Source organism: Clostridium beijerinckii HUN142, assembly GCF_000621745.1.
In the GTDB taxonomy this organism is placed as follows: Bacteria; Bacillota; Clostridia; order Clostridiales; family Clostridiaceae; genus Clostridium; species Clostridium beijerinckii_A.
On sequence record NZ_JHXK01000009.1, the window covers coordinates 115,344 to 173,014 of the forward strand.

At 29.3% G+C, this 57,671-nt stretch carries 62 protein-coding genes and 2 riboswitches (2 of these 64 cut by a window edge); of the genes, 14 read left to right on the forward strand and 48 right to left on the reverse strand.

Annotation, left to right across the window (positions count from 1 at the left end; translation table 11 throughout):
* From T483_RS0103775 to T483_RS0103820, 10 genes are all read right to left on the reverse strand, one after another.
* Nucleotides 1-581: the 5' portion of an ABC transporter substrate-binding protein gene (locus tag T483_RS0103775; protein ID WP_051560284.1), read on the reverse strand. Its footprint begins 418 nt before the window's first position; 581 of the gene's 999 nt are visible here — the first part of the coding sequence; its start codon is at nt 579-581; the stop codon falls past the left edge of the window.
* A 186-nt stretch (nt 582-767) separates the two neighbouring features.
* On the reverse strand, nt 768-1,748 hold the full coding sequence (locus T483_RS0103780) for an ABC transporter permease (protein WP_026885634.1): 981 nt from the start codon (nt 1,746-1,748) through the stop codon (nt 768-770).
* 18 nt (nt 1,749-1,766) lie between these two features.
* A complete protein-coding gene (locus tag T483_RS0103785) occupies nt 1,767-3,263 on the reverse strand; it encodes a sugar ABC transporter ATP-binding protein (RefSeq protein WP_026885635.1) in 1,497 nt (498 codons plus the stop codon).
* Between the two features lie 145 nt (nt 3,264-3,408).
* Nucleotides 3,409-4,341 carry a 2-keto-3-deoxygluconate permease gene (locus T483_RS0103790; protein ID WP_026885636.1) on the reverse strand — a complete coding sequence of 311 codons (933 nt, stop codon included), beginning with the start codon at nt 4,339-4,341 and terminating at the stop codon, nt 3,409-3,411.
* A gap of 167 nt (nt 4,342-4,508) precedes the next feature.
* Nucleotides 4,509-5,519, reverse strand: a complete 1,011-nt coding sequence (locus T483_RS0103795; protein WP_026885637.1) for an aldo/keto reductase family protein — start codon at nt 5,517-5,519, stop codon at nt 4,509-4,511.
* Nucleotides 5,520-5,645: 126 nt separating this feature from the next.
* The gene (locus T483_RS0103800) at nt 5,646-6,677 is read right to left on the reverse strand and encodes a galactitol-1-phosphate 5-dehydrogenase (RefSeq protein ID WP_026885638.1); all 1,032 of its coding nucleotides are present in this window, start codon (nt 6,675-6,677) and stop codon (nt 5,646-5,648) included.
* A gap of 2 nt (nt 6,678-6,679) precedes the next feature.
* Nucleotides 6,680-8,194 carry a xylulokinase gene (locus tag T483_RS0103805; RefSeq protein WP_026885639.1) on the reverse strand — a complete coding sequence of 505 codons (1,515 nt, stop codon included), beginning with the start codon at nt 8,192-8,194 and terminating at the stop codon, nt 6,680-6,682.
* Between the two features lie 43 nt (nt 8,195-8,237).
* A complete protein-coding gene (gene fucU / locus T483_RS0103810) occupies nt 8,238-8,669 on the reverse strand; it encodes an L-fucose mutarotase (protein WP_026885640.1) in 432 nt (143 codons plus the stop codon).
* A 99-nt stretch (nt 8,670-8,768) separates the two neighbouring features.
* On the reverse strand, nt 8,769-9,782 hold the full coding sequence (locus T483_RS0103815) for a LacI family DNA-binding transcriptional regulator (protein ID WP_026885641.1): 1,014 nt from the start codon (nt 9,780-9,782) through the stop codon (nt 8,769-8,771).
* A gap of 363 nt (nt 9,783-10,145) precedes the next feature.
* Entirely contained in the window at nt 10,146-12,611 is a 2,466-nt protein-coding gene (locus T483_RS0103820; protein ID WP_026885642.1) for a GxGYxYP domain-containing protein, read from the reverse strand.
* Between the two features lie 473 nt (nt 12,612-13,084).
* Here T483_RS0103820 and T483_RS0103825 point away from each other — a divergent pair, with 473 nt between their 5' ends.
* Complete coding sequence (locus T483_RS0103825) at nt 13,085-14,077, forward strand: linear amide C-N hydrolase (RefSeq protein ID WP_026885643.1); 993 nt, start codon at nt 13,085-13,087, stop codon at nt 14,075-14,077.
* A 187-nt stretch (nt 14,078-14,264) separates the two neighbouring features.
* Here the strand turns inward: T483_RS0103825 and T483_RS0103830 are convergent, their stop codons facing one another.
* A complete protein-coding gene (locus T483_RS0103830; protein ID WP_026885644.1) occupies nt 14,265-15,383 on the reverse strand; it encodes a DUF4179 domain-containing protein in 1,119 nt (372 codons plus the stop codon).
* Between the two features lies 1 nt (nt 15,384).
* Nucleotides 15,385-15,930 carry a sigma-70 family RNA polymerase sigma factor gene (locus T483_RS0103835; protein ID WP_026885645.1) on the reverse strand — a complete coding sequence of 182 codons (546 nt, stop codon included), beginning with the start codon at nt 15,928-15,930 and terminating at the stop codon, nt 15,385-15,387.
* 493 nt (nt 15,931-16,423) lie between these two features.
* On the opposite strand from T483_RS0103835, the gene T483_RS0103840 reads away from it, so the two are divergent.
* From T483_RS0103840 to T483_RS0103855, 4 genes are all read left to right on the forward strand, one after another.
* Nucleotides 16,424-16,648, forward strand: coding sequence for a DUF1659 domain-containing protein (locus tag T483_RS0103840; protein ID WP_026885646.1), 225 nt, complete (start codon nt 16,424-16,426; stop codon nt 16,646-16,648).
* 118 nt (nt 16,649-16,766) lie between these two features.
* Entirely contained in the window at nt 16,767-16,985 is a 219-nt protein-coding gene (locus tag T483_RS0103845) for a DUF2922 domain-containing protein (RefSeq protein ID WP_026885647.1), read from the forward strand.
* A gap of 347 nt (nt 16,986-17,332) precedes the next feature.
* Nucleotides 17,333-17,647 carry a hypothetical protein gene (locus T483_RS0103850; RefSeq protein ID WP_026885648.1) on the forward strand — a complete coding sequence of 105 codons (315 nt, stop codon included), beginning with the start codon at nt 17,333-17,335 and terminating at the stop codon, nt 17,645-17,647.
* 50 nt (nt 17,648-17,697) lie between these two features.
* Nucleotides 17,698-18,015: a hypothetical protein gene (locus tag T483_RS0103855; protein WP_026885649.1), complete on the forward strand. Its 318-nt coding sequence runs from the start codon at nt 17,698-17,700 to the stop codon at nt 18,013-18,015.
* Between the two features lie 208 nt (nt 18,016-18,223).
* On the opposite strand, the gene T483_RS0103860 is transcribed toward T483_RS0103855, so the two are convergent.
* The 4 genes from T483_RS0103860 to T483_RS0103875 are packed head-to-tail and all read right to left on the reverse strand — an operon-like array spanning nt 18,224 to nt 21,583.
* Nucleotides 18,224-18,565 carry a hypothetical protein gene (locus T483_RS0103860; RefSeq protein WP_026885650.1) on the reverse strand — a complete coding sequence of 114 codons (342 nt, stop codon included), beginning with the start codon at nt 18,563-18,565 and terminating at the stop codon, nt 18,224-18,226.
* A 14-nt stretch (nt 18,566-18,579) separates the two neighbouring features.
* The gene (locus T483_RS0103865) at nt 18,580-19,257 is read right to left on the reverse strand and encodes an ABC transporter ATP-binding protein (RefSeq protein ID WP_035789971.1); all 678 of its coding nucleotides are present in this window, start codon (nt 19,255-19,257) and stop codon (nt 18,580-18,582) included.
* A complete protein-coding gene (locus T483_RS0103870; protein WP_026885652.1) occupies nt 19,254-20,477 on the reverse strand; it encodes an FtsX-like permease family protein in 1,224 nt (407 codons plus the stop codon). Before T483_RS0103870 ends, T483_RS0103865 begins: the two co-directional genes overlap by 4 nt.
* Before the next feature lie 5 nt (nt 20,478-20,482).
* Complete coding sequence (locus T483_RS0103875) at nt 20,483-21,583, reverse strand: ABC transporter permease (protein ID WP_026885653.1); 1,101 nt, start codon at nt 21,581-21,583, stop codon at nt 20,483-20,485.
* A 454-nt stretch (nt 21,584-22,037) separates the two neighbouring features.
* Here T483_RS0103875 and T483_RS0103880 point away from each other — a divergent pair, with 454 nt between their 5' ends.
* Nucleotides 22,038-22,586 carry a MarR family winged helix-turn-helix transcriptional regulator gene (locus tag T483_RS0103880; RefSeq protein WP_026885654.1) on the forward strand — a complete coding sequence of 183 codons (549 nt, stop codon included), beginning with the start codon at nt 22,038-22,040 and terminating at the stop codon, nt 22,584-22,586.
* Nucleotides 22,587-22,612: 26 nt separating this feature from the next.
* Nucleotides 22,613-24,058: a serine hydrolase gene (locus tag T483_RS0103885; protein ID WP_026885655.1), complete on the forward strand. Its 1,446-nt coding sequence runs from the start codon at nt 22,613-22,615 to the stop codon at nt 24,056-24,058.
* A gap of 209 nt (nt 24,059-24,267) precedes the next feature.
* Here T483_RS0103885 and T483_RS0103890 read toward each other — a convergent pair whose 3' ends face one another.
* The 3 genes from T483_RS0103890 to T483_RS0103900 all read right to left on the reverse strand — a co-directional run bounded on the left by T483_RS0103890 (nt 24,268) and on the right by T483_RS0103900 (nt 27,136).
* The gene (locus T483_RS0103890) at nt 24,268-25,509 is read right to left on the reverse strand and encodes a DUF445 domain-containing protein (protein ID WP_242841794.1); all 1,242 of its coding nucleotides are present in this window, start codon (nt 25,507-25,509) and stop codon (nt 24,268-24,270) included.
* 73 nt (nt 25,510-25,582) lie between these two features.
* On the reverse strand, nt 25,583-26,629 hold the full coding sequence (locus T483_RS0103895) for an FAD:protein FMN transferase (protein WP_026885657.1): 1,047 nt from the start codon (nt 26,627-26,629) through the stop codon (nt 25,583-25,585).
* 216 nt (nt 26,630-26,845) lie between these two features.
* Complete coding sequence (locus T483_RS0103900; RefSeq protein WP_026885658.1) at nt 26,846-27,136, reverse strand: hypothetical protein; 291 nt, start codon at nt 27,134-27,136, stop codon at nt 26,846-26,848.
* 346 nt (nt 27,137-27,482) lie between these two features.
* Nucleotides 27,483-27,709: riboswitch (cobalamin riboswitch) on the forward strand.
* Between the two features lie 330 nt (nt 27,710-28,039).
* Here T483_RS0103900 and T483_RS0103905 point away from each other — a divergent pair.
* From T483_RS0103905 to T483_RS0103915, 3 genes are read left to right on the forward strand one after another with little or no spacing between them, the layout of a single operon-like run.
* Nucleotides 28,040-28,954 (forward strand): ABC transporter substrate-binding protein, encoded by a 915-nt coding sequence (locus T483_RS0103905; protein WP_026885659.1) that lies wholly within the window; start codon nt 28,040-28,042, stop codon nt 28,952-28,954.
* Nucleotides 28,947-29,969 (forward strand): FecCD family ABC transporter permease, encoded by a 1,023-nt coding sequence (locus T483_RS0103910; RefSeq protein WP_080696900.1) that lies wholly within the window; start codon nt 28,947-28,949, stop codon nt 29,967-29,969. The genes T483_RS0103905 and T483_RS0103910 overlap by 8 nt, the downstream gene beginning before the upstream one ends.
* 22 nt (nt 29,970-29,991) lie before the next feature.
* Nucleotides 29,992-30,747: an ABC transporter ATP-binding protein gene (locus T483_RS0103915; RefSeq protein ID WP_026885661.1), complete on the forward strand. Its 756-nt coding sequence runs from the start codon at nt 29,992-29,994 to the stop codon at nt 30,745-30,747.
* Between the two features lie 300 nt (nt 30,748-31,047).
* On the opposite strand, the gene T483_RS0103920 is transcribed toward T483_RS0103915, so the two are convergent.
* The 7 genes from T483_RS0103920 to cbiQ all read right to left on the reverse strand — a co-directional run bounded on the left by T483_RS0103920 (nt 31,048) and on the right by cbiQ (nt 37,770).
* Nucleotides 31,048-31,518 carry a GNAT family N-acetyltransferase gene (locus tag T483_RS0103920; protein WP_026885662.1) on the reverse strand — a complete coding sequence of 157 codons (471 nt, stop codon included), beginning with the start codon at nt 31,516-31,518 and terminating at the stop codon, nt 31,048-31,050.
* A gap of 415 nt (nt 31,519-31,933) precedes the next feature.
* Nucleotides 31,934-32,902 (reverse strand): DUF2087 domain-containing protein, encoded by a 969-nt coding sequence (locus tag T483_RS30355; RefSeq protein ID WP_026885663.1) that lies wholly within the window; start codon nt 32,900-32,902, stop codon nt 31,934-31,936.
* Nucleotides 32,903-33,263: 361 nt separating this feature from the next.
* The gene (locus T483_RS0103935; RefSeq protein ID WP_026885664.1) at nt 33,264-34,361 is read right to left on the reverse strand and encodes a diguanylate cyclase; all 1,098 of its coding nucleotides are present in this window, start codon (nt 34,359-34,361) and stop codon (nt 33,264-33,266) included.
* Between the two features lie 483 nt (nt 34,362-34,844).
* A complete protein-coding gene (locus T483_RS0103940) occupies nt 34,845-35,162 on the reverse strand; it encodes an energy-coupling factor ABC transporter substrate-binding protein (RefSeq protein WP_026885665.1) in 318 nt (105 codons plus the stop codon).
* On the reverse strand, nt 35,162-35,914 hold the full coding sequence (locus tag T483_RS0103945; protein WP_026885666.1) for an energy-coupling factor ABC transporter permease: 753 nt from the start codon (nt 35,912-35,914) through the stop codon (nt 35,162-35,164). Before T483_RS0103945 ends, T483_RS0103940 begins: the two co-directional genes overlap by 1 nt.
* A gap of 38 nt (nt 35,915-35,952) precedes the next feature.
* Nucleotides 35,953-36,780, reverse strand: coding sequence for an energy-coupling factor ABC transporter ATP-binding protein (locus T483_RS0103950; protein WP_026885667.1), 828 nt, complete (start codon nt 36,778-36,780; stop codon nt 35,953-35,955).
* Between the two features lie 81 nt (nt 36,781-36,861).
* Entirely contained in the window at nt 36,862-37,770 is a 909-nt protein-coding gene (gene cbiQ, locus T483_RS0103955) for a cobalt ECF transporter T component CbiQ (protein ID WP_026885668.1), read from the reverse strand.
* Between the two features lie 420 nt (nt 37,771-38,190).
* A riboswitch (cobalamin riboswitch) is annotated at nt 38,191-38,402 on the reverse strand.
* A gap of 395 nt (nt 38,403-38,797) precedes the next feature.
* Between cbiQ and T483_RS30360 the strand changes: the two genes are divergently transcribed.
* Nucleotides 38,798-38,956 carry a DUF1540 domain-containing protein gene (locus T483_RS30360; protein WP_080696902.1) on the forward strand — a complete coding sequence of 53 codons (159 nt, stop codon included), beginning with the start codon at nt 38,798-38,800 and terminating at the stop codon, nt 38,954-38,956.
* A 134-nt stretch (nt 38,957-39,090) separates the two neighbouring features.
* Here T483_RS30360 and T483_RS31495 read toward each other — a convergent pair whose 3' ends face one another.
* From T483_RS31495 to T483_RS0103975, 3 genes are all read right to left on the reverse strand, one after another.
* A complete protein-coding gene (locus T483_RS31495) occupies nt 39,091-39,237 on the reverse strand; it encodes a hypothetical protein (RefSeq protein WP_196244845.1) in 147 nt (48 codons plus the stop codon).
* A 365-nt stretch (nt 39,238-39,602) separates the two neighbouring features.
* Nucleotides 39,603-40,067, reverse strand: a complete 465-nt coding sequence (locus tag T483_RS0103970) for a GNAT family N-acetyltransferase (protein WP_035789974.1) — start codon at nt 40,065-40,067, stop codon at nt 39,603-39,605.
* A gap of 116 nt (nt 40,068-40,183) precedes the next feature.
* Entirely contained in the window at nt 40,184-41,209 is a 1,026-nt protein-coding gene (locus T483_RS0103975; RefSeq protein WP_026885670.1) for a DUF1835 domain-containing protein, read from the reverse strand.
* 848 nt (nt 41,210-42,057) lie between these two features.
* On the opposite strand from T483_RS0103975, the gene T483_RS32020 reads away from it, so the two are divergent.
* Nucleotides 42,058-42,219, forward strand: coding sequence for a hypothetical protein (locus T483_RS32020; protein WP_242841795.1), 162 nt, complete (start codon nt 42,058-42,060; stop codon nt 42,217-42,219).
* Nucleotides 42,220-42,537: 318 nt separating this feature from the next.
* Here the strand turns inward: T483_RS32020 and T483_RS0103985 are convergent, their stop codons facing one another.
* The 12 genes from T483_RS0103985 to T483_RS0104050 form a co-directional block, all read right to left on the reverse strand.
* Nucleotides 42,538-42,951, reverse strand: a complete 414-nt coding sequence (locus tag T483_RS0103985; RefSeq protein ID WP_026885671.1) for a YmaF family protein — start codon at nt 42,949-42,951, stop codon at nt 42,538-42,540.
* 468 nt (nt 42,952-43,419) lie between these two features.
* The gene (locus tag T483_RS0103990) at nt 43,420-43,857 is read right to left on the reverse strand and encodes a hypothetical protein (RefSeq protein WP_026885672.1); all 438 of its coding nucleotides are present in this window, start codon (nt 43,855-43,857) and stop codon (nt 43,420-43,422) included.
* Nucleotides 43,858-43,963: 106 nt separating this feature from the next.
* Nucleotides 43,964-44,173 (reverse strand): hypothetical protein, encoded by a 210-nt coding sequence (locus T483_RS0103995; RefSeq protein ID WP_026885673.1) that lies wholly within the window; start codon nt 44,171-44,173, stop codon nt 43,964-43,966.
* Between the two features lie 242 nt (nt 44,174-44,415).
* Nucleotides 44,416-45,006: a sugar O-acetyltransferase gene (locus tag T483_RS0104000; RefSeq protein WP_026885674.1), complete on the reverse strand. Its 591-nt coding sequence runs from the start codon at nt 45,004-45,006 to the stop codon at nt 44,416-44,418.
* A 362-nt stretch (nt 45,007-45,368) separates the two neighbouring features.
* Nucleotides 45,369-45,656 carry a hypothetical protein gene (locus T483_RS0104005; protein ID WP_026885675.1) on the reverse strand — a complete coding sequence of 96 codons (288 nt, stop codon included), beginning with the start codon at nt 45,654-45,656 and terminating at the stop codon, nt 45,369-45,371.
* A 429-nt stretch (nt 45,657-46,085) separates the two neighbouring features.
* A complete protein-coding gene (locus tag T483_RS0104015) occupies nt 46,086-46,928 on the reverse strand; it encodes an aldo/keto reductase (protein WP_026885676.1) in 843 nt (280 codons plus the stop codon).
* Between the two features lie 196 nt (nt 46,929-47,124).
* Entirely contained in the window at nt 47,125-47,319 is a 195-nt protein-coding gene (locus tag T483_RS0104020) for a hypothetical protein (RefSeq protein ID WP_026885677.1), read from the reverse strand.
* Nucleotides 47,320-47,558: 239 nt separating this feature from the next.
* The gene (locus T483_RS0104030; RefSeq protein ID WP_026885678.1) at nt 47,559-48,176 is read right to left on the reverse strand and encodes an HAD family hydrolase; all 618 of its coding nucleotides are present in this window, start codon (nt 48,174-48,176) and stop codon (nt 47,559-47,561) included.
* Between the two features lie 105 nt (nt 48,177-48,281).
* A complete protein-coding gene (locus T483_RS0104035) occupies nt 48,282-48,755 on the reverse strand; it encodes a hypothetical protein (RefSeq protein WP_026885679.1) in 474 nt (157 codons plus the stop codon).
* Between the two features lie 45 nt (nt 48,756-48,800).
* Nucleotides 48,801-49,334: a YcxB family protein gene (locus T483_RS0104040; protein WP_026885680.1), complete on the reverse strand. Its 534-nt coding sequence runs from the start codon at nt 49,332-49,334 to the stop codon at nt 48,801-48,803.
* A 246-nt stretch (nt 49,335-49,580) separates the two neighbouring features.
* Nucleotides 49,581-50,174 carry a GrpB family protein gene (locus T483_RS0104045; protein WP_026885681.1) on the reverse strand — a complete coding sequence of 198 codons (594 nt, stop codon included), beginning with the start codon at nt 50,172-50,174 and terminating at the stop codon, nt 49,581-49,583.
* Between the two features lie 218 nt (nt 50,175-50,392).
* A complete protein-coding gene (locus T483_RS0104050; RefSeq protein WP_026885682.1) occupies nt 50,393-51,178 on the reverse strand; it encodes a GH25 family lysozyme in 786 nt (261 codons plus the stop codon).
* Between the two features lie 441 nt (nt 51,179-51,619).
* Here T483_RS0104050 and T483_RS0104055 point away from each other — a divergent pair, with 441 nt between their 5' ends.
* A complete protein-coding gene (locus T483_RS0104055; protein WP_026885683.1) occupies nt 51,620-52,120 on the forward strand; it encodes an RNA polymerase sigma factor in 501 nt (166 codons plus the stop codon).
* A complete protein-coding gene (locus T483_RS0104060; protein ID WP_026885684.1) occupies nt 52,117-53,052 on the forward strand; it encodes a zf-HC2 domain-containing protein in 936 nt (311 codons plus the stop codon). Before T483_RS0104055 ends, T483_RS0104060 begins: the two co-directional genes overlap by 4 nt.
* Nucleotides 53,053-53,168: 116 nt before the next feature.
* Here the strand turns inward: T483_RS0104060 and T483_RS31500 are convergent, their stop codons facing one another.
* The 7 genes from T483_RS31500 to T483_RS0104095 form a co-directional block, all read right to left on the reverse strand.
* Nucleotides 53,169-53,417 carry a hypothetical protein gene (locus tag T483_RS31500; protein ID WP_196244847.1) on the reverse strand — a complete coding sequence of 83 codons (249 nt, stop codon included), beginning with the start codon at nt 53,415-53,417 and terminating at the stop codon, nt 53,169-53,171.
* Nucleotides 53,418-53,793: 376 nt separating this feature from the next.
* Nucleotides 53,794-54,450 carry a hypothetical protein gene (locus T483_RS30365; RefSeq protein WP_080696904.1) on the reverse strand — a complete coding sequence of 219 codons (657 nt, stop codon included), beginning with the start codon at nt 54,448-54,450 and terminating at the stop codon, nt 53,794-53,796.
* A 4-nt stretch (nt 54,451-54,454) separates the two neighbouring features.
* The gene (locus T483_RS0104075) at nt 54,455-55,237 is read right to left on the reverse strand and encodes an ATP-binding protein (protein ID WP_080696906.1); all 783 of its coding nucleotides are present in this window, start codon (nt 55,235-55,237) and stop codon (nt 54,455-54,457) included.
* The gene (locus tag T483_RS0104080) at nt 55,128-55,916 is read right to left on the reverse strand and encodes a hypothetical protein (RefSeq protein WP_026885687.1); all 789 of its coding nucleotides are present in this window, start codon (nt 55,914-55,916) and stop codon (nt 55,128-55,130) included. Before T483_RS0104080 ends, T483_RS0104075 begins: the two co-directional genes overlap by 110 nt.
* 46 nt (nt 55,917-55,962) lie before the next feature.
* Nucleotides 55,963-56,151: a DUF1540 domain-containing protein gene (locus tag T483_RS0104085; protein ID WP_017213046.1), complete on the reverse strand. Its 189-nt coding sequence runs from the start codon at nt 56,149-56,151 to the stop codon at nt 55,963-55,965.
* A gap of 95 nt (nt 56,152-56,246) precedes the next feature.
* A complete protein-coding gene (locus tag T483_RS0104090) occupies nt 56,247-56,453 on the reverse strand; it encodes a helix-turn-helix domain-containing protein (protein WP_026885688.1) in 207 nt (68 codons plus the stop codon).
* Between the two features lie 505 nt (nt 56,454-56,958).
* Nucleotides 56,959-57,671 carry the 3' portion of an MFS transporter gene (locus T483_RS0104095; RefSeq protein ID WP_026885689.1) on the reverse strand. It continues 523 nt past the right edge of the window, so only the last 713 of its 1,236 coding nucleotides appear in the window; the start codon falls outside the window, past its right edge; the stop codon is at nt 56,959-56,961.

The window sequence follows — 57,671 nt, forward strand, 5'->3', positions numbered from 1 at the left end:
GCTTTTTTAAATCCCTTTTCTCTTGCTATTGCTGATCCAGCTCCTGGACTAAAACTTACTATTGCAACTTTTCCTTTTCCACCAGTTAGCTCACCAAGCTTTTTACCAACTTGATAAGAGGCTTGTTCATTATCTGTTGTTGCATATGATAAATAATCTTTAACATCACAAGCTGAATCTATTAAAGCTAATGGAATCTTAGCATCTATTAATTTTTGCGCTGCCGGCGCTACTGCCTTTGAATCTGAAGCTGCCAATACAACTCCATCTGGTTTTTGACTTACTGCATTTTCAACAAGAGTAACTTGTCCATTAATATCAGATTCTCCACCTGGTGCTCCCACAAAATCTATGCTAGCTCCATATTTTTTAGCTGCCTCTTCTGCTCCTTTTTTAACTGTTTGCCAATATGGTGATTCTACAGTCTTAACCACAACTGTTATTTTCTTATTTCCCCCATTACTACTTCCACCATTACTTGCTTGATTTGATGATGTACCTCTTCCACACCCCATTACAGCAACACTTGAAACCATTGCTAATGCAAGAATTAAAGCTAATTTTTTAGTTCTTAATTTCATAATAATTCTCCCTTCATCCTTCTTAATTTGTTCAATTACTTAAAATATAGTGTTCAGTATTTTTATATTTATAAAATTTTATTTATCTTGATGTAATAATGCTTTATTAAATATTTATTCACATTATTTCCTGTTTCATTATTGCATCAACTAATAATAAAACCTTAATAATATCGTTTACTTATCTTACATTATTTTAGCTGTTTTCTTTCTTCTATAAGTATCTAATGCAACTGCAAATATAATTACAAGACCGATTGCTACTTGTTGCCAGAATGCACTAACGCTTAATAGATTTAGGCCATTTCTTAAAACTCCTATTACAAAAGCTCCAATTATTGTTTCTCTTATTTTACCTACACCACCTAAAGGACTACATCCACCAACTATTGCTGCTGATATTCCATCCATTTCATAGCTAAGTCCAGCAGTAGCTTGAGCTGATACTAATCTAGATGCTAATATTATTCCTGCGGCAGCTGCTAATAATCCTGAAATCATATAAACGCCGATTTTAGTTCTATCAACATTAATTCCTGAAAGTTGTGCTGCATCTTCGTTACTTCCTAAACAATATACATATCTTCCAAAAGTAGTTTTTCTTAAAATAAATCCGAATATAAATGCAAGAGCAAACATAATAAGTACTGCTACTGGTATTTCAAACACTTTGCCTCCACCAATTACATAAAAGCTTTCTGGTAATCCTGATACAGGTAGAGCACCTGTGATAATATACGCTGCACCTCTTGCAATACTCATCATTCCTAAAGTTGCTATAAACGGTGCAATTTCAAGCTTTGTTATTGCTAATCCTGTCAATAACCCACATAGAGTTCCTACAGCAAGGCCCGCTAGTATAGAAATCGGTACTGGAACTCCATAAACCATAAGTTTACCTGAAACAACACCTGAAACCGCTAGTACTGATCCAACAGATAAATCTATTCCTGAAGTTATAATCGCATATGTTTCTGCTATTGCCAAAACCCCTATTACAGATGTCTGCAATGCTATTGTAAGTAAATTATTAACAGTTAAAAAATTTTCACTTAATATTGTGAATACTATTCCCATTAATAAGAGTCCGATAAGAATCCCTGAATTTTTTATCAAATATTTTAAATCTATAGTTTTTTCTTTTGAATTTACAACTACTTTTTCCATCTCCATACCTCCAAAACTTTAACTTATTGCATAAGAAAGTATATTTTCTTCTGAATAATCTTTTTTCTCTAACTCTCCTGCAACACTTCCTTCTCTGAAAATAATAACTCTATCACTAACCCCAATAATTTCTGGTAGTTCTGATGATATCATTATTACACCTATTCCTCCCTCTACGAGCCTTTGCATTAATTCATAAACTTCATATTTTGCACCAACGTCTATTCCTCTAGTTGGCTCATCAAATATTAATATTTTAGGGTTTCTACTTAGCCATTTTCCTATTATTATTTTTTGTTGATTACCTCCACTTAAATTTTTAGCTAATTGATTCATACTTGGTGTTTTTATTCTAAGACCTTTTATATAAGATTCAGCATTTTCTCTAGCCTTCTTATCGTTTACAACTTTAAATTTGCTGATTTTCTCTAGATTAGATAAATTGATATTATATTCTACCGATTGACCTAAAGCTAGTCCTTCTTTTTTTCTATCTTCTGTTAAGTATGCTATTCCTTGACTCATAGCATCATGTGTTGATCTTACCTTTATATCTTTTCCTTCTATTTTAAATTCTACAATCTCAGCTTTATCTGCTCCAAATAAAATTCTGGCTAACTCTGTTCTTCCAGAACCCATTAAACCATAGAAACCTAAAATTTCATTTTTGTATAAGTTTATATTTTCAATATCAAGCTTCTTTCCTTGTTTAACTTTTTTAATTTCTAAGATGACTTCTTTTTTATCAGATGCCTCATATTTAGCTGTAGGAAATTTGTTGCTCATATCCCGTCCAACCATTGATGCTATCATGTCTTTCATCGTTATGTCTTTGTAAGCACATGTCTTTATAAAATTTCCATCTCTCAATATCGTTACAGTATCACATATTCTTTCTAGTTCCTCTAATCTATGTGATATATATATAATTCCTACACCTTTTTCTTTAAGTTCTTCTATTACTCTAAATAAGTTTTCTGTCTCGCTTTCTGTTAAGGCAGCTGTTGGCTCATCCATAACTAGAATCTTACAGTTTACTAGTAGCGATTTTGCTATTTCCACCATTTGTTGCTCAGCCACACTTAAATTTGAAACCTTTTCATCAGGGTTGATTTTAAGATTTAAACTATCTAGTAATTCTATAGCTCTTTCTTTTTGACTTTTATCATCAATTATAAATTTAAAACTTTTATTCATTTTCTCACGTTTAATAAATAAATTTTCCGCGACAGTTAAATCCTTAAATAGATTAAATTCTTGATATACTATACTTACACCCAGTTTTAAGGATATATCAGGATTTAGTTCTTGTATTTCTTGGCCTTCTATAAATACCTTTCCAGCATCTTTTTGATGAACCCCTGCTAATATTTTCATTAATGTTGACTTTCCTGCTCCATTTTCTCCAACTAAAGCATTAAGTTCTCCTTTTTTTAATAACAAATTAACTCCTGATAAAGCTTTAACTCCTGGAAATGATTTTTCTATATTTTCCATTCTTAATAATTCATCCATTTTATACTTCACCACTTCCTATTAATTTTTTCTCGCTAAACGTTTAGCTTTTTTTATTTAATTAACATCTAACCGTTATTTTATATAATGATATCATATTATGGTATCATTTACAATATGTAATTACACAATATTATAGAAATTTTCACCTCCAGTTTCTATTTACATACATTGTAAATAGTGGAGTTAATATTATAGTAATTATTACTGCAGCAGCGATTTGAGTAGTTGCAGATTCAACATAAATCTGAAATCTATTATCTAGTAATGCTAATGCCGAAGGCGTTGCTATAGCATTACCTGCAACACTAGATAGCGCAGCCCCTGCATATCCTGGTCTTTTATTTATGACCTTATCTATCACCACCAAAGGAATTCCCGTTCCTATAAGAACAATTAGTCCAAGTAAAACTCCACCTAGTCCAGCTTTTACAACGTTTTGTAAGTTTATAGAAGCGCCTATACAAAAGCCCATTAAAGGAATTATCATAGTTATTCCTGGTTTAAAAAACGCTCCTATCTCTTCATCTATATTTCCAATTAACATTCCAACTAAAAATGGTCCCATTACACTAATAAAACTAATTATCGATATATTAGCCTTGCCACCTATACCTAAAATTATAAGGGTAAAAAAAGCACCTGTATTAAAATTTAGTATATTCTGAGCGGCTAAATCTTTTTCATCACCATACTCACTTACTAGAGTTAAATACAAATTATTATTGCTATTAGTAGCAGCTCCAACAATTGCAATTGTTGATATACCTAGAATACCATCAAATCCGAAATATGCATTTAATATAATTCCAATAATAGCTCCAGATAAAACTTTGGCAGCTAACAATACGGATCCTCTTTTAAAACATTCTTTGATATCTCTAATTTTAAAATTTGTTCCTAAGCAAAATAAACATATTCCTATTATCGTAGCAGATCCTTGTGCTGAAAATAAAGCGGTTGTAAACGATCCTATTTTCATTATATCCGGTGTAAAAGTGTTTATTACAGCAGCTAATATTAATGGAACCATCATTAATCCACCAGGCACTCTTTTTATAGTTTTTAAAATTCGCAAAGTATTCACCTCTGTTTACTATATACTTTTTTCAACTATGTTTTGTTGGGCATTCTAGTTTTACTTTATATAACTTCTATAGATTTAATGAAAGCTTTATAGTATATATTCATAGGTAAATTCTATTTACTTAAAAACATAAGTGCCTGATATATTCTTATAAATCCTTAAAGAGTTGTTATTGTTCCATCAAGATCCCATAAGTCTTCCCAATCTTTAGCACCTTCCCATAAGAATACTTGTCCTTTAATTAGACGACAATTCTTATCTGCTTCTTCAAGCTCTTTCATTTCTTCATCAGTTAAAGGATCTTCAACTGCACTTAAAAGATTACTATAGTATTCATTTTCGTGAATTGAGAATGGAATTGGTGTATGTCCATGTTGAACTCCCCATTTAACACAAATTACTGCTGGATGAACTTTATGTGCTTTTGCAATCTTAACTACTGTAGGTTCCTCGATATCTGCAATATCACTATCAGTTTTATCTCTATCTGGGCGAGTTGGTGATCCGATTGGACAGAATCCAATTACTTCTATACCATTATCTTTACAGAATTTATATAATTCTGGTTGTTGGAAACATGGGTGCAATTCCATTTCATTAACAGCTGGCTTAATCTTAGCATCTCTTAATATTAATTTTAATTTAGGAATTGTTACACTAGATGTTCCTATATGTTTTACTAGTCCCATTTCAACTAATTGTTCCATTTGTCTCCATGTCTTCATGAAATCTTCATGTATATATGGTTTTGCATTTAGATCACGAGAATCTACTGATACTCCTTTAGCATGGAAGTTAGGGAATGGCCAATGTACAAAATAACAATCTAAGTAATCTAATTGAAGATCTTTTAATGTTTGCTTGCAAGATTCTATAACATTATCATGTTGATCATTCCAAACTTTTGATGTTATAAATAATTCTTCTCTTTTGACTCCACTTGCTAATATTTCCTTATAAACTTCGCCAATCAAATCTTCATTTCCATAAACACTAGCTCCATCAAAAAGCCTAAATCCTAATTTAGCTGCTCCTTTTACTGCATTTGCAATATCTTCAGCTGAAAAACGATCTGAACCGAAAGTTCCCATTCCTATTCCAGGCATTTTAGCCCCTGTATATAATGTTCTTTGTGGCACTTTATTTGGGTCTATAGGTGTAAAATTCATATTTATCTCTCCTCTTTAATTTATTTCTTATAGTTTATTTTTTATAAATTCCTTTAATATAATTTATCTTAAAATAGCTATTAATCAGCTATTAATTAAGCTTGTTTATTTTTATATAATTAACTTTTAAATCTCAAACAATACTTTTGTAGCGCAAGCTTCTCTGTCTCTCATTACTTCAAATGGTGCTAAACCATCTTCTAATTTATATACATTTGTAATCATTGATTTTAAATCTATCTTCTTTTCTTTTATATATTCAACTGCTGTAGTCCATTCATATCCTGGATAAGGTGCACTATAAGACATCCATGAACCTGTTATATTTAATTCTCCTCTTAATATCTTTTCAAAAGTCTCTGGTTTAAGAGTTAAATCTCTAGTTGCAGTTCCTATATATACAACTGAACCACATTTTTTTACTATCTCTAAACATTGGGCTTGAGCTATAGGTGATCCTGAATTTTCAACTACTACTTCTGGCTTACCATGTTCAGATAAATACTCATTTAAATCTACCTTCATTGAATTTATTACATCATCAGCACCTAATTTTTTTGCCAATTCTAATTTTTTGTCAACAACATCTACCATATAAACTTTGCCTGCACCTACTGCCTTCAAACACTGAAGTGCTAAAAGACCTATAGTTCCTGCACCGAAGACTAAAGCTGTTGCTCCTGCTTTAATATTAATTCTTTGAATACCATGTAATGCTACTGTTAATGGCTCAATCATAGCTCCTTCTTTATAATCAACTTCATCTGGTAATTTAACTACATTTTGAGATTTAACTGCTACATACTCTGCCATAGCTCCATTTTGCCTAGAGCCTATAAATCCATAATCACTACACATTGCAGGTCTACCCTGCTGACAAGCTTCACATTTTCCACATGGTAGTAATGCTCCTGCTGTAACCCTATCGCCAACCTTAACGTTCTTTACTTTCTCTCCTACTTCAACTATCTGTCCAGAGAATTCGTGCCCTACCACTATAGGAAATGAATGTACGCCTCCATCTAAAGCTCTTGGAAGATCAGATCCGCAAATTCCACAGTATTTAACTTTTATCAATACTTCGTCATCCTTATATTTAGGCATTTCTAAATCTTGCAATTCTACCTTTGAAATACCAGTTATAACTAATGCTTTCATTTCTACACCTCGCTTTTTATAAATGTTTTTTTCAAGTTTTCATATATTTCTAAATATATAGGAAAATATTTTTTATATATTTCATGAGCCTCCATATTAGGTTCATGTACTCTGGTAATTTTTATAGTTCTTTGAACTGCTTCCCTATAGTCCTTATAAAGGCCCGTACCAACTCCAGCTAATAGTGCTGCTCCTAAGGTAGTCGCTGTATCTGATGTTGGAACTTTAATTCGTTTTCCTGTTACATCACTTTTTATTTGAGTCCAAGTTAAACTATTAGCAGCTCCACCGATAGCAATCAGTTCCTCAACATCAACATCTACCTCTTTTGCAGTTTGTAAATTATGCTCTAATGAATAAGCTGTTCCTTCTAATATAGATCGTACTATATGTCCTTTTGTCTTATCGTACCCTAGACCATAGAACACTCCTTTAGCATGTTTATCCCATATAGGTGATCTCTCACCTGCCATGTACGGTAAATATATCACTCCATCTGCTCCAATATTTACACCCTTTGCTTTATTTACTAATGCATCAAATGAATTTTCGCCAGTTTGTTCTTCCATATATTTTTCGTATTCTCCAAATTCATTTCTGAACCACTTAAGACTTCCCCCACCAACTGTTCCGCCTTGAAGCAGCCATGCATTTGGTATCACATGAAATCCTAATATTAATTTTTTATGGCCAATGGGCTTATCTAAACAAATACTCATGCCACCAGCTTGTCCACCTTGCTCCTGCGTTTGTCCAAACTCAATAACTCCAGCTCCTAATGTTCCGCAAGCTGCATCTAATCCACCAGCTACTACCGGTGTTCCAATTGCTAACCCAGTTTGCTTTGCTGCAATATCGTTTACAGTTCCGACAACTTGATCACAAGGAACTATGTCTGGTAACTTTTCCATAGGTATTCCTAATTCTTCGCATAGTTTAGCATCATATTTTCCCGTTTTCATATCAAAGCAATGAAGTCCATATCCTTGGGATAAATCTTGTGTCATAGCACCTGTTAATTTGAATGCTATGTAACTATTGCTTTGAAGGAATTTATAAGTTTTAATGAACACATCAGGTTTGTTTTCTTTAAGCCATAAAATCTTAGGAGTTGTGTATGTGGCATCAAATGAATTACCACTCACTTCGAATATTTTGTCTTCTCCTATTTTTTTTATAACTTCCTCACATTGTTTTGTAGATCTTCTATCCATCCAGATCATTGCATTATGAAGAGGTTTACCTTCAACATCCACAGGTAGTGCAGCCCAGCCTTGTCCATCTATTCCAATACCTTTTATTTGTTCTGGATTAATATGACTCTGTTCAATGCATTCTTTTGTTGCTTCACAAACAGCATTCCACCATTCTTCAGCATCCTGTTCTACAAAGTCCTTTTCTGGATAATACACTGAGTATGCCTTATTAGATTGTGATACTACATGTCCATCTAAATCAAATATTGCAACTTTACATGCTGATGTTCCAATATCTATTCCTAATAACAACTTTTCCATCGTTTCACCTCTTTATAGATTAATATTTCTAATTCTATTAACTTTACTCAGTTACAACGCCTTTTTTAATTAAAATATTTGCATATAATGCTGATTCGCCAGTAACTACAACAGCATATGCTTTTTTAGATCTTTCATAAAAATCCCATTTATCCATATATTCAAAATCATTAAACTTATCATGACTACTTTTAACTATTTTTCTATATTCCTCCCAAATTGTAGGAACTATAGGATCACCTTTTACAACTTCCATCAGTGCCACTGGTTTTTCAACATAAGTATCAAGAGGGAATAATTTTAATATAGCCTCCAGAACTTCTGGAACATTGTGTCCATCTAATCTAACTAACCTTTGAGAATATGTTCCTGCTGGAAAATTTCCGTCAGAAATCACAATTTCATCTGTATGCCCCATTTCCATTAAAATTTTCAAAAGTTCTGGTGATAATATTTTCGAAATTCCTTTTAACATATTAGCTCCTCCTAATTGTTTCACTTATTAACTTTATATTATAGCGAAACGTTTTGTTTTTTATTTAAAAATCATGTGTAATTTCTTACACACGTATTTTCACTTAACTTTTCCAATAGATTTAGTAACAATTAAATCTGATTTCAATCTATTTATTGATGGGAAATTGCTATTATCCCCACTCATTCTTTTAAGTAATAATTTTGCTGTCGTTTCACCTATCTTTTCCATAGGTTGAACTACTACTGATAGCGGCGGATTCAATACCCTTATTAATTCCATATTATCGAAACCTATTATCGATAAATCATCCGGTATATTAATCCCCATCTCATTTATTGCCATTACTGCACCTAATGTCATTTCATAATTAGTTACATAAACGGCAGTTGGCGGATCATCCATGCTCAACAATTCCTTGAAAAGAGCATATCCACTATCCATCCTGTAATCTCCATATTTTATTAAATTCGAATCGATTTTAAATGAATAATCTTCATGTACTCTATAATAACCTTTTAATCTTTGCTCAGCGGTATACATTTCTTGAGGTCCTACAATTACACCTACTCTTTTATGTCCCTTGGTAAATAGAGTTTCTACTGCATTATATGATGAATTTAAATTATCCCCAAGTACCACATCACATTCTATATCTTTTAAAAGTCTATCAATAAGTATTACAGGTATTCCACTTTCTAATATATCACGTAACTCGTTTACTTCTTTCCCTGATGGTACTAAAACTATTGCATCTACTGACTTATTAACTAAGAATTCTAATTTCTTCTTTTCTAAGTCATAATCTTGCTTATAGTCACATATTATAGTTCCGTAACCGTCTTTCAAAAGAACATCTTCTATTTTTGAAACAATTGATGTAAAAAACAGATTATTTAAATCTGGTAGAGCGATCCCTACTGTTCTAGTTTTATTAGTCTTTAATCCTCTTGCCATTTCATTAACTGTAAAATTTAATTCTTCAATGGCAGCTTGAATTATTTCTCTATTTTTATCTAAAACATTTCCACCATTTATGTATTTAGATATAGTTGCTATTGATAAGCCTGTTTTTCGAGCTACATCTTTAATTGTCGCACTTATTATAACCACCTCCCTAAGTGAAACGTTTAGCTTAATTCAATATTATATCTTTCTATTTTATTTGTCAATAGATAATGTCTAATTTTACTAAACAAATTAGTAATAATTTGTTTTCTTATATTATTAATTAATTAAAAATATCTAAGCCAGTGCTCAAATTGAGGAATGCACTAAAAACCTATATCACTTTAGAGTTTTCATATTTCATTTTATTATCACTAAAATTACTGCCTAGTCTTGCCCTTTTTAGCATTCCTCTTTTGGGTTTATCCTATCTTTTTATTGTATACTTCTATTTTCTTAACTCCTCATTAAGTAATTAAAATATTAATTACCAAAGTTGGATAATACGTTTAGCTTTGTACACTAACACTAATGTTTAATGTTCTTACTTATAATCTCCATAAAAGTTTCTGGGGGTACTACTCTTACGCTTTTGTTTTCTTTTAGCATGTTTGTAACTTTCTCTACATTACTTGTCTCTTTTGTCCATACATGAACATAAACAAATGTGTATGCTTCTGGATTATGGACATCTGTTTGTCCTAAACTAACTCTATCATTTATCTTTTTTACTAACTCTTCTTCGTCTTCAAGTGAATTCCAAAGTAGATCTCTGCAAGACACTAATGGTTTATTATTAGACCATAAAATTTCTCCTTTATAATTATCGTGTCTATGATAATCAAGATAAAATAAACCTTTGATATTTGATTTTTTAGTAAACTCATTCCATAGCTCAACATCATGAAAGGCGGAATCATCTATTATTGATACGTAATTTTCATTTACTCTTTTCATATAACTATTTAATGATTCAACATATGAACTTAATTTATTACGTGGGAATTTGCTTGGATATATGTATCCATTTCCTGATGGAGCCACGATAAAATTATTCCTTGGATTTTCATTGCTTACGCTTTTATAATATAAATCAAACACAGTAGGGCTTAAATAATATAACGCTGGAGTCATAGACCAACCTAAAGAAAGTTTGTCTCTATTTTCATAACCAAACCACTTAGGCGAACCATAATTAGTTCCAAGATTCCACTGCTGATTATCTCCATCTGACATTATAAAAGTAACATAGTGAACATTTTCTTCTTTAGGAACTGTTAATGAAGTTTTTTTAGTAATGCCAGGTTTAGGAAAAGCACTCAATGTAGTTAAATTATAGGACCAATCTGCTGCAACCATGCTCACACCATGTTTTGACGCTGTACTCACGTTAATAAACTCATCTGGACCCCAGCCTAAACATGTTGGGTTACTATCCATAGACGAAAATACCTTATCTCTAAGAGCTGTTTTATCTACACTTCCTTCGTAAAATATTAAAGATTTAGTCATTATGGCATAGTCCCTTAATGCATCAATTCTATCAGGAGAAAGCTCCATTACCATGGAATGATTTAGCCCTTTATTCCACAAATTATCATAGGCCCAATTTTCATCTGTACTTCTGCAATCTCCTTTACTTTCTATACCAAGTTCCTTTATTTTAGGTTCTAGCTTTTCATCAATAACTATAGCGTTTTTAAGGCCTGCTAAGGAACAAGCATTATTTATTGAAGGATCTTTAGCTTCACCATTATAAAGCACGTACCCTTTTATATAGTCTTTATATATTTTTATTAGCTCCCAAGGATCTGATATCATTTCATAAGGTACATTATGATTACTTTTTAAATCTTCCAACCATATTTTATAATCAGGCTGAGAAGAATTAAGTGTATATATTTGAAAAGAACAATGATTATTAACTAGCCCCTGAAGGCTAGTTATCATTGTTCTTTCACCAGGTGTCATCGAATCTAAAGAAATCGCATATAAAGATTTAGGAATTATATTATTTTTCATATAAACAGAATTTACATTTGATACCTTGATAGCATTAGATTTATCTGTTTCATCTATACTCGAAGCTTTACTATTCCACTCACTCCATTTAGTATCAAATGAGTCTCCGTTAGCTTTGCAATAATCATAGAATTTATTTAAGAATCCCATTCTTTCATTATTATAAAAAGACTTCAATGTAGTATCCTCAAAATTTGCTAATACCAATTGTCTTTTAATTATGCCATCAGCATTGACATCTTTATAATTATTAATCATGTCGTACATTATCATGAAAGTAGATGTTCTTCCTATACCCTCTTTGCAATGAAAGTGAAGCCAAGAATCTTTTGGTTTATTTTTTATGAATTCCATAAAATAATCAACCATATCATCGGTAGGTATTCCACCATCTCTAACTGTTACTCTTTCATATCCTAAATTTTTTGATTTAGTAAGTTCTTCTTCGCTTTGAACTGTTTTAACATCCATAGTTTGTTTAGAATTATTATAAAAAGTTATAGGTTCATTTAATTTGATACTTTTTAAATCCTCTTTTTCCTTAGCTATAACTTGATCTCTTGTAAGTCCCACATTAGCATTATTCTTTGCATCTGCCCAGCTAACTGAGAACCCATTTATGAATCCGTGACACTCTTGTCTTAAATCTATTACTGTGGTAGGGAGAGAAGTATCAATTGCCTTTATTAAAAGATCTATATTATTCCCTGAAAATTGTTGACTGCCAGAAATATTCAGCTTATCTAGCCCCTTAAGATCTAAATCTTTATTGTCCTTTATAACTGCTAAATCAGTAGTTTTTCGGAAATGCTTTGGTAAAACACTATTATAATTAACTGAGTCCAGAATTAGATGTACGCCATTATCCTTATCCGATGACACTTCAGCTATTGCATTGTTATTCACTGCAAATGAAAAAATACTGACTATCAGCAGCATTAAAATTGTAATCTTTTTAAAATTTTTCTTCATGTTGTTCCTCCTATTTTTAGATAATCATTAGTTATAATGATAGTATCCGATAAGAGAATAACTTTTATTCAAAATAATAATTTAAAGTTATATAAATAAAGAATTTCATATATTTCATCTTGTATTCCAAACCATATGACAATGCTATATTTACTTTACCTTTATTTATCAAAAATCAATACATTATAAAGTTTATTGTCTTTTTACATATTTTTCATCCTTCCTACAGTATAAGATATTAAATCTACAATATTCATATTTTATATAACAAATGGAATTTTATGCCACACCCAAGTATATCTATAAATTATAGCCATTTTATTTATAGAATTTATTTTTTTCAAAGCATAAATCTATCCGAAGTCTAGTTGCTGTAAAACTATAACTTCTTTAAACAATATCTAGCAGTAGCACATCCTAGATTATTTAATTAAACCAAAATTCCATAAAGTATAAGGAGGATGAGAACTAATATGTGCACAGCAATAACGCTACAATCTAAAAAGATGGAGAATTTTTTTGGAAGAACTATGGATTTTTCTTATGATATTGAGCCAGAACTTTATGTCGTACCCAAATATTATCTCTGGAATAATGCTCTTAGTATGAATAAAATTTGCGATCACTATAGCTTTATAGGCATTGGACAAGAAGCAGGTGGAATGCTTGGTTTCTTTGATGGGGTAAACGAAAAAGGATTTGCGGCTGCAGCATTATATTTTGCAGGTTATGCTAAATACAAAACTCATAAGGATTCTATTAGCAGAGAAGCTGTTTCTTCCTTAGATTTTCTTCATTATATTTTAGGAAGATGTGAATCAGTAAAAGATCTTAAAGAAATATTAATGGAGATAGATATTGTAGGTCTTGAAGATCCTGTAACGCAAACAGTCGCGCCTTTACATTGGATTGCTACAGATAAATGCGGAGAATGTGTCGTCATTGAACAAACAGAAAGAGGTCTAACTTTATACAAAAATTCAATTGGAGTTATGGCCAATAGTCCTGATCTTCAGTGGAACATGACTAATTTACGAAATTACATGAATGTGTCTCCAACTCAGACTAGTGATGCATGCTGGGGTAACATTCATTTAAGGCCATTTGGTCAGGCTGGAGGAACTATGCAGTTACCTGGTGGCTACACATCTCCAGAACGATTTGTAAGAACAGCATATCAAAAAACACATATTAAAACACCTAGTGACAGTTTAGAAGCAATAAACACATGCTTTCATATTATGGAAAGTGTTACTATTCCAAAAGGAATAGTAATAACAAATAGAGATACTTATGATTATACAAAATACACTGCCTTTGTTAATACAAATACTTGTGAATATTTCTTTAAAACTTACGATAATCCTAATATTGCAAGGGCAAGCCTTTGTGATAACTATAAAGAGAGTACTGAGCTAATCTCTCTAGGAAAGTTAAGTAAACCAATTAAATTTGAGAAAATATAAAACTATTTTCATTATACTTTGTGAAGTCTTTGCCTTCATTGGCAGTTTCTAAAGAATAAAAAAGTTCACCATAAAACAATGATGAACTTTTTTTGAGTGCCTATTATACTCTACTATTAATTTATTTTTACTATCTTTAAATCTAATTATATCTCAGTCAAACTATTTTTTATAAGAAAAAGTATATCTATTTTTTTAGTTCAATTACTATATCATCTAATACAAATTCATTATTTTTAGGATGATTTTCATCTATAGTAGGGCTTGTATCAACTGCTTTTCCCGCTCCATTACCTGATTCTTGATGTACATTATTTGATAAATGTACTTTAGGTGTTATTATTATTTTTGTTGCATTTGGATCTAGCTTGCCAAAGTTTGACATAGATATCCCATCATATCTTCCTTTAATACCTTCATTAGTTGAAACGCTTGTTGCTGTATAGACATTTCCCAAATCATCTTTTACTTCTTCTATCGGAATGTCAGCAACAAAATATTTATCTTGTAACTCTTTTGAAATTTTTTGAGAATAGTTTAAGGTAAATGATACTGGTGTCTTTGAAATACTCTCTATATTCAATTGAGCTCCATTTTTTTCAGTTGTCTTATTTACCATTTGTTTAATATTATCTAATGCCTGCAAATTAATTTTAAACTTCCAATTTCCCTTTATTTCTTTAGAATTTTCAAAGCTCATATCGCCTATATCTGTGAAATTTAATTCAAAGTTTATTGCTTTCCTTTCTTCATTTATAGTAATAGTTTCTTCACCTACATAAGTATTCTCAGCAACCCTTTTTACTCCAGAACTTCCTCCTGTCCCGCCATTATAATCTTTTATAGTAATCCTTGGTCCATTCATATTAAAAAATGGATTATCGCCTAAATCTTTATCACTTGTTATTTCATAGGTATAAGTTAAAGTTTTTCCATCAAATATTGCGTCTTTTATTGTGACTTTAATACCATTACTTTCTTGTGTAGCCCCTACCACATCTGCATATTCTCTATATTTATCATATGCACCAGTTCTACCATTATCTATAAACCTAAATATATCTCCAACTATAGGAATTTCTGCTGAATAAGATGGATAAGCTACTCCCAAAGTTCCTACACCTCCAATTAACAAACAACATAAAACTGCTACAGCTATTCCCTTATTTTTATAGGATTTATTTTTATTTATAGAATTCTTTAAATACTTTTTTACCTTTGCTTTTTCAATATCAGTTGCTTCTATTATCTCCATTTCATCTTCATCTATTTCTATATCATTTAGAATTTCATAAATATCTTTCATATTATACTACCTCCAAATTTAACCTAAGTTTTTTCTTACCTCTATAAACTCTATTGTCTAATGCAGCTCTGGTAAGTCCAAATTTTCTAGCAATATCCTCAGACTTTTCCCCTAGAAAGAACTTCATAATAAATATGTCCCTATCCATAGGCTCAAGAGTGTTAATTAAATTTATCAATTCATTTCTTTCTTCTAGCTTAATAATTTCTTCTTCCACTAATTCATTTGTGCTTATTTCCTTATCCTCTATGCTTACATTCAGATTCTTAACTTCTTTCCTGTAATAATCAATAGCCTTAAATCTTGCTATCTTAAATATCCATTTCTTGAAATCAACTTCTTCACCTGTAAATTTATCTGAATTATTCCATACTGAAAGAAACACATCATTTATACACTCCTCAATAATTCCATCCTTATTAAGTGGCGAAAGTATTTTGTATACTGCTGACTTAACTAATACTAAATATTTATCTACTATAAATTCTAGTGCATCTTCTTTCCTCTTTTTCAGCCTACTGATATAATTTTTTTCGGTACACCTCATTGAAATTTCTCCAATCCATTTTTTTCGTAAAAGCTCTTACACTTTATATAACGTAAATAAAAATGTTTTCTCTCATTTTATTTTTATTTGTTCTACATATTTCTATTTTATTACTATATAAAGATTTTCACATTCATTAAATTTATTAAACCTCTTCGTGTTAAATCAAATTAAGGACTCATAGTAAAATGGGGCTGCCTTCTCTGAATCTAAGAAATACTTTTTACCTAATTGACTTTCCTTTAATATATAAATTTTAAATAAGGCAATTCATTTTTTATAAAATCATTTAGTTTATAGTTCTTGCTTATCCGCTAAGACCTAATGAATTAAACCTTTTAGAATTCATATAGATGAACCATAAAATTTTCTTTGTGTCTTTACTTCAACTGTTTTGATTATTTACTACTTAAAAAATTTTAGGATACTTATGTAATCTATGGAATTAATGCGTATATCATATACGAAAATAAAATGAAGGAGGTAAAAATATATGGCTGTAACTAAAACTATTGACTCTGTTTCTCTTAGTATTGAAGTTCAAAAAGGAGTAGATAAAGCTGGAGATCCAATTTATACTAAGAAAACTTTCTCAAGCATGAAAACAGATGCAACACCTGAAAATATCTATGCTGTTGCTGATGCAATTAAAGCTGTTATGGAAGCTAATACTAGGGACTACTTTATAAATGAATCTTCTAGTTTAGCAAATGCTTAAGCAGATAAGCGAGATAAGTGAGAGTCCAAATCTATGATTTGGTTTCTCGAACTTAGTTAAATCATGTATATGATTTAACTTCCTTAACTCTAATCTAAACAGAAAGGTGGTGAATTAAATGGAATATTCTTTATCTATGACTTTTTTAACTGCGGCTGGTGAAAAAAGTACTTTAAGTGTTTCTGGTGCTAAACCTACTCTTACAAAAGACGAGATTAATGCACTTATGGATACTGTAATTGCTAAAAATGTTTTCAAAACTAATTCTGGTGATTTAGTTAAGAAATCTGGTGCTCAAGTTACTCAAAGACAAGTTACTAAATTTGATGTAGCTTAAGTTTTAAGTAACCTAAAAAAGGAAGCTTGTCTCACTGTGGATAAGCTTCCTTTTTTATTATCTTCATTATCTAATGATTCGATTATTCAAGTTAATACCTTATAAAATTCTATGCTTAAGGTTTCTAGGCTCCTGATGATTCAAATTTTCCCAAGATTCTATAAATGCATCTTTCTCTGGTAACACTCATTTTTACATTTTAAATAGTAAACTACCAATCTTGTCTTATCCCCTCTTCAGGTTTAATTTTTATTTTTAATATTTCAGAATATATTCTCATCACTTTCACATAATAAAATTAAGTTTTTAATTACATAATATTTTAATTTAGAAAGGTGATTAATCTAATGAAAAAATATATGCTTGCATTTTTAATTTTTTTACTACTAATCTTTCATATGCTTACAATCCCTGTTGGAGCTGAACCCAAAACCTTAAATCAAGGATTCTATAAAGTTGAAGATTTAAACTTATCTAAAGGTGTTCACACTGTACAAAATGCTTCACCTACTGATTATGCCTTTATTGCTATTTTTGATTCCAATCAACTCACTAGACAATATATGAGGTTAGACCCACAATCAGCCAAATATACTTTAATACCTTTAGAAACGGGATTTGACATAATTGTCTCTAGTAAAAGCGGCATTATTATAAATTAGAAAAAATACCAATTTCATTTGTTATATAAAAATAAAAGGTGGTCATATTCATGAAAAAATTTATTTATGTATTAGTATTTTTCTTCCTTGTTTCTTCTAATATTATAATTCCACCTTGTGCGGCTGAAACTAAAATTCTCAAGCGTGGTTTCTATAAAATTGAAGATTTAAATTTATCTATAGATAATCCATATACAGTTCAAAATAATTCTTTTAATGAGCGGATTTATATAGTTGTTGTAGATGCTACGGAAACGCCTATACAATCTATTCGCCTATGGCCCCAATCACAAAAATTCAATTTATTTCCTCTCAAAGCTGGATATAAAATTATAATAACTGGTGATGGTGAATTAGTTATTTCATAAGAGATGCTTTTATAGTGTCTCTTATGATACGGTTCGCTTAAATTATTCTTCACTTCATTCCTCCAATAAGACTTTAGAACTTCCCACAAATAAGTATATTTCTCCCCCAAAAATTTCTTCATAACTTATATAGAATTTGAATTTTTTAATACGCTTCATACCAGTTCACTAATTATCACTCTTAGTTATTTCTACAAAGACACCCTCGTTAATTTCTAGTTCTTTTCTTATTTTTTTTAATAATATCTATAACTACTATCAGTAAATATGTTATTAAAGACAATATTAAATAAACTATTATGGCTGGAATTATGCTGCCCATTCTATACCATTGATTAATAGGCAGTATGATTGATAGTGATAATAACAAAAATCCAATCAACATATTTTTTATTGATTTGAAGGAAATAATAGTCTGAATTATAAACATTATCGGAAATAAAATATAAATTCCAATTAAAATCCACTTACTATACGGAAAATGAGAATCTATGAATATAAATAAGAATGTTAATATACTCGGTAATATAGTTAAAAGTATTTTTTTCATAAATTATGACTCCTTTATTTAATACTATCCCATTTTCCATCTTTCATTTTCAAGGTTTTATTGCAAAAGCTTGCAACAAGATTATCATGTGTCACAACTAATATTGTCTTATTATGTTTTTGGTTTAATTCTTGCAATATTTTCATGATTTTAATGCTATTTTCTTGATCCAATGCTCCTGTTGGCTCATCAGCTAATATAATTTCGCTTTCTTGAGTAAGTGCTCTAGCAATGGCAACTCTTTGCTGCTGCCCTCCTGATAATTGCCTAATACTTTTATTTTTTAAATTCAATATATCTAATTCTTTTAAATACTTTATTGCCTTATTTATTCGTTCTTTTCGTGAAATACCTCTAAATTTAAGAGGAAGCATTACATTTTCTAACACGCTAAGATCTTTTATTAATGCAAAGTTTTGAAATATAAAAGAAATCTTTTCATTTCTGATTTTAGATAAATGATTAAGCTTATTAAAGTCTACTTGAAAATCGTCAATATAATATTCACCTTGGCTTGGAGTATCTATACATCCCAATATATTAAGCAATGTGCTTTTACCACAACCAGAAGGCCCCATAATAGCTATAGTATCACCTTTATCCACCTTTATGCTTATTCCATCTACTGCTATAACTTCGTTATCACCTTTTCCATAGGTTTTATATATATTTCTTAAATCTAATATACTCATTCTGTAAATCCTCCCATCATCTCTTTTGGAGTCAACTTATTTATTTCTTTAAAACTCATTAGCACAATTAAAATAATTGTTAATAACAATATCCCAATGGAAATATATAAATTAAATAATAAGTTTTCATTAATAAAAAATGCATAAACGCTTCCGCAGTTCTTTAAATAAAATAAACTTCCTCCTATGATTCCAATTAGTATATTTATAAAAAACTCAGAAGAAAATGTTTTAAATATATCTTTTTTACTAATTCCAAAAGAATAAAGAATTCCAATCCTATCTACATCTTCGGTTATTTTATAACTAATTGTAGTAATTATTGATGCAGATGCAATAATAGTAATTATAATTATTCTAAATATTTCATAGTACTTTTTTGATTTTATTTCTTCCAAAAATTTATCTAAATCATCACCAAAATCTGAAACAACTATATCATCAGAAATTTTTCTTATATTTGATTCTAATTCAGTTGAATTATTTTCTTTGTCACCATTGAAAAATATCGTTATAGGTTGATATCCAAAATTTTGAAAGAATGTTTCGTCACTAAGTGGAATAACAAATGACTTATTTAATAAAAATGAGCTATCTACACTATTTGTATAATCAAATGCTAATACATCCTTCTTAAATTGCCCTACAATTTTATAAGTTATATTATTAGCTACATAGCTAGTGCCAACCTTAACTTTTTTAGCCAAATCATTTCCGACAATCACAGGTATATATTCATCATTTCTAATCCATTCCTCTTTTGAAATTTCTTGAGTTATATTATTTTGATAATGTTCTATCATTCCATAATTGAATCCAATTGGATGTATCAACTCATCATTTGTATCTTTTTCTGTAAAATTAGACTCTAAGTCTTTAGAATTTAACCCTAAAACATCAATTGGAATATCCGTATACAGATCCCTTTGAATAAAACCGTAAGTATAATTATTTTTTGATATTAACTCAAGACTTTCCTTTATATCATTTTTATAATCTTCAATATCTTTGTTTTCCTTAAGGATCATCTTATAAAACGTCATGAACTTAGAATTATCTATGGAAATTGATCTGTTGTACCTATTTCTATATGACCTATCAAAGTTAATTAAAGAAACCAAAGACGCAGCATAAAATATCCATAAAGCTACTTCCAATATAATTAATACATTAACTATCAAGTTTCTTTTTATATCAAAAAAGATAAATTTGCTTTTCATACTACTTACCTTATTTCTTTCATTATTTTAAATCTAATTACATTAAACAACACTAGTATAGATACAATTATAGATATTATAAATATTAGCATTGAACTTAATATGATATTTGGAATGTTAACAGCTGAATATTGAGATGAGAAAGACTTCATCATAAAATCTATTGTAATTTTTGATAAAGCTAGTCCAGCAATAATTCCAATCGAAGATATTCTTATGAATTTTGCAAAAACCTCTTTAAATACATCAGAGTTTTTAGCCCCCAAGACTTTCATAATAGCAACTTTTTCACGTATATTTTTAGCAAAGAAATATGAAAATAAAAGTAAATTTGCTATACCAAGTATTATTTGATATAAGCTATTTTTAAGTTCGTAAACATTTTTGAATAAATAATCGATAACCGAAGTCCTAGAAATCTCTTTTTCAGAAACATTAATATTTTTCAGGTTAATTTCTTTAATGTCTATATTACTTATATTATTCTCATAAAAAATAACATTAGGAACCTTAGTGTTTATAAAATATAGAGATCTTATCGGAATTATACTGCTATATTTAAATACTTCAGTATTTCCAAGAACCCCAACAACTTTATAATCTTCATTAAATATTTTTATATAACGTTCTCCATTTTTCTCTTCAACTAATCTTTCTAAACCAAAACCTATAATAGCAACTTTTTCATTGCTCATTAACTCTTCTTCAGTTAAGTATCTTCCTTTAATTAAATTTCTACTTTCTATGTCAATCCCATTAGAGCAAGGCCATATATCATTAATATAAAACTTATTATCAACTTGTATTTGATCTTCAAATGGCTTTAAAATAATTTTCTTATATCCTGCCTCTTGAACAGCATCTACTATTTCTGATAAGCTTGGATTTTCTTTATCCTCATCTTTATTTACAACTTCAGCTCCATCAACATATTTAGTATCATGTACTGTATCTATTTTTAGATACTTATAATCTTTATTAAATCGGTTTTGTTCTGTAACTCTATTATAATTTGAATATACAATACTTATTGTTAAACTAAATGCAAAAGTTGACACTAAAAAACCAATTATTAAAAATAGCTCTATCTTAGTATATTTATTCATATATTACTCCACATGAATATTAGTAAAGCGCTGATCTTTACTAATATTATTATCTGAATTTTTATTTTAAGTTAACCTACATTCAAGTAAATGCGCTTTTTTCTAAACCTATGAGTTTGAGAATAAACTGAGATTTCTCTTTCACTTTTATATTCTATCAAAAATACCCTAAATGTACAAAAATATACTTTTATGCTAATAACATTAAAATTTACTCAAGATAGAATATAGCTAACTATTTCTTTATTTCTTAATATCAAGGCAGTATACAACTGAGATTTTCTCCTATTCCATTACAAATTTTCTGCAATTGCCTATGCGTTTTTCTTAAATTCAGCTAATAATAAATCTTAGCACTCAATAAAAAAACAATAGACAACATATTGACTACATTGGAATAATATGCTATTGTAATTTTAGACAGTATATTGTCCAACTAAGGAGGAGATATTTTATGGATAACTATAAAGCGCTTTTTTTAATACAACAAATATACGCAACTCTGTTTTCTCTTACTAATAAAATTCAAATTAAGGGTGATGAATATTGTGAACCTTTAACTAGCAGACAGCTTATGGCAATGGTTGCCATTATTCATTTACCTGAAAATGAAACAACTCTAAATAATATCGCTAAAAAACTAGGTACAACAAAACAGAGTGTAAAACAATTGATTACTAATTTAGAGAACAAAGGATATGTCCTTACTGTGCCAAGCCAATATGATAAACGTGCAGTTAATGTGAAAATAACTGAAGCTGGAACGGATGCCATGATGATAGGTGCCGAAAAATCGATGGAGTTTTTTGGGATGCTTTCTAAAGGCTTTTCCATTGAAGAAATGGAAATCTTATGGACGTTATTAAAGAAATTATATAGATTTGATGGCGAAGAACAAGACGGTTTTGAAGAAGAAGCTGAATTTGACATGGGTGATGATGCACTGGAAATACAAAAGAGAGCATTAAATGAATTTGATAGAGCAAGAAATGAAGGAAAATAAAAAATAAATAAAGGTGGTACAATATTATGAATGATATTCTATCTAATAACTCTCAAGATCTTAATGACTTTTTATCTAAGTATATGAATAAGTGGAAAATTCCCGGAATGGCTGTAGGTATTATTAAAGATGATGAAATAATATACTGCAATGAGTTAGGACTGCGCGATGTTAACAAAAATTTGAATGTTACAAAAGATACTTTATTTGCTATAGGTTCTGCAAGTAAATCTTTTACCTCACTATCAATAGGCATATTAGTGGATGAAGGTAAGCTTGATCTTGATACTCCTATAAAAAAATACATGCCTAGTTTTGAAATGCAAAATAAATATGCTGAAGAACATCTTACATTAAGGGACATGCTTTGTCATCGTTCTGGATTACCTAGACATGATATTTTATGGTATACAAATCCTTCTTTAAGCAGAAAAGAACTGGTAGATAAAATTAAATACTTGGAATTTAGTAAAGATTTCAGAGAAACATGGCAATATAATAATTTGATGTATGCCACAGCTGGCTACCTTGTTGAACTAGTTACAGGAATGACATGGGAAGAATTTGTGAAATCAAGAATTCTTGAGCCTCTTGGTATGAACAGCACAAATTTCTCAGTAGATGCTTTAAAAGAGTCTTCTGATTACAGTAAGCCCTATGCGCAAAAAGGTGAAGAAATTAATCAAATAGACTTTAGAAAACTAGATGCTGTTGCTCCTGCTGGTTCTATGAATTCAAGTTTAAATGATATGTTAAAATGGCTTAGCCTTCATTTGAATAAAGGTAAAGTAAATGGAAAACAGATTATATCAGAAAAAACTATAAGTGAGTTACATTCACCTCAACTCCCTTGTGAGCTAATCCCTTTAAAGTTTGATGAATTGCAATTTTCATCTTATGCTTTAGGCTGGTTTGTTGAAGCATATAGAGGAAGAAAACATGTTAACCATGGTGGAAATATAGATGGATTTTGCTCCTATACGAGCTTTCTTCCAGACGAGAATATTGGCGTAGTTATTCTTACTAATTTAAATAATCCTGTCTGTGCAATGCCTATAGCATACCATATATATGACAAGCTTTTAGGCTATGACCATAGTGATTTTTGTGAAAAACTAGAGGATGAAGCTGCAAAGATGATGAAAGCAATGGAAGCTGCTACTAAGCCTACAATAGACTCAAAAAAAGATAACTCAACTCCATCTCACTCCCTTGAAGAATATACTGGCATATATGAAAATCCAGCATATGGTTCTTTAAAAATCGAAGTAAAAGATAATAGATTAAAATTAATTTATAATAATATAGACTATACACTTAATCATAAATGCTATGACATTTTTACCATGACAATAATGGAATATTACTTGGTTGATGTGACCTTTAATTATGATAGTAATGGAAATATTAAAAGTGTTTCAATACCTTTTGAGGAGACTGTAAAAGAAATTTTGTTCATGAAATGTAAATAATAATAATAATAATAATACTACAGAATTGCATTTATAGATCTTCTTTATTTGCAATTCTCTTTATAGGGTCAGAACCTTCTCCTACAGCAATAATATCTGCTCTAAAATCTACTAAAAAACATTGTGAAACTCTATTTTTTAGCAGTGCAATTTTTCAACCTACATATGCTCTTATTGATTAATAAACACTGATCATGTGTTTTTAATATTTACAAAACTCTAATTATTCCTAATACCAAACCAACGCAAAAACCACAAATAGCACCATTTATCCTTATCCACTGCAAGTCATCACCTACACGCTCTTCAATCAATTTTATAAGGGTTTCAGTATCTAATCTTTCAATATTATCTCTAACTAATCTGCCTATATTTTCATGATTGGAATTTATGTAACCTGATACACGTTCCTGTATCTGCTGCTCTAATTTATTTATTAAATCAATATCCTCTGATATATTGTCTATTAAATTGCTTAGCATTGGCAGTATATTATTTCTTATGTAGTCTTCTTTAACATAACCTAATATTATATTTTTTAATTCATATAATATTTTTATTGTAAAGTTATTTAGTTCAACATTACTGCCTAATCTCATTTTATACTCATCTATTTTTTGTATAACTTCTTCATTGTTACTTATGTTTCTTATATTGCTCTGCATTAATTCAAGCAGTGTAATTCTACTGGTATTATCATGTTTTTTTAAATCCTTTAATATTACAACGACTAAATCTTGAGCTATTTTTCCTACTTTATCTTTTCCTAAAACATTTAAGACTGTATTTAATGAATATTGCATTATTCCACTTATCTTTAGTTTATTTATAGAATTGAATACTATATTTCCAAGTTCATTCTTTACTTTATCTTGCTTTACTATCTCTTCAAGCTTAATAAGTAAATTATCTAAAATTTTCTCTTCATAATTATTTCTTAAGAATATGCCAATTAATTTTTCAAGAAAGTTTTTAGAATCTAATGTATTCAAATATTTTTGAATTAGTTTAAGCAAAGATGAAGAAACTTTTTCTATAGGAATATGCTCTATGACACGTTTAATAACATACATTCCTGCTTCTATTCCTTGCTTAGAACATATAATTTTTTTGCATATATTTAATATTTTTTTCACTACTTCTAATTCATGTACTTTATTTATAATACTTGATTTATTGAGCAAGTTGTTTTCAACTATTGATACTAAACCTTCTGTTATTCTTTTACGATTCCTAGGCAGAAGTGCAGTATGTGGAATTGGAATTCCTAAGGGATACCGAAAAAGTGCTACTACTGCAAACCAATCTGAAAATCCACCTACCACTCCAGCTTCAAATCCACTTTGCAATATAGTTATTATAGGTGTATTTTGTGGAAACAAAGTAATTATAAAACCTATAAACATAATGACTAATAAAATTAAGGCTCTTTGATTAGTTTTCATTTTCATATTATAGCCTCCTATATTGTCAGTATGTAAACATATTGTAAAATTTATACTAGACTGAGGCATAATAAAAAAATTAATTGGCAAATTTAAAGTCTGGATCTAATTTATCTAATTTTATATTCCAATTTGAAGATTTATAAATATTGTAATCAGAAGTTATTGCCATGCAAGAAACACCTTGCAAACTGTCTATAAATTTCAAACCATTATCCACACCTGCTATGAAAACAGTTTTGGTTAAAATATCAGCAAGCATATTGCTATCAGGAATACTGCTGTCTACAACTATGGTGACACTCATTACACCATTATCTGTTGGATATCCTGTGCTTGGGTTTAATATATGATGATACCTCTTACCATCCTTTATAAAATATCTTTCATAATCCCCAGAAGTAGAAAGTGCTTGTTCTGATAAATTAATTATACCCACATAATCTTGATCGCTGTCTTTTCTAGGATGCTTAACTCCAACATTCCATGGTGTTCCATCTGGCTTTTTACCAACTGTATATATAGAACTACCTCCAAGGCTTATAATCCCGCCTTTAATATCGTACTCTTTATAAATTTTTAACACTTCATCTGCGGCAAATCCTTTAGCTATTCCACCTAAATCTATTGCCATACCTTCTTTTAGTAACTTAATACTATTATTCTCTTCATTTATACTGATATCATTATATCCAACTAGCGGTAGTTTTGATTTAATCTCTTCATCTGTAGGTATTCTTTCGTTATCAGTTCCTATTCCCCAAAGATTTACAAGTGGGCCTACAGTTATGTCAAATACCCCATTACTTAACTTAGAATACTTAACTGCGGTTTCAACCATTTTTATAATCTCAGGATGTACTTGTACATATTCTTTACCTGCAGCTTGATTAATTTTACTTATGTCACTGCTATCTATAGTCACACTTGCCATTTGCTCAATCTCATCTAATCTTGAAAGAGATGCTTCTATAGCTTCATTAGCTTTTGGACCATATGCTTTTAGCTGAAAAACAGTATCCATTTTCAATGCCGTTTTAGTAATAATCTCCTGATTCTTTGAACACCCTGAAAAAATAAGAATACATAGTATGCATGTCATTAACATAGATATTTTTTTAATCACTTTAATCGCCCTCATAATTCAATTTAATAAATTTATTAACCTATCAAACATTTTACATCATTTTAGAGTCATTTTATAGAATTTTTTCCAATAAAGTAATACTTTTATTTACATTTTATTTTGCGGCTATGTTCTAATGTAGTGTTGATATTAAGACATAAAAATATAGATGGGATTGTCCATCTATGTTTTTACATATATTACATTTATCAATTTCTATAATCCAAAAACGGAAGCTGGTAAACTCCAAAGAATTACTGGCCAAAATAATAATATAAAATTAATTACTATTAACAGCAGCCCTAATTTTGTTTTATGTTTAATCACTCCAAATATTGAAAGTATTCCACCTATAATTGCAAATATAAATGGTCCGTAATACAATAAAAATCCTTCTAAGCGTGTAGAATGAGTCGGCATTAGTTGAATATACTCATTTACTAATACTAAAAAGGATACTATTAAAATACCTATAGAACATTTTGTAAATATGCTTTCTTCTTTCATATACTACCTCCTTAAATTATAATATAAAGTTATTGTTTATTAGATTATAATTCTACTTCATACTTATAATAACATAACTTACAAAATACATATTTTACTATACATAGACAAGTTCTCTATTTTTTAAATCTTTTGCTTTTATGTATGAATGCGTTACATTGTTTTGAACAATAAAGTTCTTAGCCTTTATTGTTTCTTTTACGAGAGCGTCTCGGCATATTAGAATGTTTTGTATCTTAAAACTTTCAGCAAAGAATACTCTATCTGGACTTAGTCCTCCTTAGTCACTTAAGTACTTTATTGCTAAAACTTACTATGAATAGTATAATCTTTTTATGTCAAATACTTTAATTATATGAATGCAAACTGTAGTCTGCATTTAAGTAATAAGGGAATGGAGTGAAATTCTTCAACTACCCCAGTAACCGTGAAACTGACGAAATCAAAGGCACAATCAAAAATAACAAGTCCAATCTGTTATTTTTTGATTGTTTCTAACATGCCACTGAGAAATTGGGAAGGCTTGAAATTAGGATGAAGTTAAGTCGGGATACCTTGTTTTTATACACCGATAATATCCTCTGAGGGTGGGATATTAGGCACATGGCAATAAATTTTAAGTACAACGCTACCATGAATATTTTTCATCAGTCAAGAAGGTAAATTGATCTCATCATATCAAGTCTATTAGGTCAGTCTACTTCCGAAGGATAGTTGAAAATAAGCTGGTAAATGAACTTGTTATTTTTTGAATGTGACTTAAGTAATCATGCGTTTTATTAAAATAAGACTTATAAGTTTTATTCTGATTTTTATAAGCATGTTTATTATGCGTCTATGCATACTCTCGATGGGTATGCTTTTTTTGTTACCCTTAAATACAATATATTTTAGGAGGGCATCATGAAACTAAAAAATAAATTTTTATCACTTTTTCTAATAGTTATATTAGCTATGAGTACACTTTTCGGTTGTGGTAATAAGACTGCAACAATGACAGATAGAGAAGGTACCAGCTTTAAGCTTCCTGAAAAAGTAAACACTATAATATCTACAGCGCCATCAAATACCGAAATATTAGTTGGGCTGGGACTTTCAGATAAGCTAGTAGCTATAGATAAATATTCGTCAGATGTGGATGGTATTAATAAAGATTTACCTAAGATTGACTTTAAGAATCCAGATGCTGAAACTCTTGTGAGTTTAAAGCCTGACATAATAATAGCTTCAGGACATAATAAAACTGGGAGTGAAGACCCCTTTGCAGCTGTTAAAGAAGCTGGAATCCCTGTTGTATACATACCTACTAGTTCAAGCATAGAAGACCTTTATAAAGATATTGACTTTATATCAAAAATCACTGGTACTGAGAAAAAAGGTGATGAGATGACAGCTAATCTAAAAGATGAAATAAATTCAATAAAGAAAATTGGAGATACTATTACTGATAAGAAAAATGTATATTTTGAAATAGGGTCAACTTCAGGTTTATATAGTTTTGGTAATAATACATTTTTAAATGAAATAATTGAAATTGTAGGCGCCAAAAATATCTTTGCTAATGAAAATTCGTGGATATCTCCAAGTCCTGAAGCTGTAGTAAAAGCTAATCCTGATGTAATACTTACAAATGAACCTACAAGTAATGCTGTCGATAATATAAAGACTCGTGAGGGTTTTCAAGAAGTTACTGCAATTAAAAATAATAAAGTCTTTGCTATTGATAATAATTCCTCTTCGAGGCCATCACAAAATCTACTGAAAGCACTTAAACAAATAGCAAAAGCTATTTATCCTGAGGAATATGCAAATGTATAAAAAAATTATTATACTATTAATACCCTTAACATTTTTAATTTTATGTATCGGAACTTCTATTGGAAGTTCCGATACCAGCTTAATACATATTGCATCGATAATTGGATATAAAGTTTTAGGAATTCCATTACTTAAAGAGATTAACCCTAATGATGTGGCGATAATTTGGAGTTTAAGGTTGCCTAGAGTTTTTTTAGCCTTTCTTGTAGGTAGTTCCTTATCAGTTAGTGGTGCTGTTGTTCAATCATTACTTAGAAATCCACTTGCTTCACCCTATACCTTAGGAGTATCTTCTGGGGCTTCTCTTGGAGTTGGATTTCTTATAATATCTGGTTTTTCAATACCTATGCTTGGCAGGCTTACTCTTCCTTTAACAGGCTTTTTATGTGGGCTTTTGACTGTATTTATTATCATAAAATTTGCCTACAATGTTGATAAAAGCATGTCAACTTCAACTATAATTTTATCTGGTATGGTTTTTTCTTTATTTTGCAGCGCAATACTTACAACAGTAACAGCCTTATATAGTGAAGATATAAAAAGCATAGCTCTTTGGGAAATGGGTTCCTTTTCTATGAAGGGATGGTCATATGTACAAATGGGAGTTCCCTTCTTTATAGTTGGAATAATAGGTGTTATGCGCTACTGCACTGAAATGGATATATTATCTTTTGGTGAAGATCAAGCAAAATCAGTTGGAGTAGATGTTAATGCCATAAAGACTCGACTTCTTATTTTCTCTGCTATATTAACAGGTTCTGCTGTAGCCTTAAGTGGAATCATTGGTTTTGTTGATTTAATAATTCCTCACTTAGTAAGAAGAATCATTGGAGCAAAGCATAAATATGTAATTCCAGTCTGTATAATTTTAGGCGGCTGTTTTATGGTGATTACTGATCTAGTAGCAAGAATAATTATAATACCATCAGAATTGCCAGTTGGCGCTATTACTGCTCTGATTGGAGCTCCATTTTTTGCATACATATATTTTAATAAGGCACATGAAAGAAAATAATAAATCAAAGTAGGTGATGATTTTGTTAGAACTTAAGAATTTTTCTTGTGGATATGACAAAATAGATATCATAAAGAATATTGCCTTTAAAGCTAAAAGAGGAGAAATTCTTTGCATAGTTGGTCCAAATGGATGTGGAAAAAGTACACTTTTAAAAGCTATAGGCAGACTCATTGAATATAAAGGAACACTAACATTTGATTCAAAGGATATAAAAAATTTACCTGTGAAGGAATTTGCAAAACACATTGCACTTATGACTCAAAGTAACAATGTTTACTTTCCTTACACAGTTTATGAAACTGTTGCTTTAGGCAGATATGCTTATTTAAAAGGAGCTTTATCATCTTTAAGTAAGGAAGATGATTTAATCATAATGGAGGCTATAAAAAGTGTTGGCCTTATAGATTCAAAAGATAAACTTATAAGTGAATTATCTGGCGGCCAGCTTCAACGTGTCTTCATAGCAAAAGCCTTTGCCCAAGATCCAGAAATTATTTTATTAGATGAACCAACAAATCATCTTGATTTAAAGTATCAAATTGAGATTCTAGAATATTTAAGCCTTTGGGCAAAAGAAAATAATAAAATTGTAATAGCTGTATTACATGATTTAAATTTATCTAATTTATTTGGTAAGAAAATTATATTACTAAGCGATGGCCAAATAGTCAGCCAAGGTACACCTAAAGAGGTATTTCTGGAAGATAACTTAAAAAATGTATATAATATAGACGTGAAAAATTTCATGATTAGCGCTTTAAAGCAGTGGCAATAAGATATATCGGTAAAAGAAGCGACTTAATTGAATACTTATTTTCTAATTAGATAGTATAGATATCTAATAAATATTAATTGACACATATACGCGCCCCTTTATTGGGGCATTTTTACGCTAAATATTAGCATTGGGGATTTAAAGCTACTTCAAGTGTTCCGTATAATGTTTGAAATGTTTCTTCTGGTGGTATGGCTTTTATCTCCATACTTAACGAATACCTTATAATGGAACAATCTATCCGCTTTCAATCAAACTCATTACAATATGTTTTAAATCCAATGCAATATGTTTATAAATTTATAATTCTATAAATCCAATCTTTTTATAAAGATTTACAGCACCTGCATTATCAGGGTGTACATATAAAATCAAATCATTATATCCTAAATTCATTAATACATTTATGCTCTTTTTCAAAAGATTACTTGCCATCCCCAGTTTCAAATATTTCTTAACTGTAAATAATTCTGAAACAAATGGTTTCTCTTTAAATAAACTGATAAGAATTACAGCAGCAATTTCCCCATTTTGTTTAATTTGAAATGAAGCATCGGGGATAAATGTGCCAAAAGTACTTTCAACAACACTACAAATCTCTTTATTTAACTCTTCTATTGTTTCACCATTGAAGTCTACTGTATCTTTAAATGCATCTAACATAGAAACTGATAATCCATCTATATCATTAGAATCTATCTTATCAAATGTATAAATTCCTTCTAGTTCTTGTGGTGCGAGCTTGCAAATCATACCTATTCTTTCACTCATATATTATTCTCCTAATTTTTTTCTTATTTTGTCCTATATGAAACTTATATTGTAAATTATAATGTATTTTCTAATATCACATTATTCAATTTACAAAGAAGCTTTTTATAATTACTTAGTTAAATCTACATATTGTAATTTAAATTTGCCACCATCCTGACACATTGGACTATTATAATAATATTATAAAGATAATAAAAACTTTTTTTCATAAATTTTTCCCCCTATAAATATAAATCAAAGAGTAACATTCATATTCCCGTTATGACATGTTACTCTTTATTTCAAGTAATTATTAAACTCATACATGATTTAGTGATATTAAATATCTAAGAATCACAAATTCACTTTTCCCATAAAGTGCAATTTCATTTTCTATCATCTATTATCTTAATTTATAACGTCAGAAATCAGCTTATTTATATAATTTTAAATTTTCTCCTTGGTTTTCAATCCACAAGTTTAAAAGTTCTTTTAGATCTTCAACCCTTTCCTTATCTGTAGCACCTTCATTAGATTCTAGTTTTTCAACAACTTTAAACTCGAAGGCACTTTCCCCATAAGCTGCCCAATCTTCCTTTAATTTTTTAGATTTAGCTCTCCCCAAATTTAGCTGAAATTTGATTGATTCAAAGGGCTTATATAAATTTGTACATATATCCACGAAAGAATATCCATTAACTGTATTATATATTTGAACTATTCCCATTTCTATTTCTTGTTGTTTATAATTATTTATTATCTCTTTTTTACTCATTTTATCCATAATAACTTCCTCACATTTCTTATAATATTTACTTCCATCATCATTTCTTCCCAAGTATCCATAGTCCACTAAGTATCTTCGTATTATTGCATCATCTTCGTAAATAGGCTTAATAATTCTTTTTACTTCAGCTTCCGTATACTCTTTATTTGGTTCAAACAAGTTAGCAAACCTTGGTAATAATGCTTTTCTTTTCTCTTCTTTAGCTGGAAAGTTTCTAAGTTTTGGATTGGCTATTTTACTATTCCCATCGTCAGCTAACTCTATAGCTGCCAAGAAAGCTCTTGCTTGTCTCGCCCTTTCTCTTAGCGCAAATCTCATATTTCTTACTGTTGATTCTGCACATCCAAGCTTAATTCCGATTTCTTTATTACTATACTTATTTGACACCATTTCCAAAAGCTCTTTCTGAATTTCAGTAAGTCCAGTATATTTCTTATCAAGCATAAGTACTCTATCGATGGGGCTCCCATGCTCTGCTGTATGAATGCTTATGTCACTACTATTTTTGCCTGTATATTTTCCGCATATTAAACAAATAAATTCTGCTTTTTTGCTATCCCATATGTAACCCCTTTTAAAGTCATCAATAGTTGCATCACGAATAACCTCTTTCATTTTCTTCTCCTTGTCTATTAATTTAATAGACATTTTATCATTTTAATATATATATGTCAATTTTACTGTTTAAAATTGGTTAATAAAATATCTTATAAATATCTCATTAACCAACTTTCAAAGAATATTCTATAGGGTACTAAATCAAGCTAATTCATAGTCATCACTATTATATTAAAAACTATATATTTAAAGGATTTATTGTTATCATTAAATTTCAAATGCATAGAAGTCCGTAAAGAGAGATATGATGAATTTTACATAAAGAAGTTTTTAGAGTTAGCGTTGTAGTGACTGAACATCAAATAAATTAAAAAAGAGCTGACTATCTATTATTTATCAGCTCCTACTTAGGTATTTTTTATATTTTATGTTCTTGATTGTTAAATAAAACCACTTTATTTCTTCCAGTATTTTTGGCTTGATATAGTGCTGTGTCAGCCATTTCAAGCAAATTATCAATTTGAGTTGTCGTATTAGGATATGATGCTATTCCGATTGAAATTGTAATTTTTATAAATTTATTATCTGAAATATAAAAATCATTATCTTCAACCTTCTCCCTTAGTCTTTCCGCAATCTTAGCAGCTTTAGAGTCTGAACAATCTAATAATATTATAGAAAACTCTTCCCCTCCCATTCTAGATACAACATCATAATCCCTGCATGTATGAAGAAGTATTAAGGCTAAACTCTTTAAAATAGTATCCCCTGCATTATGCCCATAAGTATCATTTATTTTCTTAAAAAAATCAATATCTATAAACAACATAGATAGCTCTTCTTCTTTTCGTACAGCCCTCTGAGAAATATTATTGAAACTATTGTCAAATTCCCTTACATTATTCAAGCCAGTTAAATAATCTTTTGTTGCCTCATTTCTTAACTTTTGATAAATTCTAACTGTTTCAAATATGTAGTCTGCGTATTTAATTGAGATATACGATACTATTAAATATCCAGAAAAGTATAAACTCACTGCTTGAAAAACAAATTTAACATTTTGAGGTACTGTAAATGATGAAATAACTGATGCTATAACAAAGAAGATCATGGAATAAATATATTTACGTTTTTTTGATATCTTTAATAAAGAAATAATTCCAAATCCGATCCCCATAGCTAAAGCAATTGCTGATCCAATTAGTGATATATCAGACACTCCCAAAATTAAAGATCTAAAAATAGCTATCAGAATGGAAGCAATAATTGAAGAGAAAAAACCACTATAAATAGCAGAAAATAAAATTGGTATGTACCTAAAATCAATAAAAGCATCTGGCGTAATATGTACACTGTTTATCATCAGTATCACACCTAATATCCCGCTATAAAGTCCCCATAAAAACTTACTTTTCAATGACATATCTTCAAAAATTCTTTTATTCCTAAGAAGATGCTGAGCAATACTCATAAACGCTATTAAAATACATGCATTTTGAAAAAACTCAAGAACCATAATTTATAACCCCTTTTTCATAAATTTATACTTGCTTATCCAACAAATTTAATATTTCTAAAATCCCCCATATCTAATTACACATTGATAATTTATATTTCAATCCCACAAAAGTGAATATTTGCAGAACAAAGCTTGTCCATTTGTACTAATAACAAGTTAAGTATTCCTTCTTGCCTTGTATCTTAATCCCCCGAACATACTTTAGTATTATAGCATATTTTGCAAATATCACATTATTCGATTTTCAAAGAGTATTTCTTATTTACTACGCTGAATCTTTCATATAAAAGTTTCTATCTCTAATGTCATATTGGCTGAACATCAAATAAATTAATAAAAGAGCTGACTATCTATTATTTATCAGCTCTTACTTAGGTATTTTTTATATTTTATGTTTCTAATTACTTTATCCATCTTATAGTGAAGAAATAAGGGCACCAATATATTCCACAGAATATCTTCTAATAGATTAAAGAACTATTACTTTTTCTTATCCTTTTCTATTTTGTGTCTCTCTACTAACCTTCCCATTATAAAGGCAATTACACCTACTCCAATACCAGTCTGTACGCAGAAAAGCAGACTTTCTACCTCACCTGGCAATTCTCCACCAATCCAAGTTTCCATAACTGGTTTAAACCAAGGCTTGTACTCAGTACCTGTAATTTCAGAAACTACTTTACTTCCAGCATCATCAGATCCACCAAATTCAGCGCCTCTTAGTGTGAATAATGGGATAACAGCAATTAATGCCGCAATAATTAGCAGAATTATAACTGTTTTTTTAGTCTTTGACATTAATTTTCTCCTCCCTTCACTAATCCAAGACCTGTTAATTCAGATTTTGCATATGTTTCAAGGCCAATTATAATAACAACTGTCAAAATACCTTCTATAACTGCAAGTGGAACTTGAGTTGGAGCAAATACTGCAAGGAATTTAGCCGCCGATACCATAAAACCGCCGTTTTCGGATGGATATGCAAGTGCAAGCTGAATACTTGTTACACAATAAGTAAATAAATCACCAATTGATGCAGCCAAGAAAATGCCTACATATTTATTAACTTTTAAAGCCTTACATAATCTATATATTCCATAGGAAACAAATGGGCCTGCAATAGCCATAGAAAATGTATTAGCACCAAGAGTAGTAATTCCTCCATGAGCAAGCAGTATTGCCTGGAAAATAAGTACAATAATTCCCAAGATACTAACAGCGCTTGGCCCAAACAATATTGCACCAAGTCCAGTACCAGTCATGTGTGAACAGCTTCCTGTTACTGATGGTATCTTTAACGATGAAAGTACAAAAACAAATGCTCCCGCCATAGCCAAAATGGTAATTGCTCTACGATTCTCTGCCAATGTCTTCTTAATTGATAAATAACCTATAACTATGAATGGAATGCAAATAGCACCCCATATAATGCAAAATTGTGGTGGAAGATACCCTTCCATAATGTGCATGGCATTTGCTGCTTTATCTACTCCAAATATTAAAGCAAATGCTGCAGCTAGAGCGACAATTCTCTTTTCTTTTTTATTCATTTTTCTCCCCCTCAAAAAGCTTTCAATATTTATAGTTTCTATTTTCCAAGCATTTCTTTAAATTCCTTTATACTTTTAGGATATTCCCTTATATCTTTTAAAATATTTTTTCCTATAAGAGATTCATAAACTTCTAACAATGTTGGCTGTTTCAAATTTGCTTGTTTTAAAATTTCCTTGTTTTGAAAAATCTCTAGAGGTGATCCATCTGCAATAATTTTCCCCTCATTAAACACAAGAACTCTTTCAGCCCATCTATATGTAAAATCCACATCATGTGTAGATATTAACATTGTCTTTCCCTCTGCTCCGAGTTTTAATAACACCTCTTCTAACATCATTGCATTTAATGGATCCAGAGCTGCTGTTGGTTCATCAAAAATTATGATTTCTGACTTCATTGCAATAATGTCAGCAATACTTACACGCTTCTTTTCCCCACCACTTAAGTAATGAGGTGGACGGTCCTTTAAATGAGAAATATTCATATATTCTAGTGCTTCATCCACCCGTTTTAATACTTCTTCTTTTGGAAGTTTCAAATTCATAGGTCCAAACCCAACTTCTGCTCTAACTGTAGACGCAATAATTTGATTATCAGCATCTTGAAACACTATTCCTATGTTTTTTCTAAGTTCCTTTAAATTCTTTTTATTTATAACAGTATCTCTATAAATAATTTTTCCTTGTTCTGGTGTAAGTACCCCATCTACATTTAAGAAGAATGTGGATTTTCCTGAGCCATTAGACCCAATGATAGCTATTTTCTCACCTTCATAAATATCCACACTTACCCCATCTAATGCAGACTTTCCATTTCCGTAATCATAATGGAGATCTTCAATTTTTAATATTAATTTTCTCATAATCGTTCCTTTCTAAGCACATGAAGATAAATAACAAGTTTGAAATGAGATAAAGTAAATTTGTTATTTTTCGGATTTACCTTATCTTGTAAAGTACCAAAGCAAAATCAAAAAAATTATGAATACTGCTGCGAAAACAATCTGTACTACTTCTATATTTTTATCTTCTTCCAAAAATACGAGATCTCCATCATAACATCGTGATTCCATTGCATCATAATAAGCATTTGCTTTCCTAAGTGAAATAATAAGCATGTTACTTGCAATACTCCCAAATGTATAGCATGAAGTTTTAAAATCACAATAACCTTGACGTGATTTTGCAGAGTTTTTCATTTTTGTAAATACATCCATTAAGATAAATATATAACGATAAATAAGACTCATTAACTCTACAATAAGCTTTGGTATATGCGCCTTTCTAAGAACATAAATAATCTCAGAAGTTGGAGTCGATAAGGTCATCATCTGCAGAGCACTTATAGCTGCAAAAATCTTCAAAATTAGAAACACCATTTTCTTAAGCTGAGCAGTCGAAGTAAAAATATAGCAAAATCCAAGATATAAATTATATTGTCCTATTGGCTGTTTTGAAAAATCAATAGCAATAGTAAAAGTGCTTAGTAAAATAAAAGTAATTGGAATTGCCAATATTGACAGGTATTCAATTAATGGAAGCTCTCCTTTAATAACTGTGAGATAAGCCATTCCAATTATCACTGCAATAGATACGTATGGGCTATTAAATGTAATGCAAAGAACAAGCGTCAAAACTGATAAATATACTTTAAATTCAGCATTCCAATGTCTGATTTTTGAAGCATATGCATAAAAATCAATTGAATATCCTTCTCCATGTTTATGTCCTATTTTATGTTTATGATGATGAACTCCATCCCTATGAGCATTCATACTTTTATATTTCCATATGAATACGAATAAGAAGACAATCACCAGAAACATAGCACATAAAATAATTATTTTTTCCATATCTCATCTCCTTTGATTTTCTATCTATATTTGCTTCTGTACAAATTAACAATTAAAGTTTGCTAGTTATATATGCGTACTATGCCATAATATGTGATCCATTATAGCTTGTCTTTAATTTTTGTATAGTTTTTATGCAAAATAAAAAGTCTTTCTAACAAAAGCGTTAAAAAGACATAATAACAAAACATAATCACTTATATAAAATCAGTGAATAAATCTTCGCTAAAACGCCCCCTCTATCACTCGTAGAGTTTAGTCACATTAAAAAGATAACAATTCAATATGATAGTCTATTTTCTATCACACTTCCTCGTCACATGCACATAATAGCCCTCTATGAGATGTATCTGTCTCGTCATCTTACGAAAATTTAAAATACACATCGCATCTTGGACTTGTCATTTTCTCTAATGTGCCCTATGGTGCAAAATATAGGCAGGTCTTCTGACTTAAGAATCATCATTTAAGTACGTCTTCCCTAATTAAAAGTGACATAATGTACTTAAGCTCCTCTAATACAGCTACGGGATAGTTTAGGAATTTCACCTAATTCCCTTTTAATTAATCAAAAATCATTTTAAAATTTCAATTAAGTTGATTTTAATTAAACCTATATTTTATTTATAAAATTTTGCTAATTTACATTTATATTCTTAACCATAACATTTTTAGTAAAAAAAATCAATTCAATTCTCTACTGTATAGATATACAACTCTAAAACTAAATTTATGTGGTAACTTACCGAAATCATAAATATTTTGATTCCGAAAAACTATAGAAATATATTTATGATTTCTAGTGAAGATATGAACTTAAGGATTTAGCTCATCAAAATAGGACTATATGTAGAATGGTTATCTATTATTAAACTTTTGTATACACTCATAACAGAAATACATATATTTTTGTAACCTCAAGAGCCATAATATTCAGAAAATGTTTGAAGATGCATCTTATATATAAAGCATAAAATAAAAATTTTATCAAATAATATTATAGAAATTAAATTAGGGAGTGATTAATATGAAACATAATGAAAGTATTGGATGTTCTGTAACAGAGTGCAAATATCATTGTAAAGATGACGCTTACTGTACTTTGGACAAAATTAAAGTAGGCACTCATGAATCTAGTGCTAAAACTGTAGAATGTACTGATTGTCAGTCTTTCGAATTACACTAATAAAGAATCTATATTTTAACTACAGATTCTTTTTAACCTAAGAAAATAGAGATAGTATTTCTGGGTGTTCTGCTATCTCTATTTTTTGCAATGAATTTCTATTATTTTATCATACTACTATAATAAGTTCTATATTATTTATCAATCAATTCTTTCTTAACATATTCATTAATAGTATATTCTTCACCTTCAAATATATCTGTCAAATGCAATATTATTTCTTGTTCTTCTGGAAGATCTCTTATTGTATCTTTGATTGTATCTATCGTTACATCTTTCATAAAATAAAATCACCACCTTGATGTTATTATGAGATATTATATTACATGAATCCAAAATAATCCATAGTATAAATATTGGAAATTTGCTAATGCTATAAATGCTAATCTTTTATAGCTTGGCAGGTTGCCAAAAGACAGTAAATTAATTAATAGTTTACTGTCTTTTGTTTTTTTTCAGGCCAATTTAATATAATGATAATAGATATCTTTTGTGTCATATATACCTAAGGGATTGTATTTATGTATGATCCCTCATCATAAAAAGCAGTAGTTAGTGATCTCCTGACTACTGCTTTTGTAAATAAAAAACATAATTCATACATAAAATATATGCAAAATCATCGGATACAAACTACGTCTACTCACTACAATATTATATTTGCATAAAACATATTGTCCACTATTTTTATATTTCCATTATATCTTTCCCATATTCTTTTAGAAGCAATATTTTCTTTGTTAATTTTGGCACTCAAACATTTTATTCCTTTTCCTTTGGCATAATCTAATATTTTAGAAAAAGCACTGCTTGTATATCCTTTTTCCCAATAATCGCTCCCAATCCAGTAACCAACTTGAGCCTTACTTTCTTCTATATTTTGATGGCTCAATGAAATTATTCCTATAGCTATACCATTTAATGCAATAGCAAATATTTCTGAATTGGTGCTTTCAGCCCATTTGTCATTATGTCTAATAAACTCCTCTTTAGATATCTTATGATCGCTTACTCCTAATTCAGCTTGCAGTTTTTCATCGTTATTTAATATTTCTAAAAGTTGAATTGCAAAATTATCGTCTATTCTTATCAATGCTATATTCTCTGCCATAATCTAATACGCGCCTGCTTTCATTGTCATGCTTTAATTTAAATTTTTCATGAATTTAACAAGTACTTTCTAAGTGTTTCTTTACTTGATACTTAATATTTTAATTTGGTTTCACTTTAATTTATTAAATTTTTAACCTGCATTACTGTCAATCCTGTTTTTTCCGCTATAACTTCTGTATCTAAAATATCCATAAGCTTTTTAGCTATTGCTATTTTTTCTTCCATTCTCCCCTGATTTTTGGCTTCATTTATTTTTTCCCTTTCAAATTGTTTTTCAGTCTCCCTACTTTTCCAAAACGATATTGCTTCTGAATCAGTACTCATATATTCAATTCCCTTTTGTGTTATCTTGATTTCCATCTCTCTCATGATCCCAAATTTGCCTTTGTATTCTAACATTCCAGATTTAGTAAGCTCTCCTACTCTCCAAAATATATAGTCATCTGAAATTCTCATTTCACTATGTCCCATTACACTTCCAACAATTCTTGCACATTTTCTAAATTCATTTTCAGTATACTTCAATATATTTATATCAAAATAATCTTCACTTACAGCTTGTACCTTGCCATCCTTGAAAATACGAAGTATTGAATTATTATCTTTTAATAAATCCCATTGATCAATTAGATTATTATATTCCTGATATTCAATTTTCCTTCTTATTTTTATGAATTCTTTTAACCTCTCAGTACCAATTTCTGCTACCGCTCTATATGTACGTATAATTCTATAATCCTCATAAATTTTTTCTGAAACATTCACCAAATATATATTTTCTATCTTATCTTTCAATAATTCTAAAGTATACATCATCCCACACATATCACTGCTGCATTCCCCATACCATAGATAAATTACGTCCGCATCCTTAATGTTTGAAATTTCATTATAAAATTGCTTATAATATTTTTTAAGATAATCAATTTCTTCCAAGTGAATTCTTTCATCTTCTTTATTAATACTATCTAACCATTCTAATCTCTCGCTTAAATTTATACCCTTCTTGATTGTTCCAATAGAAATATCATCAGGAAACACTATAACTTTTTTCCCTTCAAATAATTTTTTCTTTTTAACAGCCTGTCTTAAACTACCTCCTGCTGATTCTGAAAAGCATATATGTACAATATCTTTCATATTCTCCTCCTATTTACTTAATATTAATTCTAATTATCTATATGTTTAATAATAAATTCACATTTAAAATTCTAGTGAGACAAGTGCTTAGTTAAAGCCAGAATGTAGAAATTAAATTGCAATATACATATGTTGTAATAATAAACTTGCATTTAAACTCCTAGTAAAGTGAACATGAAGCTATACTTGCGCCACTAGCTCCAACGCCGCATTTTTCAAGCATATTCTGAAGAATATATATTCTTCTCTGGTAACATTCTAAAGAATACATATTCTTCAGAATAAATATGGTAAAGAATGTTCCCGATTTTTTGTATATATCTTAAGTGAAAATCAAAAACCAATCTTCCAAATATTATATCACAAGAAATAATATTCCAAAAAGCAACGTTCAAAAAATAATCTTTTAAAAGTATTTAATTACATCAATAACACTTTGATCTTTGTATTTTAGTATTCTGAGTATCTATTGACCATAAAATAACAGCGTTATATAATCAGTCTATGGTTTAGATGTTATTAAAAGTTAGTGTCCTTAAGTGAACAAATATACTAGATAGTTTTTAAGTGCTAACTTGTAGACTTTTCTCTTGAACGTGACCATGTGAATTAAGTGTAATCAATAATATTTTTTTATAAGGAGATCAATAAAATCTAATAAAGAGGCCTAGGAAGAAGCATTTGAACGCCGAGCAAAAGGTTGGTCTGAGGATGTATACGAAAGTTTACAAAATGAAACCTATCCATTCCTTAAGAAAGAATTGATTGAGGAATTACTTGAATTTGATTTTACTAATAAAACAGTAAGCCAATTCTGCTGTAATAATGGTAGATAGCTATTATGAATAATGAAGTTTGGTGCTAAACAAGGTGTTGGTTTTGATATCGCTGAAAACATGGTTTTCTTTGCTAATGAAACTGCAAAGAAAGCAAAAACCAAATGCTTGTTTGTAGCAACAAACATTCTTGATATTGATGAGAAACTCTTACTTTTTTCCAGTCGTGACTAGAGACAATAAATTAAACTTCTGTATTAATTTATTGTCTTTTTTATTTTTGTAACATTTCTCTTACTCTACAGTATATTAATTAATATACTGGCATTTTCTCCATGCCATATTAATTTTTTGATAGAAATAAACAGAAAATATTATCACCTTTCGCGTTTATTTCTTAGTATAAAAGCAGTAGTTCGAAACCTCTTACTACTGCTTCATTTACTTTATTTGATTATAAATACATTAACAATTTAATATTTTTCAATTATGTCATCCATTGTAATTATAAGCTTACTTAGATATATTAATTTTAAATACTATTGTTTGATTCTAACATTTTTTATCTTCTGGTACATTAGTAGGATCTTCAATTAGAGTAGTGAAAAAATAATCATGTTGATGTCCATCTGCAACAGTTGTTCTACCCTTTACTAAATGAATGTGTTTTCCACCTGGAAGATAAATAGCTGGACCAGTAGTGTCACAAATCTCGTGAAAATGATCACCAAAAGTATCTGTAAACTCAGCTACTTTATGGATATGAGTCTTTCCATATTTAATTGGAGGACCAGTCACACCAGCAATACGATGATTGTGCAATTCACCTTCATCATCTTCTTCATAATCTGTGCTTGATTCAAATTCATGATTATGATTTTTTATCCTGTAACTTTTTTCATCATAATCCTTTTTATCGTTATAATCACATTTATTTTTATCATAATTATAATAATTGTTTCCCATTTTCTTTTCTCCTTCGTTATTCATCATAATTTATTAAAGTAATGATTTCCTAATTTTATATTATGCTAATTCACATAATTTGTTATTGATTTTACAGAAAAATAAAAGGTAGACTAAGTATTTCTACCTAATCTACCTTTACTAAACAGAGTATGTGCAATTTAGTAATAATCATTATATCATATTGCTTTAATTCGTAAATGATTTTCTATCAATAAATACAGTTACTCTATCTACATCTATATTTTATATTGTAGATTTTATTATTAGTTTATTGCCTAAGAATTTAAAGTGAATATAAAACCACACTAGCTCCAAACCCGCATTTTTAAGCATATTCTGAAGAATATATATTCTTCTCTGGTAGTATTCTAAAGAATACATATTCTTCAGAATAAATATGGTAAAGAATATTAGAATATTCTCCTTCTAATAACTTAATGCCAATACAAATATTTTGCTTCACAATTAATTTCGCATGTCATAATAAATATAACTCGCTATATCAGCAACTACCATAATTGTAGGAACAATTCCTATCCCAACAAAAAAGCCACATAATATAATATTTTTTGTTATTGCTAATCCAATTATAGATAGCACTGTGATTACAATACAAATAAAGAATGTAATATTGAACGCACTGCTTTTTGATTTCATATTTATAAAATTTTCTCGTTCATCATTATTTTGCATATCTTCTTTTGTGCACTTAACGCTTAAACTTCTATATACTTCCGTTACTCCAAACAATACACAAAAACCATCTAATACGAGATACTTAATAATTTTTAAAGTATCTGTATTATTAAATCTTAAAATTATAAATGAAATACTGACTGCTGCTATCAATAGAAATACTATTCCACTCCAAAATTTCTTTTTATTATATATTTCTTTCTTCATTTTTTAATTCTCCTTTATAATTGTTGAATAGTAGCATTAAAGACAGACGTTATTTTGTATTCCAGCATAAGTGATGATTGATTATACTGCTTTTTATTTACGATCATCATTTATTTTTTCTTGATTTTTCTTTTGATAAAAGATATATATTGAATAGAATTCCTAGTGTCCCAATAACTCCTGATATAATATATATCAAATCGCTTGTTTTTTTCCATATTATAACTGAACCAATTATCATACAGACAAATATAATACACAAAACTGAAATAACTATGTTTACAATAATATTGTTTAAAGAATCTTTCTTAAACACAATATATCATCCTTCCTTGAATAATAAGGTTTTCTAAAATTATTATGGCACTATTACAACAAAATCCTTAATATGAATGTGATATTGTTCATTCTTCAATGTGCATATAGATGTCATACGTATATGGTAACTTACCGAAATTCAATATATTTCTATTCCAGGTGACTTATGAAATTTTCGCTGAAAGATTCTAAATTGGATCATGCAACTATTTCTGCATGCTCCAAATAGCTAATTACTTTTCATATTTCAAATCCAGTCTTATCTTCTTCTGTAATTTCTCTAATTACTTTACATGGTACACCGGCAGCAATTACATTTGCTGGAATGCTTTTTGTAACTACACTACCTGATCCTATAATTGTATTATCTCCAATTGTGACCCCTTGATTTATATTAACTCCTGCTCCAATCCATACATTATTGCCTATGTTTACAGGTTTTGCATAGCAGCCCCCTGCTACTCGTTCTTTTGCATACGTTGCATGATTAGATGTATAAATTCCAACTCTTGGACCAAATAAAACATTGTCACCTATGTTTATCCCTCCACCATCTAACATTACGCAATCGAAATTGGCATAAAAATTATCTCCGATTGTAATATTAAAACCAAATTCACATCTAAATGTTGGTTCAAAGTGAACTCCTCTTCCAATACCTTTCAGTAACTTCTTTAATATTTCTTCTCTCTCATGTTGAGGTTTACCAAAACTATCATTATATTCATTTGTAAGAAATACTGTTTTTTCTCTTGCCTGAACCAATTCTGTTGTCAAATCATTGTACATTTTACCAGATAAAATTAATTGTTTCTGTTCTTCCAAATTCATAATACCCTCCAACCATACTTTAGGATTTTTAACACGATTATATAAATAATCTTTGTTTGCCAACTCATTACCATCATAATCAAATTATAACATATATTGTTTATTTTTTACCATTTCTTGACCTTAATAATAAATTTGAGCTATACTAATTATGCAAAATAGATTGGTGGTAGCTACGGCTGCTGCCTTTTTATTTCTTTATTATTCATGTGTATATTATTTTAAAATTATGTTAATAATTAAAATACGTTTCCTATTTCCAATAAATATAGAGATAGCTTATTATCATTCACATGATTTTCTGCTATCTCTTATTTTTGTTATTTAGTAAATTTACTAAACAATAAATATTCTTTTAACAACTAACGACAATTAATATTTCTTACACAATCCAAAGCTTTTTGCTTTGTGTTTTCGCATGCTTCCTTTGCTCCCTGCTCGTATCCTTTACAGTATCCTTCTTCACGTCCAGCTTCCACGCCATCACAATACCCTTTATTTTGTCCTTGATTATACGCATCTTCCAATGCATCTCTTCCAGGATAATCCATTCTTGGACAACACTCAGCATCTTCACTAAGGGTTCCTTCACAATTAATAGTATACATGATTCCAAGATCATCACAATCACAGCATTTTTTGTTACTCATCTTTTTCTCCTCCGTAGCAAATAATAAATTTAAACATTTATATTTAATAATGCAAATTCATTTTTATATTTTTTTCATAGCGCACTTCATACTATCATTAAGTTATAGTACATAAGAATCTCTTTACAATTTCATAATATGTATTAGTTTAAGATTTGCCATAAAAGAAATAAGGATAATATTAATTTTCTTATTCATTTTTATCACATTTTCATTGCCGGATAATATACTAATAGAGTGGATATATTTTCATTATTTAATTCTTGATTTCATACTAATGATATACTACAACTGTGTGTTTCCTAAAAAGCAAAAGCAGTAGTTAGGTCACTCCTTTCTACTGCTTTATTAAGTTTAATCCCAAGAAATACTATATAAAAACATAAAAATAAGCAGTAGTCAGATTTCTCCTTTCTACCGCTCATTATATTAGAATTCCTCGTAAACTCTAGGGTCTTGATTAGTTGTACGACCATCTCCACGAGAAAGTCCAGAAATGATTCTCATTTCATCTTCTGATAATTCAAAATCAAAAATATTTAGATTATCTAATTGATGCTCTTTTGATGATGCTTTCGGAAGTGGAATAGCTCCTAATTGTACATGCCAACGTAAAATTACTTGTGAAATAGATTTTTTATGCGCTTCAGCAATTCCAGCAATTTTCTCGTCTTTTAACATACTATTACCTCTTCCAAGAGGACTCCAAGATTCTGTAACTATACCATGTTCTTTATTACAAGCACGTTGTTCTTCTTGATTAAAATAAGGATGAAGCTCAATTTGATTAATACTAGGAGTTACTCCAGTTTCCTTTATTAAAGTTATTAAATGTTCAGGCATGAAATTGCAAACACCTATTGATCTAATTAAACCTCTTTTCTTTAATTCAATCATTGCCTGCCAAGCTTCAACATATAAATTAATTCTTGGATTAGGCCAATGAATAAGATATAAATCATAATAATCTAATCCAGCTCTAAATAATGATTCTTCAACTGTATTAATAGCTTCTTTATATGAGTGATGACGACCAGGCAATTTAGAAGTAATTATAAGTTTTTCTCTTGAAACAGAGCTTTTCCTTACCGCTTCACCAACTGCACCTTCATTTTCATAATTAAATGCCGAATCAATTAATCTGTACCCTAAATCAATTGCTTCTTTAATCCTATTAGCTCCGTCTATACCATTTAAGGTATATGTTCCAAAACCAATGCTTGGCACTTTAAGTCCATCATTTAATAAATATTCTGTAATGTTCTCTACCATAAATTATCAATCTCCTTTAAGTTTCCAATATTCTCATAAAATTTAATAACAGCTTTTATTGTATCTTTATTTTAACGTTTACTTTATTATAGCATATCTTTGCTTTCTTACAAAAAAATGGAGAGCATAAGATTATTTTCATGCCCTTAAAACTATTTTATATTAAGATATCCTCTGATAAAATATCTTTATCTAATTATCTCCATATCAAGCGTAATACTTTACAAGCACAGAACGCAATAAATCCTGCTATAATTGATACAATTATAACCTTAAAAACATTACCGCTTAATCCAATTTTGTCAGTTAAGGAAAAACCTATTCCTGAGCCAAAAAAGCCACCAATAGCCCCTCCTATTCCTCCAATAGATCGTTCTCTTCCTTCTTTCAAACTCCATCATCTCTTTCTATATTAGTTAAATCAATGTAATAATTATAATACTTATGTTCTTTTTACGATTGAATCACTTTAATTTACTATTAGTTCTATATAATAGCAACTGTAAAATCTTGTCTCTCCAATAGCATAAAGAATAGTTATTCTTTTTATCTTATTAAATAATATTCTTTTAAACATATTCTTCTGCTTAATCTTAGTATTATAAGAACGTTTCATAGATTATTCTCGTTTTATGTAATATTGATTGATAAATTTTTGAACTCTTGAATAAGTTTTTTATAATTTCTTTTTTCATGGTCAAAATAAATAATATTCATTCCCATGCTCTTAGGAACAATAAGATTCTTTTCTTGATTATCAATGAATACACATTCATCAGTATTCACATTCAATTCTCCTATAGCTTTTACAAAAATTTCATTACAGTCTTTTCCTGAACCAATTTCTGCTGAAACAGTGATTGAATCAAATATTTTATTCCAATCATAGTATTTAACAATGTCATCTATACGATCTTTCTTGTTGTCAGTAACCATAGCAATTTTATAATTTTGCTGTTTCAGTTCATCTATAAATGCTATCATTTGCATATCTATCGGGGTATTTATAAAGGACTCATATAATATATTTATATCAATTTTAGAATTTAGTCCTTTGCATAATTTTTCCCAGATGTCTTCATGACTAATTTTTCCGTATAAAAGATCATCATTATATTTATAATACTCTTTTTCAAATATTTCTATATCTAAGCCAGTTTTCTTGCAAATGTAATTACATATCGATAGTGAGCCAGTTGCATCAGTCGTTAGTACACCATCAAAATCAAATAATATTGCTTTAATCATAAACTCACTTCCTATTATATAAATAATCATTGTTTTATCATAATTCACATTGGTGTGCAGCATTTATAAACTTGAATCGGTACACCCCTTAGTAATATATTAAATTCATTTATTTATAATAATCTTCATATTATCTTTTAAATTAGTTTTATCTACTTGAACTAACATAACCCATTTCCATATACCATCAAATCCCTCTATGCCATCAACTTGTGCAACTGACGATGGTTTCAAGTTTACTGTTAAAGTATCATTGCCTACATTTATACTTTCAACACTATACCCTTGTACTGAACTAGTTTGGGAAGGTATTTGTAAGTATAATATTGCCATTTCTTTATCAGGTGATTTCATTGGAATTTCTCTTGGTGTAAAATAGTTATCTTTAAACATTTGAAACTCTTCATTAGTCAACATTAGAATCGTATCTTTCTGAATAGCTTGTTCTTCATCAGTTTTACTAAACCCAATTACATTAGAATAAAATTCTTTAAATGCAACATTTTTATTGGTTGAGCATGCAATCAAAAATTGAAACATAATTATTGTAGTAATGATTAAAAGAAAGACTCTTTTCATATTATACCTCCCCTCAAAATTTAAATGGTTTTATAAAATTTAAAACTAAACAGAATCAGGATAACTATATTTTAATTCTAAATTTGTATTATTAATAATAGTATCTAAAAACAGCTTCTTATCTTCCATTGAAGAAAGCGACGATAGAGGTATTACTAAACTTTCACCATTTATTGTAGGTATAAAAATATATTCTTCTAATAAATACAGACCTTTTATAGAATTCCAATTATGAATTTTCTCTGAAAATTTAGTATTAGTATTTATTCCTTTTTCTATAAGCTTTAAATGTTTTGCTTCAAATGTATCTGTTAATTTATCTGTTCCATATATTCTTAGAAGTTTTCTTCTTAATGATCTGTCAAATATCTTTTTTCTAGAAAAGAAGAATATAATGTACATAATAATAACAGTTTCAATATATAAAATACTTCCAAGTAAAAGTATCAATCCAAGCAGTATAAAAGAAACAAATCCAACATATACACGAATTTGTTTTTTATAAGTTTTTGTGTTAACAATATACTTCATATTAAAAGCTATTAATTCATCCCTTGAAATTTTAAACTCTATCTCCATAATACCTCCTATTTTGTGGCTTATTCTAATCTTAAAGAGAAGCATTTATTGCTACTATTTAAAAACATGTTGATATCTAAGCAACTACAAACTTTTCTTCATTTTTATATATGTTGTTTTACCGTATTTCCCACTTAATATTGATATTATAAAAATATCACTTGCACAAAATACATTAGCAATATATCATCTCAATTTTCATTAAGTGCACATTTTAAGAAGATTGTGCAACAAATTTATTGTATATCATGCATATTTTATTGGATTATATTTGTCAGCATATTCTTCTTTTGCTTTTTGTGTATATTTCAAAATAAAATCAGATTTAGCATCTGTATAACCATCCCTATCATGCTCATATCTTTCTTTCAGCCCCAACTTTAGTTTTTCATATTCCTTCGCAACTTCTTTATGTTCTATAAGGTAATCTCTAAAATATAATTCATTCCAATTACCATAGTAGCGAACATGTAAATGATATACTTTTTCTGCAAATCCTTGTTTTGTATATCCTTTATTAAATGACATTTTCATGAAAGGTTTATTTTCAGATGACATTAATAACCAACCATTATGTAGTAGAATATTTTTTAATTGTTCAATATCTGTTTCGGTATTTATTTCTAATAAAATATCTACTGTTGGCTTAGCAATCAAGCCTTTAACCGCTGTACTTCCTATGTGATTAATACGCAGAATATTTTTCTTATCAATACAATTTAAAAGTCTTTGTTTTTCAATTTCATACCAATCTTTATAATCTGTATTATGCTCTTTTAAGATGATAGGAAACAACTCCCATAGTTCTTCAAGTGTCATTTCTGACAATTCTTTTTCCATATAAGTACCTCCACTCAAGAAAATATAAAGAATATTTTCTTCACAACAATTTACTATTCCGAACCAAATTCCTGTTCCATATAATGATTATTATAACATATATTTCAAAACACCACATAAGCTGATCATATAACGACTCTCTACAATTCTTTTACTAAGGACATATCAGAAAAGCACAAAAAAATAGAGGACACAAGATTACTCTCATGCCCTTTAAACTATTTTATATCACAAAACCAACTTCCTAACGTATCTTTTAATTCTAAACATTTGCTCATAGGCAAATTTTGAGTTTCAACCCAGATTCCATTTTCATTTGAATTAGCATAGATACGAATATCTTCAAAATATTCTTGCACATATCCCATGTCAACTCCAGCAAAACTTCCATCACCTCTATATCCAATTGGAAGATAATTGATTCTTACATATCCATTAGTTTTATTTATTATTCCATCATTAAACTCATTCATATCACAATCAGTATCTATACCATTTACGCATCCTGTTTCAGAATATTGGTGCCCTACTCTATTAGTAAAGAAATTAGACTTTAATTTCCATGGAGTATTATTATAATTTGCCTCCCACAGTGGATAACCAGCAATTTTGTCATCCAAATTATCTATAAAACTAGTATAAGTATAAATACCAATTTGCATATTTGATATCTCTTTAAATTTAGCAATAAATCTTAATATAAAGTCAATTAATCCATCAAAATTACTTTCTATATCTAACATTGGAATTAGATCATTTGCTTTATCCTTTATAGCATTATAAAAACTATTAGCCTGAGTTTCTGGCTCACTAGTCCCAACCAGGAAATGATAAAATCCCGTTTTTAATCCTTCGCAATGTGCATTGGAATAATTAGCCTCTAAACAGCGATCTTTGAATGTTGTGCCTTCTGTAGCTTTAATGTAAACAGCTTCTATTCCTGAATCTTTCACCTGTCCAAAATTTATGCTTCCATTATGATTACTTACGTCTATACCTTTCATATATACCATCCTTTCTACTACACCTCTTTTATTAGTTATTTTTATATAATAAAAACACCTACTTTTTGATATGCTCCCTTTATAATAGTCAGTTAAAATAATAAACTTGACAGTATGAAGGGATAATATCATTTCCGTAAGTGTTTTTAGTTCATCTACTATTATAGATGATTTCAATACTAATTTTTGATAGATATTATTTAGGATTTCTAAAATTTTTCTATTAATTTTATTTTGCTCCAAGTGAATAATTTATTTATTTAATGCTGTTTATCTATGAATTGTTTTACTGATATAATTCTAATGATATCTTTAAAGTAACAATAATTTTTAACTTTTTGTAACGAAATCTTTTTTTAATAGTCATATATATAAATACTAAAAATTCACCTAAATCTTTGAATAATCATTTTAAGATTTATATTGTAAAAGGGGAGGCAGATGGAAAAAACTGATTTTGAAATAATATATGAATTATATGTTAAGAATGTATTTAAGTTCTTACTAAAATTAACTAAAGACTATGATTTAGCAGAAGATTTAACGCAAGAGACTTTTGTAAAGGCATTTAATAAAATTGAAAGTTTTAAAGGAAAAAGTAAATTGATTGTTTGGCTGTGTCAAATAGGAAAAAACTTATATTTCGACTATTTAAAAAAGACATCTAAAATAGTTGATATTGAAAACATACAAGAAATGGAGTTTAATACAGAAAATCTTTTAGAAGATGATTTTGTTAAAAAAGACGAATTAAGTTATATTTTAAAAATAGTTATGCAAATGTGTGATCCTTACAAAACCGTATTCTTTAATAGAACATATTTAGAATTAAGTTATAAAGAGATAGGTAAAAAATATGAAAAAAATGAAACTTGGGCAAGAGTTACATTTCATCGTGCAAAACTAATGTTACAAAAAAGCCTAAAGGAGATGAAAATATGAAATGTGAAGTAATTATGGACTTGTTACCTGCATACATCGATAATACATGCAGTCCCGAAAGCAAACTTCTTGTAGAAGAGCATTTACATGATTGTGCACAGTGTAGCAAACTTTTTAAAGAGGCTACAGAAAATGTTGAGGTTAAAAGTTATGATGATAGTGACACTTATGCTAATCTCCAAGAGAAAGATTTATTACTGAATGCTAAAAAGAATATACGATTTGAGACCATAAAAAAAATATTTAAAGTTATATATACTGTTATTATTGGTCTTAATATATTAGGGATAATTGCTGGATATCTTTCTATTAAAATAGGTTATGATTTAGAATATCCAAGATTCTATTTTGGAAGTTTAGGAATTAAAACATATAGTATCTTATTTATTATGTTTATGCTTCCTTTATTTTGCAGTATCTTAGGAGAAATTATTTTAAGTAAAATGAATTACATTAAATCATACGGATGGAAAATTACTTTAAATGTTTTAGCGTTATTAATTTCTATCATGTTAAGTTTGGCTAGTGGATTTATGTTAGTTTTTGTAACTCCTCCATTAGATTCATTTACAAATTCACCTAATAATTACTTACATGTTGGTAATGATATGCGTAAATATGAAGCCATTTATAAGAATTTTTTCCCTGAAAAAGTGCCAGATGATGCTGAAAATATCGACTATTCCTACAGAAAATATAACGGTTTATTTGAAACAACAAGTAAGATTTCAGCTTCTTGGTCATTGCCAGAAGAATCTTATGAATACTATAAACAAATAATTGAAAAAAATTCAACAATGAATGAAATTGAAACTAATAAATATGAAATATATTTGTCTGGCTACACTTATCCACCTAACTTAAAATTAAATTTTGAATTTAATGATGAGAAAAAAGAACTAAAATATACTGCAATAATTGAAAAGAAGTAATAAGCTTATCATTAATAGTTAGTTTAGGAAATAAGATCTTTGAAAAATCAAAGTTTTTATAAAAAAAGGAATGTATATATTTAGCTACATTCCCTTTTACATCCCTTTTGAAGTTTTTATTTTACAACAAATATTTCCGAGGAAATACCTTTACCAAAATCATTATGATATATACTTTTCCATCTTAGTGGCTGCTTGTTGCTCCACACTTGAGGTAATCTTATAAGTTTTCCTGTTCTTTCTCCGATCTCTATTCCATTTATTCCTATGATTTCTTCCTCAAGCTCCTGAACCCTTATATCTATATCTTGTATATCTGCTAAAATCTCTCTATATCTTCTTACCTTATCTATTGTACTGTTCATATTAATCACTCCTAGTTTCTAAATTTCTAAAAATAATTAAAATCTATTTTGTATATAGATACCCAATTTACAAATTTGTTAAAACATTAAGTTTATATCTTCACTAGAAATTATATTCTGCTTATATATTCAACATATATAGTCAAATGAATTTAGATAAAATAAATAGGGAATTCTGCCGCAATTTTTGTTATTAAAAACCATTACAATGATATATTTATATGTTATCATGTAATTGTAATCATTCCCAATTCCTTGTTTGCAGAGTGATATTCATATATATCACTCCTCCTTACTCATTAACCTTCTTACTTACTAATCTTTCAAAAATTCCTTATATCTCAACAAAATAGATTCTAATTTAAGCAAGTTTTTTCTACAAACTATAAAGTTCAGCTCTAAGCCACTTTAATTTATTCTTTATCAATTCTATTTCTATTCTTAAATTATCTATTCCATCTAGGCATGTAAAATAAGCATTTTCTGCCACATCTCTTTGAAGTCTTAATTCCGCTACATCTTTATTTCCCTTAACTAATTCCATTATTAAGGTAGCCGGATATTTATCTTCCCTAAGTTTTAATATTTCTTCTGCTTGTTTTACTTTATATTCTTTCTCTGCCTGTGCCTTTTTAAGCCCCAAAGTTTTTAATTGTGTATTGCTCCTGTTTAATGCTATGATGCATGTATTTAATCTTTGTATAATTCCTTTTGAATCCATATTATTTCTCTCCTCAACTTTATTAATTAAAACTTTATTCTTGATATCTTTACTATTTTGGCTTATTTCATTATTTTCATAATCTAATGCATTAACTTCCTTTATGAGCACAAAATCTTTTTCACACTCTAAATCTTTGGTTCCATTTGCACCGCTATATTCATTTTTCAAAACCTCTCCCCCCATTAACTCAGCACTTTTTTTCTCTAAGATTTTATTTATCTTATCTCCAAATTCAGCATGTTTTTTAAAAATTATTTTTCCTGGCATATTGCTGCTTTTTAAACATATGCACCAGTGTACATTTGACATATTCTCACCTCAGTCTATAATTATTTTCCGTGCCTTGAATTTCAACCATGAAATCCTTAGTCATTTCATATATTCTGCTTCCTATTGCTTCATCAAAATTTAGCAGCCTTTCAACTGTAAACTCACTCGAGACAATAAGTGGCAGGTGATTAAAATATCTATAATTTATCAGCTCAAACATTATATTTATGTCTGTTTCATTAACTTTTCCTTTATATAAATCATCAATTAATAGAATTTCGCAGGTTTGATATTTGCTTAAGGTCTTTTTATAATATTCTTTGTCTAGGATATTTTGTTTAAGGCTTGTAATCACATCTCTATAAGGCATGTAAACAACTTTTATATTATTTTTCAAGAAATTATTTGCAAGAGCTAAGGCAATATGAGTCTTTCCGCTTCCTGAATTACCACAAAGTATAATTGAATTTTTCCTATTTGATCTTATCTCATCAAAACTCATATAATAATCTGTTGCAATAAATTTCATTTTTTTAGAAGTTCTTGACCATTCTTCAAAATTACTAAATGTCTTTTCTAAATTTTCTGGATTTATCCCACTATTTTTCCATAGCCTTTTGACATTTTCAATCTCTAAGCACGAACATGGCGTCATTAGTGGCTGTGCATGAAATTGAGCTTTTATAATATAACCCGTATCTTTGCACTTTTCACATTTAAAATGGCCTGTCTCTTGTACAACCTGCACTTGCTTTTGGTTTCCGTTCTGAGATTTTGATATTGAATTTGCTCTCACTTGATCTAATATTCTTTGAAGTGCTTCCATAAATATACTTTTCCTCCTTCAATGGATATAGTCCCTGCCAACAATTCTCTATGCTGTTTTCTAAAATTTTAATTTGTATTTCCTCATCTTGAGATAAATCTTTTAATTTATTTAGCAATATTTTTAGTGCTTTATCTGTTACTGGCTTTTTAATTCTTTCTCTCATTTTTATAAATTCTGATATACTTTCAATTAGCAGCTTATTTTTAGTGAACTCTTCTATAAATACAGTATTCTTATCATTATTATAATTTTTATTATTCTTGTTAGTTGTTAACTCTTTGCCAGCTGTTTGTGAGATGCTTGTTAATTCACTGTTAGAATGCCTGCTATTTTTCTCTTGTTTCCCTTGGTAAAGTTCCCAGTTTACTATCTTTATGAGTCTTCCAGTCTTTGTTACCTCCTGTGTTAAAAAATCATATCTCTCAAATTTTTTAAGAGCAGTCCTTACATTTTGAAGTGATATACCATCACCACTTTTTTTAACTATTCCCTCTAATGAAGTTACAAATTGACCTGCTTCTGCTTTAAATTTTGTTCCTTTCCATTCCCACTCTCTTCTTTCATGATTTGCCATACTTAGAATTGTAATCAATATAACCTTTTGCTCTAAAGTTGAATTTAACCAAATAGCTTTTTCAAATAAAACTCTGTGAATCTTAAACCAGCCCTCACTCATCTTATCAACTCCTATATCATCTTATAGCTTTCGTATTCTGTATTAATCATCTTACATCTACTTCTCTTCCCTTATCACACATCCAAAAGGAATCATATTCATATGTGGCACATTTTAAACCTTCTAACTCTTCGTTATCTTCTTCATAATCAAAGCTCTTCAATTCAATAGAATCTGCCCTGCATACTCCATCTTTATAATTTTTACAGGTTCTCCAGTTACACTTAATTAACAATTTGAATTCCCCCTGACATTAAATATCTATCTCAATAGCTTTTGTTTTCTTGCTGTTCTTAATGTGCTCCTAAGTTTTGCTATATCTTTTATTGTCTAACCTATTATCTTCAAATCCTTAAATATGTCATCTGTTGAACATTTGTAAATATTTGCGAGTCTTTTTATCAGTGCTGGCGATGGTCTTGTCCATCCTTGTTCTAACTTATAAAATGTACTTTTACTTATTTTCAATGCTTCTATAACCTCTTCACTATCAAGACCTGAGTTCAATCGTCTTAATCTTATTGGTGTTAATTTCATACCTTCTCCCCCATTCAATCGACTTTCTTAATTACTTGTCTGTGTTACTATACTTATATTTTATCAGTTTTCCCGATAAACCCAAAATCCCTTTTTATCGTCAATAATGATATTTTTATCAATTATATCAGTCATTCTTATTTTTTCTCTTTTTCCCTTAATCTTCCTAATTAATTTATCAGTATATATGATAAATATGTAAAATTAATAAGGGTCAGATATTCTCTATCTCTTATTAATTCTTTAATCATCTTGATTTTTACAAACCTCTTCCACTTAACCATTTATATCATTGTCTTTCAAAATTCAGAAGTTTTATACTTTTTAAGCAAATCAAAAAAACAGCCTACATATTTAATGTAAGCTGTCAGACTCTATATACTATGAAGGCAATTCATCTCCTTGCCTTATACAAAATCTCAGGCGACATGGACCTTTTATCATTTTTATATTCCTTACAATCCAAAATGAAGATGGATACTTGCCTAAAAATAAAGTATGTATTTTATATATTTACATGGGTTCTTTTATATAAAACTGGTATTGCGAATGCTATAAGGAGTATTCCCATAAAAGCAGGTGCTGAATGACCAAGTGATACATAGATTTGTCCACCAATGATAGGTCCAATCATTCTTGCTAAAGCCTGAATAGATTGACTGCCTCCTTGAATCCTTCCTTGTTCACTGGAATCGACAGACTTAGAAAGCATCCCATTGAATGAAGGTCCAAAGATTGAATCACCAAAACCGAATATAAACATTCCAATGATAAACAGAGGATAAAATAATAACAAAGCTGATAGAGCAATAAAAGCATAGCCTATAATCTCAGAAACCATTCCGAGAATTGCTATTTGTTTATCATTAAGTTTTATCAAAAGCTTTGGCATTATAAGACTCTGTGAAATGATATCTTGAAAGCCCATAATTGAAAACATAAGTCCGATTACTGTAGGCTTCCAGCTAAAAGTATCTATTGTAAATTGTGAAAAAACTGCTTGCAGAGATCCGTTTGGTATCCAAAGTAAGAATCCTGATATAAGTAACATCTTTATGCTTTTCATAGAAAGTATGCTTGCAAGCTGTGTAAATGGATTTAGTCTCACAAAAGTGATCTTCTCTAATCTATCTTCATTGTGAAGACTCTCAGGCATAAAAAAGATTCCATAAACAACATTTAGTAAAGTTATTATTGCCCCAAAATACATTGGTACAG

Excerpts from the sequence above, each read along its gene's own strand:
- T483_RS0103780 (WP_026885634.1), bottom strand. The coding sequence starts at position 1,748 with ATGGAAAAAGTAGTTGTAAATTCAAAAGAAAAAACTATAGATTTAAAA.
- T483_RS0103785 (WP_026885635.1), bottom strand. The coding sequence starts at position 3,263 with ATGGATGAATTATTAAGAATGGAAAATATAGAAAAATCATTTCCAGGA.
- T483_RS0103795 (WP_026885637.1), bottom strand. The coding sequence starts at position 5,519 with ATGAATTTTACACCTATAGACCCAAATAAAGTGCCACAAAGAACATTA.
- T483_RS0103800 (WP_026885638.1), bottom strand. The coding sequence starts at position 6,677 with ATGAAAGCATTAGTTATAACTGGTATTTCAAAGGTAGAATTGCAAGAT.
- T483_RS0103805 (WP_026885639.1), bottom strand. The coding sequence starts at position 8,194 with ATGGAAAAGTTGTTATTAGGAATAGATATTGGAACATCAGCATGTAAA.
- fucU (WP_026885640.1), bottom strand. The coding sequence starts at position 8,669 with ATGTTAAAAGGAATTTCGAAAATATTATCACCAGAACTTTTGAAAATT.
- T483_RS0103820 (WP_026885642.1), bottom strand. The coding sequence starts at position 12,611 with ATGAAGAAAAATTTTAAAAAGATTACAATTTTAATGCTGCTGATAGTC.
- T483_RS0103825 (WP_026885643.1), top strand. The coding sequence starts at position 13,085 with ATGTGCACAGCAATAACGCTACAATCTAAAAAGATGGAGAATTTTTTT.
- T483_RS0103830 (WP_026885644.1), bottom strand. The coding sequence starts at position 15,383 with ATGAAAGATATTTATGAAATTCTAAATGATATAGAAATAGATGAAGAT.
- T483_RS0103835 (WP_026885645.1), bottom strand. The coding sequence starts at position 15,930 with ATGAGGTGTACCGAAAAAAATTATATCAGTAGGCTGAAAAAGAGGAAA.
- T483_RS0103840 (WP_026885646.1), top strand. The coding sequence starts at position 16,424 with ATGGCTGTAACTAAAACTATTGACTCTGTTTCTCTTAGTATTGAAGTT.
- T483_RS0103845 (WP_026885647.1), top strand. The coding sequence starts at position 16,767 with ATGGAATATTCTTTATCTATGACTTTTTTAACTGCGGCTGGTGAAAAA.
- T483_RS0103850 (WP_026885648.1), top strand. The coding sequence starts at position 17,333 with ATGAAAAAATATATGCTTGCATTTTTAATTTTTTTACTACTAATCTTT.
- T483_RS0103855 (WP_026885649.1), top strand. The coding sequence starts at position 17,698 with ATGAAAAAATTTATTTATGTATTAGTATTTTTCTTCCTTGTTTCTTCT.
- T483_RS0103860 (WP_026885650.1), bottom strand. The coding sequence starts at position 18,565 with ATGAAAAAAATACTTTTAACTATATTACCGAGTATATTAACATTCTTA.
- T483_RS0103865 (WP_035789971.1), bottom strand. The coding sequence starts at position 19,257 with ATGAGTATATTAGATTTAAGAAATATATATAAAACCTATGGAAAAGGT.
- T483_RS0103870 (WP_026885652.1), bottom strand. The coding sequence starts at position 20,477 with ATGAAAAGCAAATTTATCTTTTTTGATATAAAAAGAAACTTGATAGTT.
- T483_RS0103875 (WP_026885653.1), bottom strand. The coding sequence starts at position 21,583 with ATGAATAAATATACTAAGATAGAGCTATTTTTAATAATTGGTTTTTTA.
- T483_RS0103880 (WP_026885654.1), top strand. The coding sequence starts at position 22,038 with ATGGATAACTATAAAGCGCTTTTTTTAATACAACAAATATACGCAACT.
- T483_RS0103885 (WP_026885655.1), top strand. The coding sequence starts at position 22,613 with ATGAATGATATTCTATCTAATAACTCTCAAGATCTTAATGACTTTTTA.
- T483_RS0103890 (WP_242841794.1), bottom strand. The coding sequence starts at position 25,509 with ATGAAAATGAAAACTAATCAAAGAGCCTTAATTTTATTAGTCATTATG.
- T483_RS0103900 (WP_026885658.1), bottom strand. The coding sequence starts at position 27,136 with ATGAAAGAAGAAAGCATATTTACAAAATGTTCTATAGGTATTTTAATA.
- T483_RS0103905 (WP_026885659.1), top strand. The coding sequence starts at position 28,040 with ATGAAACTAAAAAATAAATTTTTATCACTTTTTCTAATAGTTATATTA.
- T483_RS0103910 (WP_080696900.1), top strand. The coding sequence starts at position 28,947 with ATGTATAAAAAAATTATTATACTATTAATACCCTTAACATTTTTAATT.
- T483_RS0103920 (WP_026885662.1), bottom strand. The coding sequence starts at position 31,518 with ATGAGTGAAAGAATAGGTATGATTTGCAAGCTCGCACCACAAGAACTA.
- T483_RS30355 (WP_026885663.1), bottom strand. The coding sequence starts at position 32,902 with ATGAAAGAGGTTATTCGTGATGCAACTATTGATGACTTTAAAAGGGGT.
- T483_RS0103935 (WP_026885664.1), bottom strand. The coding sequence starts at position 34,361 with ATGGTTCTTGAGTTTTTTCAAAATGCATGTATTTTAATAGCGTTTATG.
- T483_RS0103940 (WP_026885665.1), bottom strand. The coding sequence starts at position 35,162 with ATGTCAAAGACTAAAAAAACAGTTATAATTCTGCTAATTATTGCGGCA.
- T483_RS0103945 (WP_026885666.1), bottom strand. The coding sequence starts at position 35,914 with ATGAATAAAAAAGAAAAGAGAATTGTCGCTCTAGCTGCAGCATTTGCT.
- T483_RS0103950 (WP_026885667.1), bottom strand. The coding sequence starts at position 36,780 with ATGAGAAAATTAATATTAAAAATTGAAGATCTCCATTATGATTACGGA.
- cbiQ (WP_026885668.1), bottom strand. The coding sequence starts at position 37,770 with ATGGAAAAAATAATTATTTTATGTGCTATGTTTCTGGTGATTGTCTTC.
- T483_RS30360 (WP_080696902.1), top strand. The coding sequence starts at position 38,798 with ATGAAACATAATGAAAGTATTGGATGTTCTGTAACAGAGTGCAAATAT.
- T483_RS31495 (WP_196244845.1), bottom strand. The coding sequence starts at position 39,237 with ATGAAAGATGTAACGATAGATACAATCAAAGATACAATAAGAGATCTT.
- T483_RS0103970 (WP_035789974.1), bottom strand. The coding sequence starts at position 40,067 with ATGGCAGAGAATATAGCATTGATAAGAATAGACGATAATTTTGCAATT.
- T483_RS0103975 (WP_026885670.1), bottom strand. The coding sequence starts at position 41,209 with ATGAAAGATATTGTACATATATGCTTTTCAGAATCAGCAGGAGGTAGT.
- T483_RS32020 (WP_242841795.1), top strand. The coding sequence starts at position 42,058 with ATGAAGTTTGGTGCTAAACAAGGTGTTGGTTTTGATATCGCTGAAAAC.
- T483_RS0103985 (WP_026885671.1), bottom strand. The coding sequence starts at position 42,951 with ATGGGAAACAATTATTATAATTATGATAAAAATAAATGTGATTATAAC.
- T483_RS0103990 (WP_026885672.1), bottom strand. The coding sequence starts at position 43,857 with ATGAAGAAAGAAATATATAATAAAAAGAAATTTTGGAGTGGAATAGTA.
- T483_RS0104000 (WP_026885674.1), bottom strand. The coding sequence starts at position 45,006 with ATGAATTTGGAAGAACAGAAACAATTAATTTTATCTGGTAAAATGTAC.
- T483_RS0104005 (WP_026885675.1), bottom strand. The coding sequence starts at position 45,656 with ATGAGTAACAAAAAATGCTGTGATTGTGATGATCTTGGAATCATGTAT.
- T483_RS0104015 (WP_026885676.1), bottom strand. The coding sequence starts at position 46,928 with ATGGTAGAGAACATTACAGAATATTTATTAAATGATGGACTTAAAGTG.
- T483_RS0104030 (WP_026885678.1), bottom strand. The coding sequence starts at position 48,176 with ATGATTAAAGCAATATTATTTGATTTTGATGGTGTACTAACGACTGAT.
- T483_RS0104035 (WP_026885679.1), bottom strand. The coding sequence starts at position 48,755 with ATGAAAAGAGTCTTTCTTTTAATCATTACTACAATAATTATGTTTCAA.
- T483_RS0104040 (WP_026885680.1), bottom strand. The coding sequence starts at position 49,334 with ATGGAGATAGAGTTTAAAATTTCAAGGGATGAATTAATAGCTTTTAAT.
- T483_RS0104045 (WP_026885681.1), bottom strand. The coding sequence starts at position 50,174 with ATGGAAAAAGAATTGTCAGAAATGACACTTGAAGAACTATGGGAGTTG.
- T483_RS0104050 (WP_026885682.1), bottom strand. The coding sequence starts at position 51,178 with ATGAAAGGTATAGACGTAAGTAATCATAATGGAAGCATAAATTTTGGA.
- T483_RS0104055 (WP_026885683.1), top strand. The coding sequence starts at position 51,620 with ATGGAAAAAACTGATTTTGAAATAATATATGAATTATATGTTAAGAAT.
- T483_RS0104060 (WP_026885684.1), top strand. The coding sequence starts at position 52,117 with ATGAAATGTGAAGTAATTATGGACTTGTTACCTGCATACATCGATAAT.
- T483_RS31500 (WP_196244847.1), bottom strand. The coding sequence starts at position 53,417 with ATGAACAGTACAATAGATAAGGTAAGAAGATATAGAGAGATTTTAGCA.
- T483_RS30365 (WP_080696904.1), bottom strand. The coding sequence starts at position 54,450 with ATGTCAAATGTACACTGGTGCATATGTTTAAAAAGCAGCAATATGCCA.
- T483_RS0104075 (WP_080696906.1), bottom strand. The coding sequence starts at position 55,237 with ATGGAAGCACTTCAAAGAATATTAGATCAAGTGAGAGCAAATTCAATA.
- T483_RS0104080 (WP_026885687.1), bottom strand. The coding sequence starts at position 55,916 with ATGAGTGAGGGCTGGTTTAAGATTCACAGAGTTTTATTTGAAAAAGCT.
- T483_RS0104090 (WP_026885688.1), bottom strand. The coding sequence starts at position 56,453 with ATGAAATTAACACCAATAAGATTAAGACGATTGAACTCAGGTCTTGAT.